Raw genomic sequence first — 55,537 nt, 5'->3', positions numbered from 1 at the left:
ACCGGCGCCGCCGAGGTCTTCGCCCTCATGTCCACCGACCCCGACGCCGCCGCCGTGGTCGAGGACGCGGTCGAGGCGCTCGCCGACGGGCTGGTCGGCATCGTGCACGCCGCCTGTCCCGAACTGGTCGTCCTCGGCGGCGGCCTCGCCGGAGCGGGCACGGCGCTGACCGCCCCACTGCACCGGGCGCTGACGGACCGGCTCCGCCTGGTCCCCGCACCGCGAGTGGTGCTCGGCGAGTTCGGCGCCCGCGCCGGGCTGGCGGGCGCCGCCCTCTTCGCCCGCCGAGGGGCACTGACATGACGCCGTACACCGAACTGATTCGCGGACGCATCGTCTCGGCGAGCGTCACGCTGAACGACGGCGTCGTCCTGGTCTCCGGAGACCGGATCGAGGCGGTCCGGTCGTTCAGGCAATGGCGCGCGACGCATCCCGATTTACCTGAGCCGCCATTTTCCGGCACCGTGCTGCCGGGGCTTGTGGACATTCACAATCACGGCGGATTCGGGTACCGGTTCGACACCGTGAACAGCACGTACGCGCGGATGGCGGCCGAATCGCACCATGCGCGCGGCTCGACCACGGTGGTGGCGAGCGTGGTCACCGGCCCCGGCGCGGAGATGGTGGCGCAGACCGCCACCCTGCGCGAACTCGCCGAGGAAGGCGTGCTCGGCGGAATCCATGTCGAGGGGCCTTTCCTCTCCGAGGCGCGATGCGGAGCACAGGATCCGCGTTTCCTGCGCGACCCCGATCTCGGGTTGACCGAGCAACTGCTGGCCGCCGGAGGCCCACACCTGCGGGCGATGACGCTCGCGCCGGAGCGCCCCGGCTACGCGGCCGTCGCGCAGCGGCTGACCGACAACGGGGTGGTGGTCGCGCTCGGCCACAGCGACACCGACTACCGGGCTTTTCGTAATGCCCTGCGCCCGCACGGATCGGGCAGCATCGTGACGCACCTGGCGAACGGCATGCCACCGCTGCATCACCGGCACCCGGGTCCGGTGGCGGCGGCTCTGGTGGCCGCGGCCGCCGGGGACGCGATCGTGGAGCTGATCGGCGACGGCGTGCACGTGGATCCGGGCTTCGCCGCGCTGGTGTTCGCGACCGCGCCGGGGCGGGTCGCGCTGGTCACCGACGCCATGCAGGCGGCCGGACTCGGCGACGGCGAGTACCAGCTCGGTCCGCAGCCGGTGACCGTGCGGCACGGGGTGGCGCGCATCGCCGACGGGTCGATCGCGGGCGGAGTCAGCACCCTGCTGGAGTGCCTCGCGCGCGCGGTGCGCGAATCCGGCGTCGGGCTGCGGGAGGCGGTGTGCGCGGCCACCTCGGTTCCGGCCGCCGCGCTCGGGCTCGCCGACGTCGGTGACCTGCGGCCCGGCCACTTCGCCGACATTCTGACAGCCAGTGACAATCTCCACTTGCGCAGGGTGCTCAGACGTGGACAGTGGTTGAGGTGATCCTCACCGTGACAATGAATCCCGCGTACGACATGACCTATCGCGTCGAACGCTTCGAACGCGGGCAGGCGCATCGGGTCCGGTCGGTGGAGCAGCGCATCGGCGGCAAGGGCATCAACGTGACCCGGGTGCTGAACCAGCTCGGCAGGTACGCCAGGGCTACCGGATTCTCCGACCACGCCTTCGCGGCCGCCGCCGAACTGGAGTTGCCGGTCGACTTCGTGCACGCGCTGCCCTGGGTGCGCCGCACCGTGGTGATCAGCGAATCCGACGACGGGACCGCCACCGCGCTGTGGGAGCCGGGCGCGCGGGTCTCCAATCCGCATGCCGCCGAGCAGTTGGCCGTCCGGGTGGCCGGCATGCTCCCCGATATCGCCGGGCTGGTCATCTCCGGGTCGCTGCCGGGCGGCATCGAACCCGCGCTGCCCGCCGAGATCGCGCGCAACGCCATCGCGGCCGATGTGCCCACCATCTGTGACGTCGACGGCGAGGCACTGCGCTTGGCCGCCCAGGTACCGGGCATCGTGCTCACGCCGAACGCGGCTGAGCTGCAACGCCTCACCGGCGCGGAACCCGCGTCCGCGGACGAGATCGTCACCGCCGTGCACCCGCTCATCGAGAACGGAGTCCGGGCCGTGATCGCCACGCGCGGGACGGAGGGAATCACCGCGGTGACCGCTGACGGCGCGTGGTCGGCGGCGTTGCCCGAACCGCTCGCCGGGAATCCCACCGGTGCGGGCGATGCGGCGGTGGCGGCGGTGATCGCCGCCCTGGCATCCGCATCGAGCACGGACTGGCCCGCGCTGCTCGCCGACGCGGTGGCGACCTCCGCGGCGGCCGTGGTGGTCCCGGTGGCCGGTGAGATCGACCGTTGTCTGCGGACCCGACTGGCCCCGACCGTTCAGGTCGAACAACTGGATCTACCCGAACCACAGAAAGCGCTCCCATGACCACCGCCGACCACACCGAGCCTCCAGCGGAGGCCGAAGGGCAGCGCGAACTATGCCACTGACCTCGATCCCGGATCTGATCTCCGCGGCCCGGCCGGGTGGGCTCGGCGCGTTCAATGTGATCACCCTCGAGCATGCCGAGGCGATCGCCGCAGCAGCGGAGTCGGCGAAAAGACCAGTGGTCTTGCAACTTTCGGAGAACACGGCGATCTATCACGGCGGCATCGCGCCCCTCGCACTCGCATGCCTGCGCATCGCCGCCGACAGCGACGCCGCCGTCGCGGTTCATCTCGACCATGCCACCAGCGCCGAATTGGTGCGCACCGCGGTCGATCTCGGTATCCACTCTGTCATGTACGACGGCTCGGCCCTCGACTACGCCGACAACCTCGCGACCACCGCCGAGGTCGCGGCCTGGTGCCATGAGCGCGGGGTGCACGTCGAAGCCGAACTCGGCGCGGTGGGCGGCAAGGACGGCGCGCACGCACCCGGGGTGCGCACCGATCCCGACGAAGCCGTCGAGTTCGTGAGCGCCACCGGTGTCGACGCACTGGCGGTGGCCGTCGGCTCTTCGCACGCCATGCACACCCGCACGGCGGCACTCGACAACGACCTGATCGCCCACCTGGCGGCGAAGGTTCCCGTCCCCTTGGTGCTGCACGGCTCCTCCGGCGTCCCGGATCGAGGTCTCCGCGACGCCGTGGACCACGGCATGACGAAGATCAACATCGCCACCCGCCTGAACATTCGGATGACAGCCGCCGTCCGCGCCTGCCTCGCATACGATTCCCACCTCTCCGACCCACGCAAGTACCTCACCCCCGCCCGCGCCGCCGTGCAGGCGGAAGTCGAGCACTTCCTCCGCCTCCTCGCCTGATCGCGCGTGCCGCTTCATCACCGGCCCACCGCGTGATCAGATGAGGGAATGATCATTCGACATGTGACGGTCGACTGTTCCGACCCCTTCGCCCTCGCGTCGTTCTGGAGCGCCGTCACCGGATGGCCGGTGGCGCAGGCCAATGGACCCGACGACGACTACGCCGTCGTGGAGGCACCGGAAGGAACCCCGGGCCTGCTGTTCATCCGAGTCCCCGAACCAAAGGCGGTGAAAAACCGAGTCCACCTCGACTGGATGCCCACCGAACGCACCCGCGACGAGGAAGTCGACCGCGTCCTCGCCCTCGGCGCAACCCTGCACGAAGACCACCGAACCCCCGATGGCCTCGGCTGGGTCACCCTCCGCGATCCCGAGAACAACGAATTCTGCATCGAACGCCCCCACCACTGATCCTCCACTAGTGGCGCATCACCGAGACGTCTACTCGGGTTTCGCCGCAGCCAGGTGCCCCTGGCGAAAGCGAACGGCCGGCGGCGCACGCGAGGGTGCGCGCCGCCGGCCGGTTCTCATGGTGGGCAGGGCAGTTGTCCACCGGCAGGGCTGTCGATGGATCGCTTCGCATCGACGGGGTCACTCTTCCCGGTGGAGCTGAGTTTTCGGTGTAGTGAAGCTGAGAGTCGGCTGGGAGAGGCGCGCTGTGGTGGGGCCGCTAGGTGATTTCCGCGGCGCGGATGGCCGTTGTGAATGCCGCCCACTGCGTCGGCGTGAACGCCAGCACGGGGGATGTCCCCGGTACTCCCGCGAACTTGCTGTCTCGAACCAGGATTCGGTCGCCGTCGAAGCAGACTTCGACGCAGGCAGTGCTGTCATTCGAGTGTGATGACTTGAACCATGCGACCGCACTTGCCATGCCGATCACGCTACAGCGCAGTCAGTCTGCGTTCTATCAACGCTGTCGACTCGTTTCGCGGGAGCGCGTGTTCGGCGAGAGTCGTACCGAACATGGTCTCGAGGTGGCGTACCGGTTCGCTCTCTTCGATCACGCCGAGATGAACCAGCGTCTCGGTCCACGCCACGTCGGGCAGGAGTGCACTCTCGAACCCGAGCAAATGGAACGACGCACCGGTGAGCAACACACCGCCTGGCGCGTCGAACGGTACGACCCGGATGTCAACCGTGTCGGCATGCGTCTCGGTAATCGACAGGAGGTGGCGGAGCTGCCCCTTCAGGACGGCCACACCGCCGGTGCGCTGAGTCAGCGCGGCCTCGTTGACGATCGCGGTCACCAGTAGCGGATCCGATTCGGCGAGCCGCTTCTGGCGCCTCATCCGGACCTCGACCCAGCGCTCCACTTCCACTTGCCGAATCCGCGCCCTGTCGTTGGCGATTACGGCCCGCGCGTAGTCCTCGGTCTGCAAGAGACCAGGGATCAAGATGCTCGTGTAGCTGCGGATGTCGTGCGCCCCGTGCTCCAACCCGTACAGGCGCAACACCTCGTCCGACAGCAACCCGGCGTACTCAGACCACCATCCTCGGCGCTTGGCGATATCGCGCAGCCGCAACATCTCCTCGCGCTCGTCCGGGTCGAATTCCAGCAGGCTCATCAGCTTTCGCAGTTTGTCCTCGGCCAGGACGCGTTCCTTCTCGACCTTCGACCAGTACGACAGGGTGAAGCCCAGTTCCTTGGCGATGAGGGACGCGGAGACGTCGAACTCGGTGCGGCGGCGCTTGATCCGGAGCATGAGCTCCCAGCGGGCGACCGTGGGCGAGAGTGGTGCCATCGTCCGATGAGTCCTTCCGGCTCCGGCTGTTCGTGCAGATGACCGTACCCGCATCCACAGCGCGCGAAGTTTGTCAAATGGACTGGTCAACTTGACCTATCAACGGACCGACTTCTAAGCTGCTTGTGTTGTGCATCACAGGCGGGGCTGTCATCGGAACCCGCCCTGCGGGGATGGAGGGGGTTCTGATGTCCGTGCACGTCGTCGACCGGATCTGGATCGTCAGTGACCGGACGCCGCATCAGGCGCGCCGGGTCAGCGACGACGCGTGGGTGGTGTCCTACCTGCGTGGCCGGATGGTGACCACGGAGCAGGCGACGGCGGCTATCCAAGCGGCGGAGATGGTTTCCTTGACGGAGGAGCTGACGTGCCGGTTCGGGCTCACGGCACTGGAGGCCGTCGGGCTCGTCGTCATCGAATCGCCATGGGACGGCGGGCCGCTGTCCCATCGCCACCGTCCGGGCGGGCGTCGTCGCCGCTGATATTCGCGTCTCGCGTAATGCCGGCGCGACCATTTCGACCGAGGGGGTTATCCGCAGTGGAACCACTGCCGACCAAAGAGCTCGTCCTTCATGCCTGCCGCAGCGCGCCGCACCGCGCCCACCCCATCCTGGAGTCCGCCCACCTACTCACGGGATTGCACAAGCGCCGCCTCGGCCGTGAACCGGGCGGTGCGAACGACATCGACCGGGATCGCGCCCGGCTCGTCCTCGCCGTCGATCGCTGGGTCGCCACCGAGGCGCCGCCGCCACACGGCGGTGCGCACATGCACACCGAGACCGTCGGCATGGTGGTCGATCGTCTCGCTCAGTTCTCCGCCTGCGCGTACGCGATCCTCGCCGGGGCGCCGGAATGGGCGGTGCACAATGCTTGGGAGCGCCTGGCCGAGCTGGCGCTCGGCTACGAGGATCTCGCCTATGAGGTCGCGGCGGGCGTGCGCCGCTTGCCCTACCTCAGCGGCCCGCGCGAGCAGCCGTGACTCATTCCCCGTCCGGGTGCGGCCAGGCATTGGCCTCCACACGGGCGCGCACCCGGGCCACGTCGGCTTCCGACGGCATCGCGTTGGTGATCTTGGTGATCATCACCTGGATATCGGTCTCATCGATGTCCGCCCCGCCCGCACCGGCCAGCTCGGCGGCGATCCGTGCGACCTCCTCGTCGGACAGGCGACGGCGCAGCAGCGCGAGCAGCGGGATGTAGTCGGATTCCGGCACGCCATCCGGGTATCCGACCCGCAGCCAGCCGATGATCGCGTTCAGGAAAGGTGGCATCGGCGGCGGCTCGGTCAGTCGGAATCAGCGGGTGGATCGGCCAGCGGCCAGCCGCCTGCCGCCAAGTGGGAGGCAACGCGGGCGACGTCGCCTTCGTCCGGCTGTTCCATGGCGATCCGGGCGATGGCCTGCTCGATCTCGACGCGGGTGATCCCGCTGTCCGGGTTCGAAGCCACCAACTCCTCGGCGATGACGACCACCTCGTAGTCGGTGAGGTGCCGGTGCAGCACGGCGAACAGCGCCACGTAATCCGATCGCGGAACGCCCTGCGGATACCCGGCACGGAGCCAGCCCACTACCTTGCCGAGCAGCTTCGGCCGGTTCGGTGCGGGTTTCACTGGTTCGGTCACGGTGCCACTCCTCACGCCTGGCCGAACAGATGGATGCCGAATCTGGCGGCGAGGAACGCCTTCGCCGTGTACAGGATTCCGCCCACGATCGCGACGACGACCACCGCGAAGCACGTCAGCGCTGCCGTGAGCGCGGGATAGTTGCGCCGCACGGTGCTGGTATCCGCGTCGGCCGTCTCCGACATCGACCAGAAGCGCACCCCGATCGCGAAGATCATCGGCAAGCCCGCTCCGAGCACCAGCCCGGCCGCGACGACTTTCCACAGCCCGCTCAGATTCGTGACGAGAGTGTGCACGCTGGTCCTCCTACACCTGGGCCGATCGGTTCGAGTCCGCCGACGTGGTCCGGTCGTCGCCGGCGGGTGCCGCCGGGTCGGTCCCGTCGCCCGGCCACTCGTTGACATTGCCGGTGTGCACCGGATTGCGCCGCGACCGCAGCCACATCAGCGTCGACAGCCCGATCAGCAGACCGAAGACCACGAGCACCCCGGCCAGCCCGCCGACGAAGTGGGCGATGGCCCAGCAGATCGCCCCGGCCACACCGGCCAGCGGCAGCGTGAGCAACCATGCGACCACCATCCGCCCCATCACGCTCCAGCGCACCTCGGCGCCCTTGCCGAGGCCGGTACCGAGGATGGAGCCGGTGGCGGTCTGCGTGGTGGACAGCGGCAGACCGAAATGGGCGGAAGTCAAGATGATCGCGGCCGACGCGGATTCCGCCGCGAGCCCCTGTGGCGAGTCGATCTCGACCAGGCCCTTGCCCAGTGTGCGGATGATCCGCCAGCCGCCGAGATAGGTGCCCGCCGCGATGGCCACGGCACAGGCGGCCATCACCCACAGCGGCAGCTCGGCGTCCTTGGTGAGTGTCCCGTGCGCGACGAGCGCGAGGAAGATCACGCCCATCGTCTTCTGGGCGTCGTTCGTGCCGTGCGCCAGCGAGACCAGCGAGGCCGAGCCGATCTGGCCCCACCGGAACCCCTCGGTGACCTTGTCCTCGTCGGCGCCGCGGGTGATCCGGTACACCAGCCACGTGCCGATTGCCGAGACCAGCGCGGCGACGATGGGCGCGAGCACGGCCGGAAGAACGATCTTGGTGAGCACGCCTTCGGAGCCGGACGCCCAGATCACGCCGCTCCACCCGAGCGCGGCCAGCGTCGACCCGATCAGGCCACCGAACAGCGCGTGCGACGAACTCGACGGCAGACCGAACAGCCAGGTGAGCAGGTTCCACAGGATTCCGCCGACCAGACCGGCGAACACGATGACGAGCAGATCGTGGCCGCTGACGGCGTCGAGCCGGACGATGCCTTTCGCCACGGTGGCGGCCACGGCGACCGACAGGAACGCGCCGACCAGGTTCAGCACCGCCGACAGCGCGACCGCCACGCGCGGCCGGAGGGCTCCGGTGGCGATCGAGGTCGCCATCGCGTTCGCCGTGTCGTGGAAGCCGTTCGTGAAATCGAATGCGAGTGCCGTGACGATGACGATCAGGAGAACCAGGAATTCGACGGTCACGCCTCCAGTGTGCTGCACCGCCGAACGTCATAGCCATGTGGTTACCGAAAGTCCTCCGGCCGCCATGGACTAGCCTGGTTCGTCCGGTATCAGCCGGATCGGGTGCAGTGCGGGATGGTCGCGCGCCCGGCGAACCGGTCATCGATCCACGAGTTCGCGCCGGGTATGCCGCTGAGGCCGACCAGGAAGTGTTCGCCGAGATAGACCTGGAAATCCACCGGCGTCCCCGCGCCGCACCAGTCCGTGTAGAGCTTCTCCGCACCGGCCAGCGGCACCCATGGGTCGTGCGTGGCGTGATAGAGGAACACCGGCACCGTCGGCGCGCTCGCTCCCAGCCGGTTGGCGGCCAATATCTCCTGGATCATCGGCAGCTCGGTGGGCGCGGCGGCGTGGGTGAGCGCCTGCACCGGGATCGGAGCGACGACCCCGGCGAATTCCTCCGCCGACATGCACACGTCCTTGCCGATCTGCGCCAGCCGCCAGCCGTTGTCGTTCATCAGGTCGAGCATCTCGGGATACTCCCGGGCCAGTCCGAGCGTCGCGGCCAGGAAGACCCCGGAAGCCAAGTTGCGGCCGTTCATGGTGGTCAGCAGCATGCCGAAGTCGGCGGGAACACCGCCGAACGCCGCACCCACCAGATTCAGCTCCGGCGCGTATTCGGGGGCCAGCTGCGCGGCCCACCCGCTCGCGATCGCCCCGCCGGAGTATCCGGTGACCACCGTCGGAGCGTCCGGACGCAGCCCGAGCTCCGGCGTTCCCACCACGGCCCGGATCGAGTCGAGCACCGCGTGCCCGGCCATCAGGCCCGCCCCGTATGCCTGTCGCGGGCCCTGGTGGTCCGGCACGAGCACCGCGTACCCCTTGGCCAGCGGGATCTGGGCGGCCCACAACTTGGCCGACAACACGGTCCTGAGTTCGTAGGACGGTGCGCACCGATGCCCGAGCGAGTCGATGGCGGCATTGAACGACAGCACCGGGCGCGGCCCCGGCCCGGGCCACGGTGTCCGCGGCACGAGCAACGTCGCGACCACCGGCACCGGACGCCCCTTGGAATCGGTGGACCGGATCAGCAGTTCGGTCGACTCCAGCGGGAACACGGTCAGGCCGGTGCCTCCCGGGCGGGACGCGAGAACCGTTCCCGGCGGCAGGCTCTCGAAGTCCGGCGGCGGCGTGTAGAACGGATCACCCAGCGGCGTGGGGAGGATCCCGGGATATTCGCGGGAAGGCGTGAGGAACTGCTCGATCGGATTCGCCTGCGCCTGCGGACCTACCGCACTCACCGCCAACGCGCCCAGCAGCGACATTACGAGCCGGACACACCGCCCGGACAGCACCATTCGCATCATCCCACCCGCCCGCCGATTCCTTGTCCGGAAGCACGAACCGGCCGGACCAGAGCATTGTGGCGGCCATCCGGAACCTTGCGCTGCCCATACTTACAGCGGCTCGACGCGCCTCGCGCGACCGACACGCTCCTGCTGGGGAGCGTGCGCGCTTCACATCACGGCAGCAGCGCGCGAACGGTGTCGATGGTGTCGGCTTCGGCGGGTTCTTTGTCGGGGCGATAGCGCACCACCCGAGCGAAACGCAACGCGACACCACCGGGATAGCGTGGGCTGACCTGCACGCCGTCCAGGGCTATTTCGACGATCAGTTTCGGCCACAGATACACGGTGTGCTGATCGCGGGAGCGTTCGTGCCGTGGGAATTCGGCGGTCTGCCATTGCAGCAGCGCGTCGGTGAGTCCTTTGAACGTCTTGCCCACCATGACCGGCTCGCCGGTGTCCGGGTCGAGAGCACCCAGATGCAGGTTCGACAGGTAGCCCGTGCGGCGGCCGTATCCCCATTCCGCGCCGAGCACGATCAGATCGAGGGTGTGCGTGGGCTTGATCTTCTGCCAGGCCCGGCCGCGCCTGCCCGCCGCGTACGGCGCGGTCAACGACTTGATCATGACGCCTTCGTGACCCGCTGCCAGCGCGCCGTCGAAGTATTCCGCGGCCGCCTCGGCATCCGGCCGCAGCAGCGCGGGAATGGTGTGCGCGCCGGCCACCTTCGTCAGCGCCGCGCGCCGCTCGGACAGCGGAGCGTCCAGCAGGTCCCGGCCGTCCAGGTGCAGGCAGTCGAAGAAATACGGATGCAGCAGCAGTTCCCTGGTAGTACTCACCTCGGCGAACCGGCTCATGGTCTCCTGGAACGGGCGCGGCCGCCCGGAGTCGGTGAGCGCCAGCGTCTCGCCGTCCAGCACGACGCTCGTGCAGTTCAGACCCCCCACCAGCTCGACGAGTTCCGGCACGCTCGCGGTGATCTCGCGCAGCGTCCTGGTGAACACCCGAATCCGGTCGCCGTCCCGATGCACCTGGATGCGGGCGCCGTCCAGCTTGTGCTCGAGGCTCACCTCGCCCTCGAACTCGATCAGCGCCTCGTCCAGCGTCGCACCGGGTGCGGCGAGCATGGGCTGGATCGGGCGGCCGACTTCGAGCCTGAACTCCGCGAGCGCGGCAGCGCCACCGGTCAGCGCCGCGACGGCGGTGACCGGCAACCGGCCCGACAGCATGTACGCCCGGCGCACCAGATCGGGCGGCACGCCGGCGGCGACGGCCACGGCTTCGGCGACCACGGCGGTGAGCGCGCCCTGGCGCAGCTCTCCGGTGAGCAGGCGTACCAGGAAGCCCTGCTCCTCCGCGGTGGCCGCGGACCACAGCGCCGCGAGCAGTTCCTTGCGCCGAGCCGCGGAACCGGCGCCGGAGGTGCCTGCCAGATCGCTCAGCGCGGCGTGCACCGCCGACACCGTCAGCGTCGCCACCGGGGCCGACGGGATGTCGAGGGTGGTGAGCGTGCGCCAACCCGTGCCGATCCGCCCCTGCGGTAGCTCGCCGGACGCCCAGGCGACCACCGGCGTCAGCTCCTCGGGAGCGGCCGCCGTCAGCAACCCTGCCAACGTGGCGATTTTCGTCTTGCGTGACCTGGTCGCGCGCACGGTCTCCGAGCCGAGGACGACATCCGAGAACAACACCCTGCCGACGGTAGCCGCCGGGTACGACACCGCGCTGGAACCTGCTGCTAATCAGAAATTGGCACGAATGCGAAAGCGTCCATAAGCTGGACGCATGGCCAAGACCTACGTCGGCGCTCGGCTGCGTCAGCTGCGGACCGAACGCGGGCTGAGCCAAGTCGCGCTGGCCCAGCAGCTGGAGATCTCGGCGAGTTATCTCAACCAGATCGAGCACGACGTGCGGCCGCTCACCGTCCCGGTGCTGCTGAAAATCAGCGACCTGTTCGGCGTCGACGCCACCTTCTTCTCCGCGCAGGACGACACCCGGCTCATCGCCGAACTCCAAGAGGTCGTGATGGACCAGGAGCTGGGCATCGAGGCCGACGCCCAGGAGATCGCCGACATGGTCTCGGCGCACCCGAGCATGGCCCGCGCGCTGGTCAACATGCACAACCGCTACCGCAACACCTCGGCCCAGCTGGCCGCGGCCACCGAGGACCGGTTCGCCGACAGCGCGGGCAGCGGGGCGATCAGCAAGCCGCACGAGGAAGTGCGCGACTACTTCTATCAGCGTCAGAACTACATTCACGAGCTCGATACGGCCGCCGAAGACCTCACCGCGCGCATCCGTTTCCACGGCGGCGACGTCAACAGCGAGATCGCCAGGATTCTGCGCGCGCACGACGTGCGGATCACCGAGCGCATCGACCTCGGCGAGGGTGTGCTGCACCGCTTCGACCCGCAGACCCGCAACCTGGAGATCGCACCGCATCTGTCCGGCGGGCAGCGCACCTTCAAGCTGGCCGCCGAACTGGCCTACTTCGAGTGCGGCGAGCTGCTGGAGAAGCTGGTCGAGGAGGGCAATTTCGCGTCCGAGGACGCCCGCAAGCTGGCCATGCTCGGGCTGGCCAACTACTTCGCCGCGGCGACGGTGCTGCCGTACACGCATTTCCACGAGGTCGCCGAGGACTTCCGTTACGACATCGAACGGCTGTCGGCGTTCTTCACCCAGAGTTACGAGACCATCTGTCACCGGCTCTCCACGCTGCAACGCCCGTCGCTGCGCGGCGTGCCGTTCTCGTTCGTGCGAGTGGACCGGGCGGGCAACATGTCCAAGCGCCAGTCGGCCACCGGATTCCACTTCTCCGCCAGCGGCGGAACATGCCCGCTGTGGAACGTCTACGAGACCTTCGCCTATCCCGGCAAGATCATGACGCAGATCGCGCAGATGCCCGACGGCCGCAAGTACCTGTGGGTGGCCCGGACGGTGGAACGCCGCGCCACCCGCTACGGCCAGCCGAGCAAGACCTTCGCCATCGGACTCGGCTGCGAACTGCGGCACGCGGCCCGCGTGATCTACGCCGACGGCATCGATCTCGACGAAGTGCAGCCGACGCCGATCGGTGCCGGATGCCGAGTCTGCGAACGCGCCAATTGCCCGCAACGCGCCTTCCCGCCGCTGGGCAAGGTGCTCGACATCAGCGAACACCGCAGCTCGGTGTCGCCGTACGTGCTGAAGTAGTCGTAGCCGATCGTCCTGGACGACGTCCGGCCGGTGTCGCAGCCCGACCGGCCGGACGTCGTGTCAGGCGGCCTGTGTCTTGCGCGCGATACGCAGACCGGCCACCGTCATGCCCAGCGCGGCCACGAGCAATCCCGCCAGAATCCAGGCCAGCGCCGCGAAACCGTGCGGTGCGGCGGACGCGGCGACCAGCGGGCCGATGGTCGCGCCCACGTAGAAGCTGAACATCGCGACCGACATGGCGGCGGCCCGTGATTCGCCGCCCAGCTCGCCCGCGCTCTGCAGCACGGCGGGAGCGATGATGCCGAGACCGCCGACCAGAACCGCGAGCAGGACGGCCAGCACGGCCGGATGGGTTCCCTCGAAGGTCGCCAGCACCATCGCCGTCGCGGCGATCAGTACGCCGAGCACGATCTGACCGTGCTTGGACAGCCGGGCCAGCGGCACCGCGAGCAGGGGAAGCGCGACCATCACCGGCAGCGCGCCCGCACGCAACGCGAGCAGTTCGCCCGAGCCCCGCACCACTCCGGTCAGTTCCAGGCCGGTGTACACCCCGACCATCACGGCCATGCTCATCGCGCCCGCGATCAGCATCGGCAGCAGCGCCCGGATGCGCAGCACCGCCGGAATGGCGGCGTAGCTGTACCGCAGCGGCAGCTCGCGGCCGATGGGAGCGTCGGCCAGCAGCACCGAACGCAGGACCAGCGCCAGTAAGGCGAAACCGACGGCGGATGCGAGGAAGACGGTGCGCCAGGGGAAGACGTCCACCATCGCCTGCGACACGATCTGCGCGATCACCGTGGCCGCGAGAAACGACGTGGCCACCGACATGGTGGCCACGGCACGGTGCGCTGGATCGATGCGGGTGGCCACATAGGCCATGATCGCGGGCGGAATCGAGCCGACCACCAGGCCCTGCACGACCCGCAGGCCGACGGCCAGCGGTGCATCGAACGCCAAACCGGTCAATAGGGTGACCACTGCGGCGACCAGCATTCCGGCCACGAGCACCCGGCGGTGTCCGTAGCGATCCGCCAACGGCCCGAACAATACGAAGCCCCCGGCGTACCCGAAGGCGAACGCGCTGATGATCCAGGTCATCACCGCGGAGCCGACGCCCCAGTCGGCCCGCATGGCGGCGAAAAGCGGGATGGGGACGTACATCTGGCCGGTGGCCAAGAGGGCGGCCAGAACGAAGAAGGGCAGGGTGCGCCCCGTGTGGGCCCGTGCGGACGTATCCCGGACGGGCGTCGCGACCGGAGCCGCGGACTGGAAGGTGGGCATTGCCATGGACTCGAAGGTAGGCGCGGCGGGATCCGTTGTCAACCAAATAGTTGGTTTAATGAACTGGTAAAGTGTTCGTCATGACGGCCACGATGAAACGCAGTGACGCGACCAGGCAGGCTCTGTTGCGCGCCGCCCGCGACGAATTCGCGCAGTACGGGCTGGCCGGGGCGCGAGTCGATCGGATCGCCGAGACGGCCGGCGTCAACAAGGAGCGCATCTACGGACTGTTCGGCAGCAAGGACAAGCTGTTCGACGTCATCCTGATCGAGACGCTGCGCGAGTTCATCGACGTGGTGAAGCCCCTGGCCGATACCGAACCCGGCGCGTACGTCGGCAAGCTGTTCGACTACCACCGCGACAATCCGCAGCTGTTGCGGCTGATGCTCTGGGAGGCGCTGCATCGCGGCGCCGACGCCCACGACATCGACGGCTGGCGCGCCCGGCACTACGTCCGCAAATCCGACCGCGCCCGAGAGCAGTTCGACATCGACGCCACGAACGCGGGGCGCCTGCTGCTGGCGCTGTGTGGCCTGGCCAACTGGTCGCTCGCCGTCCCGCAGACCACCAAGCTGCTGCTGGGTGAGGCCGGTGCGCAGGACAAGGACGCCACCCGCGCGTTCCTGATGGACTTCGCCAGGGCGGCGATGCGGCGCGACGCGGCCCCGGACGAGCGGGGAGCACGCCTGCCGGAGGTCGAACTGGTCAATGATTTGACCACCGGCGACGGACAGTCCGAGGTGGACCGCGCCGCACGCAGGCTGCGCGACGCCCAGGCCACCGCCGAGGCCGCCCGCGCGGACCTCGCCACCGCCCTGCGGGCGGCCCATGCCGCGGGCGCGAGCGCCAATAAGCTCGCCAAGCAGGTCTCCGGCACGCTGTCGCGGCCCGTCGTACTCAAACTGCTGTCCGATTCAGAGGGCTGACCGCTAGAACGCCGCCTCGTCCAGGTTCATGATGTCGTTGTCGAGTGACTCGATGATCTCGCGCACCGCGGTCAGGTTCGGCAGCGCGTTCTTGGCGAAGAAGCTCGCGACAGCGACCTTTCCGGCGTAGAAAGCGCGATCTTTCTCGGGCGCGCCGGCGGCGAGTGCCGCGGCCGCGATCTCCGCTTGCACCAGCAACCGCCAGCCGATGAGGAGGTCGCCGACTGCGAGCAGGAAGCGCACCGAGCCCGAGCCGACCTTGTACAGCTCGCTCGGCTCCTCCCGGGCGCCCATGAGGAAGCCGGTGAGGGCGGCCGCCATCGCCTGCACATCCGCCGCGGCGGTGCGCAGCAGTTCGCGTTCGGTCTCGAACCGCCCGGTCTTCGCGTCCAGGAACGCCGCGATTCGCGCGCTGACGTGGGCGAGCGCGACGCCGCGGTCGCGGGCGATCTTGCGGAAGAAGAAGTCCTGCGCCTGGATGGCGGTGGTGCCCTCGTAGAGCGAGTCGATCTTCGCGTCGCGGATGTACTGCTCGATCGGGTAGTCCTGGAGATAGCCGGAGCCGCCCAGGGTTTGCAGCGACTCGGTCAGGTACTGGTAGGCGCGCTCGGAGCCGACACCCTTGACGATCGGCAGCAGCAGATCGTCCACGCGGTGCGCCAGGTCGGGGTCCGCGCCCGAGACCAGTTGCGCCACGTCGTCGTTCTGGTGAGCGGCGGTGTACAGGTACACCGCGCGCAGCCCCTCCGCGTACGCCTTCTGCATGGCCAGCGACCGCCGCACGTCCGGGTGGCGGATGATGCTCACGCGCGGCGCGGCCTTGTCGGTCATCTGCGTCAGGTCGGCGCCCTGGACCCGCTCCTTGGCGAAGGCCAGCGCGTTGAGGTAACCGGTCGACAGGGTGCCCGACGATTTGACGCCGACCATCATGCGCGCGTTCTCGATGACCTGGAACATCTGGGCGATGCCGTTGTGCACCTCGCCGACCAGCCAGCCCTTGGCGGGGATGCCGTGGCCGCCGAAGGTCAGCTCGCAGGTGGGCGAGGATTTCAGGCCCATCTTGTGCTCCACCCCGGTGACGTACACACCGTTGCGCTCGCCGATTTCCAAGGTCTCGGGGTCGAAGAGGAACTTCGGCACATAGAACAGCGACAGGCCCTTCGTGCCCGGTCCGGCGCCCTCGGGGCGGGCCAGCACCAGGTGGAAGACGTTCTCGGCGGTGTCGCCGACCTCGGCGCCGGAGATGAAGCGCTTCACGCCCTCGATGTGCCAGGAGCCGTCCTCCTGACGGATCGCCTTGGCGCGGCCGGCCCCGACGTCGGACCCGGCATCGGGTTCGGTGAGCACCATGGTGCCCTGCCAGCCCTTCTCGAAGCCGAGTGTGGCCCAGTGCCGCTGCTGCTCGGTGCCGACGTTGTAGAGCACCGACGCCATGACCGGGCCCATGTTGAAGAACGACGCCGACGGATTGGCGCAGGTGATCATCTCGGCGACCGCCCACACCAGCACCGCGGGCGCGGGCGTGCCGCCCATGCCCTCCGGCATGCCGAGCCTGCTCCAGTCCGCGTCGCGCACGGCGGTGACGGTCCTACGTAGCGGCTCCGGAACAGCGATCGAGAAGGTGGCCGGATCGTAGACGACCGGATCACGATCGGCCGCCGCGAAGGAGTCCGCCACCGGTCCCTCGGCCAGTCGCCGGACCTCGGACAGGATCTCCCGGACGGTGCCGGAGTCCAGATCGCCGTAGGCGCCCGTATCCAGGAGCTTGTCCAGCTCGAGCACCTCGAACAGGTTGAACTCGATATCCCTCAGATTCGCCTTGTAGTGGCCCACCGGGTCCTCCTCGACTCGAGTCCGCGGGCCGCCGCGGATTGGGACGGTTCAGGCGTCGTACGAATCGAAGCGTGCCGCATCGCGGCGACGCTACGCAACCGTAGCCACCTCCGCCCCGGCCAGCGGGTTTGCCGGAACCTCACAGCGGGGCACCGAACATTGACCGGGAATGTTCACCTCCGCGAAACAGACGAAACGGACTTGTCATCGAGAGATATTCCGGCGCAACAACTTCTGTCTACCGTTCGCATCACGGATACAGCCGTTGTATACAGCCCCGTCTACAGCCGTGAGCGGGGCGAAGACGGGTGTGTTCGATGCGGCGCCCTGCCGACGCCGCCGCAACACCTGATGAGGAGAGGGTTCGCCCCATGCCAGATTCCCGTGCCATCCATCGCTCCGGGCGTGTGGCGAGAGTGATGGCGGTGCCCACCGCGGTCGCGCTCGCTGCCCTGTTGCTGACCGCCTGCGGCGCCAAGGACGACGCCTCCACCACCGGCTCCGGCGCCGCGTCCTGCGTCGACACGTCGAAGGACACGATCAAGATCGGTTCGCTGCACTCCCTGTCCGGCACGATGGCCATTTCCGAGGTCACGGTCGCCAATTCGACCAAGCTGGCCGTCGACCAGATCAACGCCGCGGGCGGCGTGCTCGGCAAGAAGATCGACCTGGTGCTCGAGGACGGCGCCTCGGACCCGAAGACCTTTGCGGAGAAGGCGGAGAAGCTGATCAGTTCCGACTGTGTCGCCGCCGTGTTCGGCGGCTGGACCTCGTCGAGCCGAAAGGCGATGAAGCCGAAGTTCGAGAGCCTGAACTCGCTGCTCTACTACCCGGTGCAGTACGAGGGCCTCGAGGACAGCAAGAACATCTTCTACACCGGCGCGACCACCAACCAGCAGATCATCCCGGCGCTGGACTACCTGAAGCAGAAGGGCATCACCTCCCTCTACCTGGTCGGGAGCGACTATGTCTTCCCGCAGACCGCCAATCGCGAGATCAAGGCGTACGCCGCGGCCAACGGCATCGAGATCAAGGGCGAGGATTACACCCCGCTCGGCTCCACCGACTTCTCCACCATCGTGAACAAGGTCCGCAGCGCCAAGGCGGGGGCGGTGTTCAACACCCTCAACGGGGACTCCAACGTCGCGTTCTTCCGCGAGTACAGCAACGCGGGCCTGAAGGCCGCGGAGATGCCGGTGGTCTCGGTGTCGATCGCCGAGGAGGAGGTCGCGGGCATCGGCGCGCAGCACATCGCCGGGCAGCTGACCGCGTGGAACTACTACCAGACCGTCGACAGCCCGGTGAACCGGAAGTTCGTCGCCGACTACAAGGCCGCCTTCGGCGCCGACAAGCCGACCTCGGACCCGATGGAAGCCGCCTACGCGTCGGTCTACCTGTGGAAGAACACCGTCGAGAAGGCCAAGTCGTTCAAGGTGGAGGACATCCAGGCCGCCGCCGACGGCGTCAGCTTCGACGCCCCTGAGGGACTGGTCACCATCGACGGTTCCAACCACCACATCACCAAGACCGCCCGCATCGGCGAGATCCGCCCCGACGGACTCATCTACACCGTGTGGGATTCCGGCAAGGCCGTGACACCGGACCCCTACCTGAAGTCCTACGACTGGGCCGAGGGCCTGAAGTAGTCCGCCGCTGTCCGCGGCCCAGCTACCGGTGCCCGCCCAGCGACACAGTCGCGACGGCGATCACGCGGAGCGCGCAATGAGGGGGGCCGCGGACAGCAACGGACCACCACAGGCAGGCCGACATCCGGTCAGCATCGACCTCCGGTCCGCATGTCGAACACCCAACGCGCCCAGCGCACCTCACCCCCCGGTTTCGAGCGAAGCGAGACCGAGCATCCGCCGTTCGCGGCCCGGCTCGCGTCCGAGTGGCCGCCGCGTAGGCGACGAAGGAGCACGCGGAGGCGCGGCAATCAGATACAGGAGCTCCCATGGAAGTCGTGATCGGACAGCTGTTCACCGGGCTGAGTCTGGGATCGATTCTCTTGCTCGCCGCGCTCGGTCTCTCGCTGACCTTCGGTCAGATGGGCGTGATCAACATGGCGCACGGCGAGTTCATCATGGCCGGTTGTTACACGACCTACGTCGTGCAGAAGGTCGTCTCGTCGGCGGGCGTCTCGCTCGTCGTCTCCCTGCTGGTCGGTTTTCTCGTCGGCGGTCTGCTGGGCGCCGCGCTGGAGATGGGCTTGATCCGGTGGATGTACGACCGGCCGCTGGACACCCTGCTGGTCACCTTCGGTGTCGGGCTGGTGCTGCAACAGCTGGCCCGTGACATCTTCGGCGCGCCGGCCAAGAACGTCATCGCGCCGGAGTGGCTCAGCGGCGGCGTCACGATCCTGGGCGCGGTGGTGCCCAAGACGCGCATCTTCATCCTCGTCCTGGCGGTCGTCGCGGTGACCGCGCTGGCCGCGGTGCTCAAGGCGACGCCGTTGGGCCGCCGCATCCGCGCGGTGGTGCAGAACCGCGGCTTGGCCGAGACATCGGGCGTGTCCAGCCGTTTCACCGATATCAGCACCTTCTTCATCGGTTCGGGACTGGCGGGCGTGGCCGGTGTCGCGCTGACGCTGATCGGCTCCACCAGCCCGACCATCGGCCAGAGCTACCTGATCGACGCGTTCCTCGTGGTGGTCATCGGCGGGCTCGGCCAGATCAAGGGCACGGTGATCGCGGCGTTCGCGCTCGGCCTGCTCAATTCCTACATCGAGTACTCGACCACCGCGTCCATCGCGAAGGTCATCGTCTTCGTCGTCATCGTGATCGTCCTGCAGGTCCGCCCGCAGGGCCTGTTCACCGTCCGGACAAGGAGCCTGGCATGACCTCGCTCGTACAACGGTGGCGCGCGCACTCCTCGCTCAGCGCGCCGACCGGATTCGCCGTCGCCGCCATCCTGTTGTTCGCGGTCGCGCCCGCCGTGCTCAGCGATTTCCGGCTCAACCTGCTGGCGAAGTTCCTGTGCTTCGCGATCGTCGCGGTCGGCATCGGCTTGGCTTGGGGGCGAGGCGGAATGCTCACCCTGGGTCAGGGCGTGTTCTTCGGTATCGGCGCCTACATCATGGCCATGCATCTGCAGATGGCCGACGCCGCCCGGCTCGGCAACGACGTGCCGGAATTCATGGAGATCGCGGGCATTCGCGAGTTGCCGTCGTTCTGGAAGCCTTTCGCGTCGGCTCCGGTGGCGCTGCTCGGCATCCTGGTGCTGCCCGCGCTGATCGCCGCGGCCTTGGGATACGGCGTGTTCAAGCGCCGCGTGAAGGGCGCGTACTTCGCCATCCTCAGTCAGGCGCTGGCCGCCGCGCTGGCCATCCTGCTGACCGGCCAGCAAGCCATCGGCGGGTTCACCGGCCTGTCGGATTTCCGCGCGTTCTTCGGGTTCAAGCTGTCGGACCCGGTCAACCGGCAGATGCTGTTCTTCATCGCCGCCGGCACGCTGCTGGTGGTGGTGGCGCTGGTGCGGCAGCTGATGCACAGCCGGTACGGCGAGCTGCTCGTGGCGGTGCGCGACCAGGAGGAGCGCGTGCGTTTCCTGGGGTACGACCCGGCGAACGTGAAGATCGTCGCCTACGTGGTCGCCGCCTTCTTCGCGGGCATCGCCGGTGCGTTGTTCACCCCGATCGTCGGCATCATCTCCCCCGCCGACATCGGTGTCGTTCCCTCGATCGCCTTCCTCATCGGCGTGGCGATCGGCGGCCGGACCACCCTGCTCGGTCCGGTGCTCGGCGCGATCGGCGTGGCGTGGGCGCAGACGGCGCTGTCCGAGGAGTTCCCGTCGGGGTGGACGTATCTGCAAGGCGTGCTGTTCATCGTGGTGGTCGGGTTCGTCCCGGCCGGGCTCGCCGGACTGTGGCCCCTGGTGAAGGGCGTTCTGGACAACCGATTCCGGCGTCCCGCTCCGGCTCCGGCCGTGGTGGCCGCGGCGGCGCAGGCACCTGTGACGGAGAAGGTGGAATCGCGATGACCGAGACCGCGCACGAACCGAAGCTCGGCGGCAACGCCGGGATGTCCAGTGAGTACCTCGAGATCCGTGGCCTTTCGGTGAGTTTCGACGGATTCAAAGCCGTCACCGACGTCGATCTGACGGTGTTGCAGGGCGATCTGCGCTTCTTGATCGGTCCCAACGGCGCGGGCAAGACGACGCTCATCGACGCGATCACCGGGCTGGTCCCGGCGACCGGGTCGGCGCAGAAGACCGGTGTGGAACTGCTCGGCAAGAAGGTGCACCAGATCGCCCGGCTCGGAGTCGGACGCACGTTCCAGACCGCGAGCGTGTTCGAACAGCTCAGCGTGCTCCAGAACCTCGACATCGCGGCGGGCGCGGGACGTTCGGCGCTCACCATGCTGCGCCGCCGCAAATCGGTGCTGCCCGCCATCGAGGAGGCTTTGGAGACCACGGGTCTGGCCGACCTTCGCGACAAGCCCGCCGGGGTGCTCGCGCACGGACAGAAACAGTGGCTCGAGATCGGCATGCTCCTGGTGCAGAACGCCTCGGTGCTGCTGCTGGACGAGCCGGTGGCCGGGATGAGCGCCGAGGAGCGGGAGGAGACCGGCAACCTGTTGCGCCGCATCGGCGGCGACCGGGTCGTCGTGGTGGTCGAGCACGACATGGATTTCATGCGCGCCTTCGCCAGCTCGGTCACCGTCCTCGCCGGCGGCACAGTGCTCAGCGAAGGGACCGTCGAACAGGTCCAGGCGGATCCGAAGGTCCAAGAGGTCTATCTCGGCACCGCCGCGGCGGTCGGGACCGAACTGGAGGACGCGTCGACCGCACCTGCCCCGCAGTTACCCCAGGAAGGCGACAGCGATGCTTGAACTCACCGATATCCACTCCGGTTACGGCCGCACCGAGGTGATCCACGGCGTCTCGGTGACCGTGCCGGACGACAGCGTGGTCGCCATCATGGGGCACAACGGCGCCGGGAAGACCACGCTGCTGCGCACCGCCGTCGGCTTGATCGGCGCGAAGTCGGGCCGCATCGAGTTCGATGGGGAAACGATCACCAAGCTCGCGCCGTCGCGGCGAGTGCGCCGCGGGATCGCGTACGTGCCGCAGGGACAGCAGAGTTTCCCCCAACTGACCACCGCCGAGAATTTGCAGGTGGTCGCGGACGGCCGTAAACGCGGCAAGGCGCTGATCGATGAAGCGCTCGAGCTGTTCCCCGCGCTGCGCGAGTTGCTCACCCGCAAAGCGGGCCTGCTGTCCGGCGGCCAGCGTCAGCAACTCGCCATCGCGCGGGCGCTGATCACCGAGCCGAAACTGCTCATCCTCGATGAGCCGACCGAAGGGATCCAGCCGTCGGTGGTCGCCGAGATCGAGCGCACCATCATCGATCTCACCCGGCGCGGCGGGCTGAGCGTGCTGCTGGTCGAACAGCACATCGGCTTCGCGTTGCAGGCGGCGCAGCGCTACTACGTGCTGCAATCCGGCCGGGTGACCTCCACGGGCGCGGGTGGCGCGGGCGCCGAGAGCGCGGTCCGCTCGGCGATGGCGATCTGAGCACCGCCGTGACGCGCGACAGGGGGCGGATTCCCTTGCGTGAGCAGGTGTACGACTCGTTGCGCCACGACCTGGCCACCGGAGCCATCGTGCCGACCGAACGGCTCGGCGAAGAACGTCTCGCCGAAACTTACGGGGTCTCACGCACCCCGGTGCGCGAGGCGCTGGCCCGATTGCAGGCGGACGGCCTGGTGGAGCGGCTCGCCGACGGCTTGTACCCGTACCGTCCCCGACTGGACGAACTCGATCACCTCTACGAGTTACGGCTCGTGCTGGAGGCCAGGGGCATGCAACGAGTGGGGCCGTCCGGCGAGGCTCCCGTGCACGATCTGGAACTCGTGCGCGCGGAACTCGACGTCTGGCGCGCGCTCCTCGACGACCCACCCGAACCCGGCCCGGCGCTGGTGGCAGCCGACGAACGGTTCCACACCACCCTGCTCGCGGCCGCGGGCAACGCCGCTCTCGCCGACGCCCTCACCGCCGTGCACGTCCGTGTGCGCCCGGTGCGCACACTGGACATGCCGACCCCGGAACGAATCGCCACGATGACCGCCGAGCACATCGCGGTGGCCGAACATCTGGTCTCCGGTGCGGTGGACGCGGCGGCGGCCACGCTCACCGCCCACATCGACACCTCGCGAACGCACGTGCTGGCCCGCGCGCAGCACGCGCTGCGCCTGACCAAACTCGGCCGCGCCGTGCGCGATTGACGTGTCAGCAGCTCTGTTGGAAGGGGAAGCACTCGGTGGGCCGGTACGCGGGCGGCGACGGGGTGGGAGTCGTCGTATCGGTCGCCGGGAGCGGCTGCGCCGAGTCGTGGGCCAAGGCGGTGGCGATCACCCCGAGCACGAACAGGACTCCGACCACCGCGATCACGACGACCGACCAACCGGCGTAGGCCTGTCCCTTCGTCGCGACGCCCGGCGTCGGCTGCACGCGCGGCTTGGGTGAGCGGGCGATGGTCGTGACCGGCTCCGGCGCCTGGTCTTCGAAGCCCGCCTCGAGCAGTTCCGCGCGGGACGGCGCGATCTCCGCCAGACCGAGCGCGCCGCACGCGCCGATGACCCGGTCCACGGTCCAGTTCCGCGGTCCCGCGGAGAATCCCTCCAGGTAGATACGCAGCTCGGTCGCGTCGGTGACGTTTCCGACGACGACGTCCAAACCCGGCCGCAGGCTGGTGCGCGCCGGTCGCACCACGGCGCCCCGGAACGGGACGAGCACCACGGCGCCGCTGATGTGGCCGGGGTCCTGTAACGCCCGCTGGAGCATGTGCTTGACCGCGTAGATGCCGTGTTCCACGCGCTCGGCGGGGCTCCCGGATTCCGGGTCGTCCAATTCCACCGGTGCGTCGCTGATCTTCCACGGTTCTTCGGCCGGTGTGCTCAGAATGCCGCTCTGCCTGCGCCGGAACCCGTGTACCTCCAGCACGGTCAGCCCACGCGGGGTCCACACCACGGCGTCGACGCGCCGGTTGTCCGCTTCCAGATCGATCACGGCGAGGCCGGTCGTCGGATACGACCGCAGGCACGCGACGAATTCCCGCTCGGCACCGGAAAGCTCCGCTCCGGGCCTGATCCTCACCAGCATCTGTTCCCCTGCCGACCTGTTGTCCACACCTGACGCCGCGAAACCCACTGCGGCCGCGGTGACCCGCACCGGTACTGATGATGACGGGGTACCCGGCCGAAAACCACTCCGAAAGCAAAAGAATGCTGACCTCCGCACGGGATACTGCCAAGTAGGCTCGAATCTCGGTCGGCACCGACGCCGGCCGAACAGACCACGCGGAGGTGGCAACCAGCATGGTTTCAGCGCTGCAACCACGCATCTCACCCGGACGGTTCCGAGAACTCGGCCCGCTCAACTGGGTTGTCTGGCAGGTGCTTTCCCGCGCCGCAGGCACCGGTGACGCCCACTTGTTCAGCACGCTCGGCCGCACCCGCGGTCTGTTCCGGGGCTGGCTGCACTACTCGGGCAAACTCATGCCGGGCGGACGCCTGCCCCGTCACGAGTCCGAGCTGGTCATCATCCGGGTCGCGCACCTGCGCGGCTGCGACTACGAGATGGACCATCACATCCGGCTCGGCAGGCGCGCCGGGGTGACGGGCGAAATCCTCGAGCGGCTGCGCGAAGGCCCCGCGGCAGCGGGCTGGTCGGACAAGCACCGGGCGCTGCTGGCCGCCGTGGACCAACTCGTGCGGACGCGCGACCTCGACGACGACACCTGGGCGGAACTGGCGAAGCACTACGACGAGCGCAGTCTGATCGAAATCGTCCTGCTGATCAACCAATACGACGGGCTGGCCTCCACCATCACCGCGCTGCGCATCCAGCGCGACGGCGTCTAGGAGCCGACGGGCGGCCCCTCGATCCGGCGCGCCAGACCGTCCAGCACCAGCGCCAAACCGAATTCCCAGGCGTGATCGGCGCTGTAGGCGGCGTCGTGCGCTCGGCCCGCGGACGCGCCGATACGTGCGGCCAGCGGGTAGCGCTGGGCATCGAAAACCTGCGCCAGGATCGGTGCGGCCCGTTCCCACCACTGCCCGTCGGACATGGCGCTGTCGGCCGCGGCCCGCGCACTGTCGATGGCGATGCGGGCGACGGAGGTGACCCAGCCGAGCACGAACGTCAGTGCGGCGTCCATGGCGACGTCGTCGAGCCCGAGGCCCGCGAAGGCCTCCAGCTCGTGGTCGTATTTGGCGGCGAGGCCGGGGCCGAGCGGTGGCCGGGTGGTGGGCAGATACGCCACCCAGGGATGGCGGGCCAGCATGACGCGGTTCTCGGCCGCGATCCGGGCGACCCGCTCGCGCCAGGACAGGCCGGTGAGGTCGGCGCGCTCCATCCGCGCGTAGACCGTGTCCAGCATCAGGTCGAGCAGTTCGGCCTTTCCCGGCACGTAGGTGTAGGTGGCCATCGGGGTCAGGCCGAGCCTGGTGGCGACGGCGCGCATCGTCAGCGCGCCGAGCCCGTCGGTGTCGGCGATCTCGATCGCCGCGGCGACGACCGCCTCGATGCTGCTGCGCTGCTTCGGCCCCCGGCCCGTGCCGGAAGCGGGCGGAATCCGCCACAGCAACTCCAGCGTGCGCACCGGGTCGCCCGCACCGCTGCGTTCCTTCGGCTGTTCCACCGCCGCCTCCTCAACCCACTCGGATCACCGATCGTATCGATGTGACCCAGCTCATAGTGCACCACTCCAAGAGAATCTATACAAAGTATAGAGTACTTAGTACAGAGTTGATTGCTGTCGCCGAGGAGGACTCATGAACATCACCGCTTCCGCCATCTCGCTCAACGTCCCCGACCCGGCCGCCTCGGCGAAGTTCCTCATCGACCACCTCGGTTTCGAGGAGAAGATGTCGGCCGACGGGTTCGTCTCCCTGGACCGCGCCGACGCCGGATCGAACGTCATCTACTTGCGCACCGGGCTGGCGAGCTTCAAGCCGAAGAGCGCCGCGGGCAGCGCGGGCGAGGGCCTGCTCGTCGTCTTCGTCGTCGACGACATCGACGCCGAGTACGCCCGGCTGCAAGGCGAGGGAGTGCCGATCGTGACACCCATCGAGACCGAAGAGTGGGGCGAGCGGTACTTCCAGATGAGTGATCCGAACGGAATCATCATCCAATTGGTGCAGTGGGTATGAGCGAACGGCGCGGATCTCGCGAGGATCCGCGCCGTTCGGCTTCGGCGGCACTCAGCCGAGCGCGGCCCGGAAGACTTCGACGGCCGCGGTAGCCGGTCGGCCGAGCAGTTTCTCCAGGTCTCCTGAGCGCACGTCGAGAATGCCCTCGGCGATGCCCGCGTCGGCGTCGGCGAGTGCCTTCGCGTAGACCTCCGGCAATCCGGCCTGGATCAACGCGGCGGCGTAGTCCGCCTCCGGCAGGTTCTCGTAGCGCACCGGCTTGCCCGCCGCCTCCGAAATCGTTTGGGCCAATTCGGCATAGGTGAGGCTGTCCCCGCCGCCGAGTTCGTACACCCGGCCCGCGTGACCCTCGGTGGTGAGCACCCGTGCGGCAGCTTCGGCATAGTCGGCGCGCGCCGCACCGGCCACCCGCCCGTCGCCCGCGGCTCCGTGCAGCACGCCCGACTCCACCGCGCCCGCGAGGCCGCCCAGGTAGTTCTCCCAGTACCAGCCATTGCGCAGAAGGACATGCGGCACGGCGGATTCGGCGAGCACCGCTTCGGTGGCCTTGTGCTCCTGCGCGAGAATCAACGGGTTGTCGATCGCGTTCGGAATGCTGGTGTAGGCGAGTAGTTCCACGCCCGCGCGTTCCGCCGCGCGGATGACGTTGGTGTGCTGAGCTACTCGTGCGCCGAACTCGTTGCCCGAGACCAGCAGCACCCGGTCGATGCCCTCGAGAGCGCGTTCGAAGGCCGCCGGGTCGCCATAGCCGGCCTGCCGGACATCCACTCCACGTTCGGACAGGTCGGCCACCTTCCGTGGATCACGCACGATCGCGACGACGGGCGTCGCCCCCGCGCGCAACAACTCCTCCACCACCAGTCGGCCCAACTGTCCACTGGCTCCGGTCACGGCGACGGTCATGAATACCTCCCAGGCATACGAATTTTATAGTGCTAACTATTCGTAAGTACTATGCATTCCGTGGCCGCTGTGGTCAAGTTCGCTACCATTACGGTCATGACCACCCAGCGAACCGTCTCGGCCGAGGCCGACGACCCCACGCTGGAAGCCGACGTCTTCGCCCGGAACTGCACGTCACGACCGGTCTTGCAGAACGTCGCCAGTCGCTGGGGCACCTTGGCGCTGGTCGCGCTGCGCGAAGGCGCCTTCCGGTTCAGCGCCCTGCGCCGACGCGTGGACGGCGTGAGCGAGCGCATGCTGTCGCAGACCCTCCAGGCACTCGAACGCGACGGCATGGTGCATCGGGAGGTCCTGGAGACCATTCCGCCGCGGGTGGAATACACCCTCACCGAACTCGGCGCCGAGGTCGCCGCGCACTTGGAGGCGCTCATCCAGGTGCTGGAGACCAACATGCCGCGGGTGCGCGAGGCCCAAGCGGCCTATCACCGCGACTGAACCGCGACGGCGGGAAGAGACCGGCGTCACCGCGGGTTACACGGGCATGGAACTCGCCGCCGCAGTCGCTTTCGCGCGCGACCACCGCAGGTCCGTGCTCACCACGATCCGCCGCAACGGACGGCCGCAACTGTCCAACGTGCTGCACGTCGTCGGCGATGACGGCCGCATCCGCATCTCCATCACCGCCGACCGTGCGAAGTATCACAACCTCGTTCGCGACCCGTGGGCGGCGCTGCACGTGACCCGCGACGACTTCTTCGCCTACACCGTGCTCGAGGGCACGGCCGAGCTGACCCCCGTCGCCGCCGCGCCCGGCGACCCCACCGTCGACGCGCTCGTCGACTACTACCGCACCGCCACCGGAGAACACCCCGACTGGGACGAGTACCGCAACGCGATGGTCACCGATCGCCGCGCCTTGGTCCTGTTCACACCGACCCACGCCTACGGCATGCTCTGATACAGGGTCGTCGAAGCACCGTTCGCCGGTCCACGATCACGCGGGCTGGTCTTTGTCCGAGGCCAGCCAGACTTGCAGGTTCTCCGGGTTGATCGGAATCGAGACATGCTCGTGCCCGATCAGCCATGTGCCGTTCGACTGTCGAAGGCACACGGTCTCTCGCACCCATATCGCGCTCTGAAACCCTCCCTTGCGCGTTCCCGAGTCCGGCCGCATCTGCCTCGACCTGCTCGGCTCGGCGCGCGCCAGACGGGAACGCTATGTGGGCGAGTGGATTCCCGCACCCCTGCCCGACCACGGAGAGTGGACCGGCAACCGGTCCGGCGGCTCCGCCGACCCCGCCGACCGGATCACCCTCGACGAGTCGGTCGACATGGCGTTCCTCGTCGTGCTCGAATCCATGACCCCGGCCGAGCGCGTGGCCTTCATCCTGCACGACATCTTCCGCTTCCCCTTCGGACATCAACGCCCTCATCGGCCTGCTCGACCCCGATGCCATCGGAATCGCCGACGGCGGCCCAGGCCAACGCCCTCCCGCACCCGATCGAAGGCGGCGAGCGGATTGCTCGCTACATCATCGGTCTCACCGCCAGGACATCCGGCCAAACGATGCTGGAACGCACGGTCAACGGCCGTCCCGGTCTGGTACTCCAGCTGGGCGAGACCACAGCGACGGTGGTGGCGTTCGAGATCGCGGGCGACCGGATCAAACGCCTCTGGGCCGTCCGCAATCCCGACAAGCTCCGCCAGTGGACAACCGGAGGCAACGACTGAGCGAAGGGCCGCGGGGTGGCCGACCACGGCCGCATCGGCGGTGGGCCGACGAGAGACTCAGCGGGACATCAAGTCCGATACGGTGACGAACTGGTAGCCCGCCGCACGCAACTCGGTCACGATGCGCGGGATGGCGTCCAAAGCGGCGGTCGTGCCGAACATGACGTGCAGCAGGATGATCGAGCCGGGACGGACCTCGGCGAGGGTCTCGGCGACGATGTCGTCCGCGGTGGCGCTCTTCCCGGAATCGGGTTCGACGTCCCACATCACGGTGGTCCGGTCGTGCTCGGCCAGGTAACGCGGCAGCGTGAACAGCTTCTTGCCGTAGGGCGGGCGGAAGGTGATCGGACCGACGTAACCGGTCTTCATGATCTCGGCGTCGGTGCTCTCGACCTCCTCGCGGACCGTGCCGGGGGTGACGAAGACCATCCGCCGATGCGAATAGGTGTGGTTGCCGATCTCGTGGCCCGCCGCGGCGATCGCCCTGCCGTGCTCCGGGCGCGCCACAAGATCGCGGCCGTTCAGATAGAACGTGGCCGGAACCTGAGCGGCGGCGAGCACTTTCAGCACTTCGGGCGCGCGATCTGACGGCCCGTCGTCCAAGGTCAGTGCGACCACCCGCGCGTCGGTGTCCACCCGGCTGACCACGTGACCGGCCAATTGGAAGGTGCGCGCTTTCGTCAGATAGTAGGTGCCCGTCACCAGCAGCACCACCACGACGAGCACCGGCACACTTCCGATCAGCCACCTGCGAAACATGCACGCTGTATAACAGAATTCGCGTATCGGCGCCGTGTCCCGCCGTCGCTACCGACGCGGAAACCATTGCCCGGGAGACGAAAAGGGCGTGCGATCGATGACCGCACGCCCTCGTCGGGGACAGCTCAGAAGTTGATCATGTGGCCTGCCAAGCCGTGGAAGGCTTCCTGCAGGGCCTCGCTGAGCGTCGGGTGGGTGTGCACGTTCCTGGCCAGCTCGTTGACGGTCAGATCCCACTTCTGCGCCAGCGTGAGCTCGGGCAGCAGTTCGGAGACGTCCGGGCCGATGAGGTGCCCGCCGATCAGCTCGCCGTACTCGGCGTCGGCGATGAGCTTCACGAAACCGGTCGGGTCGCCGAGGCCGTGCGCCTTGCCGTTGGCGGTGAACGGGAAGGTCGCGACCTTCACGTCGTAGCCCTCGTCGCGGGCCTGCTGCTCGGTCAGGCCGAAGCTGGCGACCTGCGGCTGGCAGAAGGTGGCCCGCGGCATCATCCGGTAGTCGCCGAGGGTGACGGTCTCCGCACCCGCGATGGTCTCGGCCGCGACCACGCCCTGCGCCTCCGCGACGTGCGCGAGCTGGAGCTTGCCGGTGACGTCGCCGATCGCGTAGATGTGCGGCACGTTGGTGCGCATGTAGTCGTCGATCCCGATCGCGCCGCGGTCGGTGACCTGCACGCCGGTGGTCTCCAAGCCGTAGCCGTCGACGCGCGGGGCGAAGCCGACGGCCTGCAGCACCTTGTCGACGGTGACGGTCTCGACCGAGCCGGTCTTGTTGTCCTTGATCGCGACGGTGACCTTGGCGCCGTCGTCCTCGATGGACTGCACGGCCGCACCGGTGGTGATGGTGATGCCGAGCTTCTTGTACTGCTTGGTGATCTCCTTGGAGACGTCCGCGTCCTCGTTCGGCAGCGCGCGGTCGAGGAACTCGACGATGCGCACGTCGACGCCGTAGTTCTTCAGAACGTAGCCGAACTCCATGCCGATCGCGCCCGCGCCCACGATGAGGATCGAACCGGGCAGGTCCCGGGTGAGGATCTGTTCCTCGTAGGTGACCACATTGGCGCTGAGCTGGGTGCCCGGCAGCAGTTTGGTGACGGTGCCCGCCGCGATGATCGCGTTGTCGAAGGTGATGTTCTCGGTGCCGCCCTTACCGAGTTCGACCGAGAGCGAGTTCGGGCCGGTGAAGGTGCCCTTGCCGTCGAACTCGTCGATCTTGTTCTTCTTCATCAGGAAGTGGACGCCCTTGACCCGGCCGTCGGCGACCTTGCGGCTGCGGTCGAAGGCGACCCCGAAGTCGAAGTTCACCTCGCCGGAGATGCCGAAGGTCTTCGCCTCCTTGGTGAAGATGTGGGCGAGCTCCGCGTTGCGCAGGAGCGCCTTGGACGGGATGCAGCCGACGTTCAGGCACACACCGCCCCAGTATTTCTGCTCGACGATCGCTGTTCGCAGGCCGAGTTGAGCGGCGCGGATCGCGGCGACGTATCCGCCGGGACCAGCACCGAGAACGACGACATCGTAGTGGGAAGTCACGACCCGAGCCTAACTCCGCGGCGGGAAGTTCACCCACCCGTCCCCCACTACTGTGAGGCGTGGACCACACCGGCGGGCGAACTTCCCCTGATCGGGAAGAACGCGGTGGCTGTGCGGGGTTAGCATGCCGCGTGAGCAGCCGTGTCGACCCGATCGCGGCACCCGTTCGCGGCGCGGCCGAGACCCCCTCCGACCCGCTCGACGGGACCGCTTCCACCCATCTGACCCGGCTGGTGCGCGACACCGCCGCGGCCGCGGGAGTCGGGCCCGACCTGCTGGCCGCCATTCCCGGCACCGATGACGCGACGCTGACCGGCGAGTTGAACCGGATTCCGCTGAGCTCGGTGATCCGGCTGTGGGACCTGCTCGCCCGCACCGCACCCGAACCGAGCGCCGGGCTCGCCGTGGCCGCCGCCGCACCGCTCGGCACCCTCACCACCTGGGACTACCTGGTCACCAACGGGCCGACGCTGGCGGATTCGCTGCGCACCGCCCAGCCGTACCACCGCCTGGTCACCGCGGCCCCCGAACGCTTCGATCTCGGCGAGGACGGCGCGCTGACCGTCGCCTTCCACACCACCGCCCCGGACCCCGCGACGGTCTCCGTGGTCACCGAATACGTGCTCGCCTACTACCTGCGCCGCGCCCGCGAAGCCACCGGCCGTCTCGTGGTCCCCGAACGGGTCGTCCTCAGTCGCTCCGCGCCGCCCGGCCACCGGATCCTCACCGAGGCGTTCGGCACCGCACGTATCGACTTCGACGCTCCCTTCGACGCGATCACCTTCGCCGAAGCCGATGCCCGAGCGCCGCTGGTACGCGCCGATCCCCGACTGGCGGAACTGCTGCGCAGCCACGCCGACCTGGTGCTGGCCGCCGCCCGGCCGATCCCAGGACCACTGGAGTCCTTGCGGCTGGCGATCGCGGCGGCGATCGATGACGGCGATGCCTCACTCGGCGCCCTTGCCCGCAGACTGACGGTGAGCACCCGCACTCTGCAACGCCAACTGGCCGAGCAGGGCACCACGTGGAGCAAGGAATACGACCGCGTCCGCTACGAGCGGGCGCGCACCCTGCTGACGGAGGGACGGCTGACCACGGCCGCGATCGCGGGGCGGCTCGGGTTCGCCGACGACCGCGCGCTGCGCAAGGCCTATCAGCGGTGGAGCGGCTCACCGCCGTCGCGGGCCAGAGGGCGGTAGCGCTTCCTGCCAGGTCTCTGATCGCCCGGCGCGTCCGGACCGGTTGATGGCGGCGGAGGACCTGGGCGCGGGACCTCGGCGCTCATAGCGTCGTCGGTGCCGGATCGCATCCGGCGAATCCTGAACAACCGGCCGCCCCGCGGCCGTACGAAAGGCACCGCCATGACCCTCCCGCTCACCGCGCGTGAGTTCCACCTCGCCGCACGCCCGACCGGCGCGCCGACGGCGGCGAACTTCGCTCTGGTCGAACGCCCGATCCCCGAACTCGCCGAAGGACAGATCCTGGTGCGCAACACCTGGATGTCGGTCGACCCGTACCTGCGCGGCCGGATGGACGACCGTCCGTCCTACATCCCGCCGTTCCAGGTGGGCGCGGCGCTGGAAGGCTCGGCGGTGGGCGAAGTGATCGCCTCGGCATCCGGCATCCCGGTCGGCGCGACCGTCACCCATTTCGCGGGCTGGCGCGACTACTCGGTGGTCGACGCCGCCACCGCCACGCCGGTCGACACTTCGCTCGCCGCACCGCAGCACTATCTCGGCGCACTCGGCACCACCGGCTTGACCGCCTATGCGGCGCTGACCGATGTCGCCCGGGTCGATTCCGGCGACACCGTGTTCATCTCCGCGGCGGCAGGCGCGGTCGGCAGCGTCGCGGGGCAGATCGCCAAGAAGCTCGGCGCGGCGCGGGTCATCGGGTCAGCGGGCGGCGCGGCCAAGACCACCCTGCTGCTCGACGAGTTCGGTTTCGACGCCGCCATCGACTACCGAAAAGGTGACCTCGCCGGACAGTTGACGTCGGCTGCCCCCGAAGGCATAAACGTGTATCTCGACAGCGTCGGGGGGGAACACCTGCGCGTCGCGGTAGAGGCCATGCGGCCCACCGGCCGCATCGCGCTGGTCGGCGCGGTCAGCGGGTACAACGGCCCCACCGCCGAAGCGGGCCCCGACCTGTATCTCGCCGCGACCAGGGAGCTCTCGCTACGCGGCATGCTGGTCAGCAGCTATTTCCCGATCTTCGGCGAGTACATCACCAAGGCCGCCGGCTGGCTGACGGACGGCACCCTACACACCAGGCACACCGTGTACAACGGCCTGGAACAGGCCCCCGCCGCATTCCTCGGCGTCCTCTCCGGCGCCAACACCGGCAAAATGCTGGTCCGGCTGGCGTAATCCCCCGACTTGTCTCGCGAGCGGCACAGGGCGGCTGCGGCAAGCTGGGTCGAGGACTATTGCGAGGGCGACTATAGGCCAGTCAACGACTCCCACAGCAGTATTCCCGCCGATTACTGGTGGCATTCGGTCGTCACCGACCTTCGACTCGACACCACGTATCGTCTTCACGCGCGCTGCGCGTTTACCGCGACCAATGGACACACCACCGCGCCAGGCAACGTGCAATACACTGCCGAATTCACGTTGCATTCGACATGAATTCGCGCCGGTGTCCTGCCACGCGCGGGTAGAGATCATGCGCGCCCAGTTATAGCTCACGGACATCGAGGAGAGTGCTGTACTCCCTGCGACCGCGCTGGCGGTCGGGCAGACGTTCGACGTGGCGGATCGGCTGGAACTCGTCGTCGACGACGGATGGATCGTGCGTGTGACACCCCGGGCCGATACCCATGGCGAGCTTCTTTGTGAGCCAACAGACTCGACGGGCGAGGACTGCCTGTTCCCGCCCCGCTTCGCGGCCGATGAATACCGCACGGTCGACCGGACCTGTGTCTGGGCTGCCTCGGCGCGGGGTGTCCGGCCGCTAGTTGTGGCCAGACGTACGCACTACAGGTGCGTCACACGCTGGGGACGCTACCCCAGCAGGTCGGTCGTGAGCCGGTCAGGGCGCAGAGGGCGTTGAGGGCCGCTTCCAGCAGATAGCCCGAGCCGGATGAGGATCCGGAATCGACCGGCGACGCTACCGAACCAGCGGTAGCGGGTTGGCCGGGGAAGGCCGACGCGGCAGGGGCTCCGGCCACGGCCAGCGTCAACCCGATGATGACAGTTGTCACAGCCCTGTGGAGACGGGTGCGGGTGGTTTCGGTTCGCATGGTGTTCGACCATGCGCGGCCGAATCGAGAATCACAAGCCCCTATTAGATACGGCTGGCTTCGCGTCGGTCGACGGACTAATAGTTCCGGTAAGACCGGCACGGGCACGACACAATCCCCGACATGTCTCGCGAGTGCTACATGGCTGTGGCAAAACACGAGTAGGTCCTACGGCGATGTGCCTCCATGGCAGGGTTCGGTGGGACCACCTGGCTGGGTGGGGCGAGGCGTCGGCGCGGCCGACCGGTGTCGATGCGAGATTCGGCCCCACCCGCAGGTGATCGGGCTCAGTTCAGCAAGCGGTCACAGACACTCGCGTCCGCCCCACGACCGTAGGCCCGTTCGATATCGGAGTAATCCGGATCGACTTTGTCCAGATAGTATGGAATCAAGGCCGCCTCGACGGTGCCGCATACCCACTTTTCACCGGTCGCACTGTTTTCCATTTGGAAAGTGATCATGTGCCAACCGCCCAGTGGGGCACCCCCCGAGGAAGTGCATTCGCGGCCTTTCACGGATCCGAAATGCGGTTCGTCGAGCGTGTATTTGCAGGTGTAGGTCGGCAGGGCTTGCGCGGCAGCGGTGGCGTCGGTCATCAGACAGGCGGTGGCGGCCAGCACGAGTGCGGGCAGCCCGAGGCGGAACAGGGGAGTCGTGATCATCGTGTTTCTCGTTCCGAATAGAAATCGGCAATTATCAGAAGAGGCGGCTCGCATGCTGCATCGTTTGCGTCGCGCGGTCAGATCGGGCGGCAGTTGCTCGCGTCGACCCCGGCGTTGAGCACCTGCTCCGCGTCGTACTGAGACATTCCCGGGTGGATCGGATTGTCGAGGTACACGAATGCGGCGCCGCAGTCCCATTTCTCACTGGTGAGGCCGTTTTCCATCCTGACGGGGTGGAAATAAATATCGTCCAGCGGGGCGCCCGGTGACGCCGTGCATTTGCGCCCCCTCATGGAGTTCAATACTACGAAGTAGTGCTCGATGGGCGTGTATCGGCACGTGTAAGTCGGCAGCGGGTTTTGCGCCGCGGCGACGGGAGTCGTCGCCGGACCGGCAACAGCGGCCAGCACGAGCGCGGGAAGCCCCAGGAGGGCGAGGCGGGTGGTGATCATCAAGGCTCCGTTCGACATCGAAATCACTGCCGCAATGGAAATCCGGCCGCACAGTCCGAGTCTTGTCAAGTTCTCGTACCGACCGGCGGATTCGCGATCACACTCGCCGATCAGACTTGCGAAATCCTTAACGACAGGTAAAGAGGCCGACCGGTATCGCTGTCGTACAGACAATTTCCTACCGCAGCGCATTCGACATCCTCCCGATACGGTTGCGCCGCTCAGAGCAACGGGTCCAGCCTTGCTGAAATCGCCTCGACTACATCGCCGTCGGTACCCGGATCCGCCCATGCGGTTCCGCATCACCTGTGGCCTTCAATTCCTCCACACCAGCGCGGCGGCGCGCCGGAAGTTCTCACCGAATACCGCCGCCAGATCCGCAGCGGTGAACCCGCGCCGGGCCAGCGCCTCGGCGAGGCCGGGCACGTCGGCGGCGCCGAGCAGATCTTCCGGCGGAACCCACTGCAACGGACCCCATTTCGTGTATGCCTCGGAGAAGGCGTGCGGATTCTGCCGCATTTCGGCGTTGAAGTCCTCGGCGTCGAAGGAGTAGTCCGAACCGATCCCGATGTGCTCGATTCCGACGAGTTCGGCGCCGTACTCGATGTGCCGCGCCATCGCCTCGATCCGTTCGGCACGCTCGCCAGGAGCGTTGCGGCCGAGGAAGATTCCCACGCCGTTGATCCCGATCACGCCGCCGGTCGCCGCGCAGGCTCGCGCCTGCTCGTCGGTGATATTGCGCGGATGCTCCCACAGCGCGGCGAAGTTCGAGTGGCTGTAGATCATCGGGACGACACTCAGCTCGGCGATCTCCAGCCCGGTGCGCCGGGAACAGTGCGACCCGTCCGCGAACATCCCGGCTTCGTTGAGCGTGTGTACGAGGTCGCGCCCGTACCCGGTGAGTCCGGTGTCCTCGGTGTCCAGACACCCACAGCCCGCGGCGTTGGCGTGGTTGTAGGTGGGCAGCAGCGAGCGCACGCCGAACTCGTAGAACCGCGCGACGTTGTCCAGGTCGCCGCCGAGCGGCCCGGCGTCCTCCAGATCGAACGCCAGCCCGATGGTGCCAGGATCGCCGATGTCGTCCACGGTGCGGACCAGGCGGAACCGGTCGTCCGCCTGCGCCTCCCGGCGGAAACGGCGCAGCAGGGCCAGGGAGTCGTCGGTCGACTGCCGGGAGTACCCGACGTTCACCGACAGGTAGGACCCGGCCGGGTAGCGCGCGAGGTCGCCGATGCGCGCGGCGGGCGACAGCGGTAGACAGCAGTGCTGCTCCCATAGCAGTGGTGGCAACCTCAGCAGTGGTGGCAACCTCGAACCTCCTGGTCGGATCGGCCTCGGAGCAGCGATCCTACTGTCCGGTCGCAGCGGGCGTCCGCAGACAGCAAACGATGAGCCTCGATGCGCCACACAGTGGCCGAGTTGCCGCGTTCGACAACGCTTTTGGGTCGCTGCAGCTGTAACAGGGCGCCCGCGATGACCGATGCATATTACGCATCAATACTCCTGTGCCCCGAAGGCGGTGCGGCCATGCGTCGCTTGCTTCTCCTGTTCTTCTCCTTCGTGACATTCGCCGGTCTCTGGATCGCGCCCGTCCCCGCCTCCGCCGCCCCGGAGTGCGCCTCCGGCTGGGGCTCGATCCCCAAGGTGAGCCAGGCACGAACGCCCGCGCCGCTGACCGGCGTGCGCGCCGGGCGGCACGACTGCTTCGACCGCTTGGTCTTCGACATCGCCGGGCCCGCGACGGGCTACCACGTCGGCTACGTCGAGCGGGTGGTCATGGACGGCTCCGGCGCACCTGTCCCGTTGCGCGGCGCGGCGTTCCTGAGCATCACCGTCAACGCCCCCGCCCACGACGACGCGTTCACCCCCACCTACAACCCCGCGAACCGGGCCGAACTCGCCGACGTGCGGGACTACCGGACCTTCCGCCAGGTGTCGTGGGCCGGTTCCTTCGAAGGCCAGACCACGGTCGGTCTGGGTACGCGCGCCCGGTTGCCGGTCAAGGTGCACACCCTCGGCGGGCCGGGCAACGGATCGCGCGTCGTGGTGGACGTAGCGCACTCCTGGTGACCCCGCCGCGGCAGGGCTCGGCAACAATGTGGGGATGAGCGGCGTTGAGCAGAACGTGACCGACCCCTACCTCTGGCTCGAAGAAGTGACCGACGAGCGTGCCCTGGACTGGGCCCGCGCGCACAATGCCGTCGTACATGCCCGGTTCGCCGAATCCGATCGCTTCCGCGAACTGGAGCGCCGCATCCTCGCCATGCTCGACACGGACGCCAAGATCGCCTACCCCGGCCGCCGCGGCCGCTGGCTCTACAACTTCTGGCGGGACGCCGAGCACCCGCGCGGCCTCTGGCGGCGCACCACGTTCGCCGAGTACGCCAAGGACGCGCCGGACTGGGAGGTGCTGATCGACGTGGACGCGTTGGCCGCCGCCGAGGACGAGAACTGGGTGTGGGGCGGGGCCGGGGTGCTGCGGCCCGAACAGTCCCGCGCGCTGATCAGCCTGTCGCGCGGCGGCGCGGACGCCAAGGTGGTGCGCGAGTTCGACATCGAGCGCAAGGTATTCATCGACCCGGCCGACGGCGGCTATTTCCTGCCCGAGGCCAAGTCGGAGATCCGCTGGATCGATATCGATTCGGTGTACGTGGGCACCGACTTCGGCCCGGGCTCGCTGACCGATTCGGGGTATCCGCGGATCGCGAAGCTGTGGCGCCGCGGCACCGCTCTGGCGGAGGCGAAGACCGTCTTCGAGGGCGAGCCCGGTGACGTCGCGGTCTCGGCGGGTTACGACCGCACTCCGGGTTACGAACGGCACTACGTCGGCCGCGCCACCGACTTCTTCAACGAAGAGGTCTACCTGCTCGAGGAAGACGGCACGCTGCGGCATCTCGACATCCCGAGCGACGCCAGCGAATCCTGGTACAAGGATTGGCTGCTGGTGCGGCTGAAGTCGCCCTGGGAGGTCGGCGGCGCGAGCTATCCCGCGGGTGCGCTGCTGGCCACCGACTTCGAGAAGTTCCTGGCCGGCGCACGGGAATTCGAGGTTCTCTTCACCCCCGACGCGCACACCGCGCTGCACGGCTACGGCTGGACCGAGAATCACCTGTTGCTGGTCACGCTCGAGGACGTGCAGACCGAGCTCTACGTGCTGACCCCCGGTACGGAGGGCTGGCGCCGCGAACCGCTGGCCGACACCCCGTCGATGGCGACCACCAGCGTGCTGAACCTCGACCCGCTGGAGGGCGGCGACGAGTTCATGTTGAGCACCAGTGGATTCACCACTCCGGCGACGCTGCTGACGAGTTCGGTCGGCGGGCGTACCGAGCGGCTCAAGCAGGAGCCCGGGTTCTTCGACGCCGACGGAGTCGAGACCGAGCAGTTCTTCGCCCGCTCCGACGACGGCACCATGGTGCCGTACTTCGTGATCCGGCGCGGTGACCGCAAAGACGTTCCGGGACCGACGGTGATGTCCGGCTACGGCGGCTTCGAAGTGTCGCGCACCCCCGCCTACAGCGGCGCGTCGGGCATGGGCTGGCTGGAGCGCGGCGGAACGTGGGTGATGACGAATATCCGCGGCGGCGGCGAGTACGGGCCGCAGTGGCACACCTCGGTGCAGAAAGCCAACCGGCACAAGGTCTACGAGGACTTCTCCTCGATCGCCAAGGATCTCGTCACGCGCGGGGTCACCACCGCCGATCAGCTCGGCGCGGTGGGGGGCAGCAACGGCGGACTGCTCATGGGCGTGATGCTGACCCGCTACCCGGAATTGTTCGGCGCGATCGTCTGCCAGGTGCCGTTGCTGGACATGAAGCGCTACCACCTGCTGCTCGCGGGAGCCTCGTGGATGGCCGAGTACGGCGACCCCGACAAGCCGGAGGAATGGGAGTACATCAGCAAGTACTCGCCCTACCAGAACGCTCGCGCCGACCGCGCCTACCCGCCGATCCTGCTCACCACCTCCACCAGGGACGACCGGGTGCACCCCGGCCACGCCCGGAAAATGGCCGCGCTGCTGGAGGAGCAGGGCCACGAGTTCTGGTACCACGAGAACATCGAGGGCGGTCACGGCGGCGCCGCCGACAACAAGCAGTCGGCTTTCCAGGCGGCGCTGATCTACGAGTTCTTCACGCAGATGTTGATCGAACGCCGCGCCTGATCAATCGACGCGCCTGATCAATCGACGCAGCCGTGCGCAGTCCGTTCCGTTCCCGCGCACGGCGCGGCGGCCTGCGCACGGTCCAGCGAAGGCGCAGGTTCGGCTATCGATCGCGCAGCCACTTCTCGATCTGGTCGACGGTGCTGGTGTACTGGCGGATCCAGCCGTTGTGGCCCAGCGGTTCCGGCTGACGCCAGCGCGTCACCTCGGCGTTGGGCAGCTTCTCCAGCAGGTGCTCGGCGGAGCTGGGCGGGGTGAGGTCGTCGCCGGTCATCGTGATCGACAGCACCGGCAGTTTCAGCCTGGCGATGCGTTCCTCGTAATCGATGTCCGCGCCGACGGGTACGAACCGGCCGGTGCGCGCCAGCCGGGCCCAGTCCGAGATCAGGACCTTGGACTGGCGGCCGAAACCCATCGACACGCGGTCGCCGGGCCAGAAGCCCGCCAGGTTCGCCGTCAGCGACATCGCCGCGGTGCCGACCAGCATGCCCGGACCCGAAAGTCCCCGGTAGCCACGGTAATACGGGGTGCCCGACGCCACCAGGATCAGCCCGCCCAGCCTGCCCCGGATGCGCGCGGCGTACATGACGCCGAGCTGGCCGCCCATGCTGTGACCGAGCAGGTAGGGCGTGCTGTCCGGGAACTGCTCGCGGACCACCTCGAAGATCGCGGGGAAGTCCACCGAGACCAGTTCGTGGTAGCCGAAGGTGCTGGCGGAACTCGGCCTCGGCCTGCTGTCGCCGTTGCCGCGCATCTCGCCGATCGCCACGTCGAATCCACGCGCCGCCAGACCCGAGGCGAACAGTTCGTAGTACCCCCCCGGAACGCCGAGCCCCGGCACGATCACCAGGACCGGGCGCGGTGCGTCGGGGGTGACCGGGTGCCGGTGCGCGCCCTCGGCGGGTATCAACCGCACCGGAACCGTGGTGCCGTCCGGCATCTGGATCGGAACTGTCTGCATGTTCGCACGCTACCGCGCCCGTCGCCCCTGGTCGCGCAGGCCGGGACGCTAGGCGCGGACCGCGCCGATGATCACTCTGCTCAGCACCCGGATGACGTCGTCGAGCGGCGGGCGCGGCTCCGCGCCGCTCCACGAGTCGACCACGTAGTTGACGGCGCCGATGGTGGCGAGCATGCGCATCTCGTAGTCGCCGGTGGGTATCTCACCGTGCAGCGCGGCGTCTTCGGCGGCGCCCGCCAGCAACGAACCCCACTCCCGGCGCACCGCGAGGCGGAACTTCTCCACCTTCGGGCCCGCCCCGACCACTTCGACCAGGGCGACGCGCGCCTTACGCGGATCGGATCCGAGGGATTCGACGTAGGCGCGCACGGCGGCGTCGATGACGTCCAGCGCCTTGGCGCCGGACTTCGCGTCCAGCGCCTTCTTCACGGCGTCCCGCGACTCCCGGTCGATCTGCTCGTAGAGTTCTAGGAGTAGCGACTCGCGACCGGTGAACTCCTCGTAGAACTGTCGCGAGGAGAGTCCGGCGTCCTTGCAGATGGCGCCGACCGAACTGTTGGCGTAGCCGTCTCGTGCGAAGACCGTCAGGCCTGACTCCAGAAAACGCGCACGCCGCTGACGCTGCCGGTCCTCGACGGGTTGCCCGGCATACATTCGACCTGTATTCGCATCCTGTGACATTGGGGCAGACAATACAGAAGGGCCCGAACTCATCGTCATCGATCGGGCCCTTCGTTACAACCCCCGGCGGAACAACAATTAGCCGAAAGTTGGCTGAGCAGTTGCTACCTCATTGATCGGTCGCCGAGCCTGAGCCCGGCGACCATAGTAGCCTGCGCACTAGCACGCTCATCAGCGGATCGAACATCCGGCAACTCCGATCTGACCGTTGAACTTTCCTTGTCACTGGCTATTTGCCGAAACAGACCATACCGAGACACCTTGTGATTGCGGGCAATTTTAGAGGGAAACTGTAGAATTTTTTGTTCCATTCCGATTCGTCGGTTACGGCCGGTTCGCCCACTTTGTCGGAACACCCAATAATTCCGGCAGCGCGGCCACGGAATCGAGAACGTGATCGGGCGCGCGGTCGGCCGAAGCGAGCACACCGGACCGGAACTTTCCGGTGCGTACCAGGACGCCGGTCAAACCCGCGTCTTGCGCCGCAAGCACATCCGAGTGCAGGTCGTCACCGATCATCAGGACTTGCGCCGGGTCCAGGCGCATCAGCGCCGCGGCGGTCCGGAATCCTGTCGCGGCCGGCTTGCCGACCACCTCGATACGGGCGTTGCCCGCCGCTTCCAAGCCGGGTAGGTAGGCGCCCGCGTCGATGCGCAGACCCTCCGCCGTCGCCCAGGTCAGCCCGCTGTGCATGGCGACGACGGGCACGCCGTCCAGCATCAGTTCCGCCACCCGGCTCAGCGCCGCATGGGTGAATTCCGGTCCGGCTCCGCCGATCACGACGACGTCGGGATGATCGTCGTCGAGCGGCAGACCGGTGAGGTCCGCCGCGATGTCGCCGTGATTGAGCACCCAGACGGTGGCGTCAGGGTAGCGGCCGCGCACGAACTCGGCGGTCAGGCGTGCGGCGGTGACGATTTCGGCGCCGTCGACCTCGATACCGGTGTCGCACAGTCGTTCCGCGATCTCGGCGCAGGTGCGCGAGGTGGTGTTCGTCAGGAAGGCGCGGCGCAGCCCGCTGTCCCGGATCCGGCGCACCGCGGCGGCGGCGCCCTCGATCTCCTGCCAGGAGGTCACCAGGACGCCGTCGATGTCGTAGAGCACGCCCTGAATCCGATCGCGGTCCGGCATGGCTTCAGCGTACGACCGCCACCCCCGCCAGACGCCGGGAGCCGCGGCTACGAGGCCGGGTCGGGACGGATCGAGTCCAGTCGGTCGGCGCATCGAGTGAGCAGGTCTTGCAACGTCGCTCGTTCGGCGGCGGTGAATTCCTCGGCCAAGGCGCGTTCGACGCGGATCGCGCGGGCGTCCGCCTCGCGCATGAGCGCCGTGCCTTGCTCGGTCAACGTGGTCTCCAGGACGTTCTTGTGCCACGGGTGCGGTGTGCGCTCGATTAGGCCACGGTCTTGCAGATTGCTCAACACGGTGTTCATCGACGGTGGGGTGACGCCGCACAGCCGCGCCAGGGCGGCGGCCGAGATGCCGGGATTCTCGGCGAGGTACAGCAGCGCGGCGTACTGGGGGACGGTGACGCCCGCCGGCTTCAACGCGGCGTTCTTGGCCGCGTTGAGGGATTGCTCGGCACGTTTGAGATACGAGCCGATCCGTTCGGCGGCGGGCATGGACGTCATGAACGCATGCTATCCGCCTGATCTATTATTCAACCCTTGACTGATATTAGAGTTCTAACTTATGTTCTATGACATAGAACGATGTAAGTCGATTCGATCGCCCTGACTCGAAGAGGTAGACCGATGTCCCACGCCCTGTCCCGCCGCCTGCTGTCGAGCCTGGCGTCCGCGAGCGCCTGCGTCACGCTTGTGGCCTGCGGCGCGAGCGACGCGCCCGCCACCGCCGTCCACACCGCCTACGCACTGCCGGGCGAGCATGTCTACCCGGAGGGCATCGCGGTGGACGAGCGCACCGGCGACAGCTACGTCGGCTCCTACACCACCGGGGCGGTCTACCGCGCGACTCCGAACACCCGTCGAGCCGAGGTCTTCCTGCCCGAAGGCGCCAACGATCACAAAACCGCCAACGGCTTGGAAGTCGACGCGGCGGGCCGGCTCTGGGTCACCGACTCGACCACGGGAGTCGCGGTCTACGACCTCGCGACTCGCGCGCTGCTGGCCGACTTCACCGTGCCCGGCCCCGACCCGCGCTTCGTGAACGATCTCGCCATCGCCCCGGACGGCACCGCGTATCTGACCGACAGCATCCGAGCGGTCGTCTACAGCGTCACCCCCGACCAACTCGCCGCTGCCAGAGCACAGGGCGGGCGCGGCGAACTGACCCCGCGGTTCGACCTGCGCTCCGCTCTGCCGCCGATCGAACCGGGCGCCTTCAGCCTGAACGGCATCGTCGTCGATCCGGCGGGCCGCTATCTGCTCACGGTCGACATGCCGCGCGGCGACCTCTACCGCATCGCGTTGACTCCGCAAGCGAGCGCGATCAGCGAAGTCACCCTTCGGGGCGGTGATCTCCGGCAGGGCGACGGCCTCGAACTGCGCGACGGCACGCTGTGGGCAGCGCACAACACGACCAACACCATCAGCCGCTGGAGCGTCTCCGACGACGGCGCCACCGCGGCGCTGGCGCAGCAGCGCACCGACGAAGCGCTTTCCATCCCTACGACTCTGGCCCGCGCCGGTGACCGCACCCTGATCGTCTCCTCCCAATTCGACAAGGGCGGTCCGATGGGGCCAGGCAGCCCGCAGACGCCGTTCGCCGTCGTCACCCTCGACGGGATCTGAGCGGAAACGCCGGAAGCCGGCCCACCTCGCGGTGGGCCGGCTTCCGGTTCGAAATGTGCTGCCGGGTGGCCGGACTCAGAAGTCCATGCCGCCCATGCCACCGGTCGGGTCGCCGGCGGGAGCGGCGGCCTTCTCCGGCTTGTCGGCGACGACGGCCTCCGTGGTCAGGAACAGGGCCGCGATCGAGGCCGCGTTCTGCAGCGCCGAGCGGGTGACCTTGACCGGGTCGGCGACGCCGGCGGCCAGCAGGTCCTCGTACTCGCCCGAGTCGGCGTTCAGGCCGTGACCCGCGGGCAGGTTGGAGACCTTCTCGGCGACGACGCCGGGCTCGAGGCCCGCGTTGAACGCGATCTGCTTCAGCGGAGCCGACAGCGCGACCCGGACGATGTTCGCGCCGGTGGCCTCGTCACCGGTGAGCTTCAGCTCGTCCAGCGCCGGAGCCGACTGCAGCAGGGCGACGCCACCACCGGCGACGATGCCCTCCTCGACGGCGGCCTTCGCGTTGCGGACGGCGTCCTCGATGCGGTGCTTGCGCTCCTTGAGCTCCACCTCGGTGGCCGCGCCCGCCTTGATCACCGCGACACCGCCGGCCAGCTTGGCCAAGCGCTCCTGCAGCTTCTCGCGGTCGTAGTCCGAGTCGGAGTTCTCGATCTCGGTGCGGATCTGCGCGACCCGGCCCTTGATGGCCTCCGGGTCACCCGCGCCCTCGACGATGGTGGTCTCGTCCTTGGTGACGACGACCTTGCGCGCCTGACCGAGCAGCTCGAGACCGGCGTTCTCCAGCGAGAGACCGACCTCTTCGGTGATGACCTCGCCACCGGTCAGGATGCCGATGTCGGCCAGCTGCGCCTTACGGCGGTCGCCGAAGCCGGGCGCCTTGACGGCGACGGACTTGAAGGTGCCGCGGATCTTGTTCACGACCAGGGTCGACAGGGCCTCGCCCTCGACGTCCTCGGCGATGATCAGCAGCGGCTTGCCCGCCTGGATGACCTTCTCCAGCAGCGGCAGCAGGTCCTTGACGGTGGAGACCTTGGAGCCGACCAGCAGGATGTACGGGTCCTCGAGGACCGCTTCCTGACGCTCCGGGTCGGTGACGAAGTAACCGGAGATGTAGCCCTTGTCGAAGCGCATACCCTCGGTCAGCTCCAGCTGGAGGCCGAAGGTGTTGCTCTCCTCGACGGTGATGACGCCTTCCTTGCCGACCTTGTCCATGGCCTCGGCGATCAGCTCACCGATGGACGAGTCGCCCGCCGAGATGCCCGCGGTAGCAGCGATCTGCTCCTTGGTGTCGATCTCCTTGGCGGTGTCGAGCAGCTTGGCGGTGACGGCCTCGACGGCCTTCTCGATGCCCCGCTTCAGGCCCAGCGGGTTCGCGCCGGCCGCGACGTTGCGCAGACCCTCGCGCACCAGCGCCTGGGCGAGCACGGTGGCGGTGGTGGTGCCGTCGCCCGCGACGTCGTCGGTCTTCTTGGCGACTTCCTTGACCAGCTCGGCGCCGATCTTCTCGTACGGGTCCTCCAGCTCGATCTCCTTGGCGATGGACACACCATCGTTGGTGATCGTGGGAGCGCCCCACTTCTTCTCCAGGACAACGTTGCGACCCTTGGGGCCCAGCGTCACCTTGACCGCGTCGGCGAGGCTGTTGAGACCCCGCTCGAGGCCGCGGCGGGCCTCTTCGTCATACGCAATTGTCTTGGCCATGGCGTTGTTGAGATCCTCCATGTGTATGGCTGACACACAGGACGACCGCTGGTTGGGTCGCCCCAGTTACGCTGGCCAGGTTCGGTGCCCGCGACGGACGACCGAGGGTGTCGATGGAACCCGGTCTCACCGTCCCGACCTGGCACTCACAGGTCGAGAGTGCCAAAAGCATTTTTAGCACTCGAGGGTGGCGAGTGCAAGGTCCCCGGCGCCGCCGCGCCGGTCAATACCGGTCGTCGACGCGCAGGACCAGCGCGACGAAGGCGTCGGTGCGGCGTTCCTCGGGCGTGCGGGGCTCCCCGCCCTCGACGGTGACGAGCTCGGCGTCGTGCAGCAGCAACTCCGCCTCCACGCGCATGATGGCGCGGATGAAGGGCGGCGCGACGTCGGGCGGCAGGTCGCCGTTCACCACGTAGCTGCCGTCCGGTTGGGACTCGGTGGACACATACGAAAGCGCGCGCAGCAGATCTGCGCGCCGTTCCCCCGCTATTAGGTCGGAATCCGTTTCATCCGCCATTGCTATAGCTTAGCCGCCAGCGGTTCGCCTCTGCCCGACCTACGATTCGCCCGTTCCGGCGCCGACGGCGAAAGCGCAGTTCAGAACGCCGCCCCGGTGACCTTCGGCATTCGGACGCCGCGCCCGCACGGCCGTGGCGGCGTAGATTCCGGGTGCGACCATGATCAACCCGATCCCGAGAGGGGAGCCGGTGACCGCCCTGCCGTTCGATTCGCTGTACCGCCACGGATTCGCGCGGGTGGCGGTCGCGGTACCCCGGGTACGGGTGGCCGACCCCGCCTACAACGTGGAGCAGACCGTGGAACTGGCCGCCCAGGCCGCGTCCGCGGGCGCCGTGCTGACGGTGTTCCCCGAGCTGGGCTTGTCCTCCTACACCGCCGACGACCTGTTCCACCAGGACGCGCTGGACGCGGCGGTCGAAGCGGCGCTCGCCAGGCTCGTCGCGGCCAGCACGGACCTCGACACGGTTCTCGTGGTGGGCGCCCCGGTACGGGCCCAAGGCAGGTTGTTCAACTGCGCGATCGCGATCTGCCGGGGCCTCGTGCTCGGCGTCGCGCCGAAGAGCTACCTGCCGAACTATCGCGAGTTCTACGAGAAGCGCCAGTTCGCTGCGGCGCGGGAAGCGCTGGAGGATCACATCACCGTCGCCGGGCATCGAGCGCCGTTCGGCTCCGATCTGCTGTTCCGCGCGACCAACCTGGAGGACTTCGTCTTCCATCTGGAGATCTGCGAGGACGGGTGGGTTCCGTTGCCGCCGAGCGGCTTCGCCGCGCTGGCCGGTGCGACCGTGCTGGTCAACCTGTCCGCGAGCAATATCGTGATCGGGAAGGCGGACTACCGCCGGTCGCTGTGCACCTCCCATTCGGCGCGCTACCTCGCCGCGTATCTGTATTCCGCCGCCGGGACCGGCGAGTCCACCACCGACCTCGCCTGGGACGGGCAGGCGGTGATCTGCGAGAACGGCGATCTGCTCGCGGAGGGCGAGCGGTTCGCCGATCATCCCCAGCTGGTCACCGCCGACCTGGACTTGCGCCGCCTCGCCGCGGATCGCCTGCGCACCACAGCCTTCGCCGACAACGTGCACGACCACCGCGACCGGCTGGTCACGATGCGACGCATCGACGTGCGGCTGCCGGTCCCCGAGGAGCCGGTCACACTGCGCCGCGAGATCGAGCGCTTCCCCTACGTCCCCGCCGACCCGGCCGTACGCAACGAGCGCTGCGCCGAGGTGCACCACATTCAGGTCGAGGGCCTGAGCACGCGGTTGCGCTCCACCGGCCTCGAGCGCGTGGTAATCGGAGTATCCGGCGGATTGGACTCCACCCAGGCGCTGATCGTGGCGGCCAAGACGATGGACCGGCTCGGCCTGCCGCGGGCGAACGTCTTGGCCTACACCATGCCCGGATTCGCGACCAGCACCAGGACCAGGACCGACGCGCACCGCCTGATGGCCGCCCTCGGCGTCACGGCACGCGAGATCGACATCCGGCCCTCGGCCACGCAGATGCTGCGCGACCTCGGCCACCCCGCGGCCGACGGGACGCCGCAGTACGACATCACCTACGAGAACGTGCAGGCGGGCGAGCGGACCTCGCATCTGTTCCGGCTGGCCAACATGCACGGCGCGCTCGTCGTCGGCACCGGGGACCTGAGCGAACTCGCGCTCGGCTGGTGCACCTTCGGCGTCGGGGACCACATGGCGCACTACAGCGTGAACGCCTCGGTACCCAAGACCCTGATCAAGTACCTGATCGCCTGGGCGGTGGACACCGATCAGCTCGGGCCCGAAGCGGGTGCCGTGCTGTCGTCGATCCTGCGCACCGAGATCTCCCCCGAGCTGATCCCGCATGCCGACTCCTCCGCGCCGGCCCAGAGTTCCGAGGCTACGGTCGGCCCGTACGAGTTGCAGGACTTCCACCTCTACTACGTGCTGCGCTTCGGCTACCGGCCCAGTCGCGTCGCCTACCTGGCCAGGCACGCCTGGTCCGATCCCGCGACCGGCCGCTGGCCCGATCTCGTCCCCGCCGACCAGCGCAACGCCTACGACCTCGCCACGATCAAGCAGTGGCTGGGCGAGTTCTTGCTGCGCTTCGTGCAGACCAGCCAGTTCAAGCGCTCGACGCTGCCGAACGCGCCCAAGGTCGGCTCCGGCGGTTCGCTCTCGCCGCGCGGCGATTGGCGAGCGCCGAGCGACGCCTCGGCGGCGGCCTGGCTGGAGGAGCTCGCCCGCAACGTGCCGGACGCCTGACCCGGCGAAGCGTTCGACGCCCCGGCGTCGGCCGGATGCGCCCTGCCTATGGTGGCTGGGTGAGTGAAAAACCCGGCTGGGATGCCATCGATGAGGCGTTGCGGCCGCTGTACGGCGATATCGAGCCCTTCCACTGGGCGTCCGACCAACCGTGGTCTCTCGGCGGGTCCGACCCGCTCGACGGGATCAGCGCCTACGCCCGCACCGAACCGGTGCCGCACTGGCACTACATCAGCTACGGCATGACCGAGCTGTACGAGAAGGAATGGGACAACCCGGCGGAGTCGGGGTGGGGCTTTGAGTTCACCTTCCGCTTGGCACGCAGGCCCGACGAGACCGAACCGCCGGTGTGGCCGACGAACTTCGTGCAGAACCTCGCCCGCTACGTCTTCCAGTCGGGCAAGTGGTTCGAGCCCGGACACACCATCAAAGCGAACGGGCCGATCGCGGCGGGACGTGCCGACTGCACCAATCACGCCGTCTGCTTCGCGGTCGACCCGGAACTGGGCAGCATCCACACCCCGCACGGCCGCGTCCTGTTCTTGCAGATCGTCGGGCTGACCATGCGGGAATACCGAGCCGCGCAAGGTGGGCGCGCCCTTTCCCTGCTCGCCGAACTCCAACCGCGGCTTCCCCTGTACGTCACCGATATCCACCGCGAGCCTTTGATCACCGAGCCGAAGCCGCAAGCTCGATGGCCGCGCTGGGGAGGCGGCCTGGCGGGGCGAGGGTGATCAAGCCGCGTGCATCATCCGTCGTTCGACCGGAGCGCGCCGGGGCGGCCCGGCGCTCCACGCTCCTCGGGTGCGCAGCGCCCGGCGACGGCGCACCCGTGCGCTGTGCGCGCCACGCATCCCGTTGACGGCGTTGCGTATTCGGTGACCGGAATCCGCTCGCGAAGACTCGGTGATCACCAGTAGGGCCACCGTGACAGCGAGTACGATCCCCGCGCGGAGCTTCCCGCCGCTCATCGGGGATCAGGATTGCCCGGAGGTGAACGTCGCGAGCAGCTCGCCCAAATGCGTCTCGGCCCTGGCCTTGTCGACGCCGAGATCGCTGAGCAGACCGGCGCCGTTCTCCTGTTCCAGCAGCGCGAGCAGGACGTGCTCGGTGCCGATGTAGTTGTGCCCGAGGCGAAGCGCCTCGCGGAAGGTGAGCTCGAGTACTTTCTTGGCGTCCGGGCCGAACGGGATGAGCGTGGGGACCTCCCCCTCGCTCGGCGGCAGGGACGCCGACGCCGCGGCGGACAGCACATCGAGGGAGACGCCCTGGTGGACGAGCTCGTGCACCGCGAGTCCCTCCGGTTCCGTGAGCAGTCCCAGCACCACGTGCCCGAGCGCGATCTCCTTGTTGCCCGCGGTGCGCGCGGCCTCCTGCGCCGCCATCACGACCGCGCGCGCCCGCGGGGTGAACCGCGCGAAGCCCGCGTTCGGGTCCATGGCCGAGGCGGCGGCCGGATCGGGCGCTTTGGGCACGAACCGCTTCTGCGCGGCCTGTTTGCTGACGCCCATGCTCGCGCCGATGTCGGTCCACGAGGCGCCGGAGCGACGGGCTTGGTCCACGAAGTGGCCGATCAAGTGGTCGGCCACCTCGTCGAGGTGATTGGCCACGACGACGGCGTCGGACAGCTGCTCGAGCACGTTGTCGGGGCGGGCTTTCTTGATGCCTTCGATCAAATCGTCGAGGCGGAATTGTGAGGTCATGCGTCAACCATAGGTTGACGACAGCGCGTCGTCAACCAGTAGTTGACGATTGCCGCCTCAGGGTCTGGCAGCCCAGACCGCGCTGCGCACGATCCGCTCCTTCACCCATGCGCCCGTCCGTCCGGTCAGCACGATCCGGGCAGGAGTGTCGTCGGCGTGCACGGCCTGGACTACCGCGTCGCGCCGCCCGAGGCTGATGCACTGCAGCACATAGCGGAACCGCAGCGGCGCAGGCTCGCGGCCGCGCATCCGGGCGACGGCGGCGTCGGCCGCGTGCTTGCCGGTGGGCAGGGCCGTAGCACAGGCCATGCGCAGGTCACGCCCGCCCGGTCCCGCGATGACGGCCGCGTCCCCCGCCGCGTAGATGTCCGGGTGCGACACCGGACGCAGGGTGACGTCGGTCAGCACCCGGCCGTCGGAATCCACCGCCAAGCCGGCGCGCGCGGCGAGGGCGGGCACGCGAAAACCGGTGGTCCACACAGTGGTAGCGGCCTCGACCAGCGAACCGTCCGCCAAGCGCGGCCCCTCGGGCGAAACCTCGATCACCTTGGCGCCGGACCGGATCTCGACCCCCAGACGTTCCAAGGTCCGCCTGATGTGCGCCTGCGCCCGCGCCGAGAGCCAGGCGCCCGGTTCCTCCGAGCCGAGCAACAGCACCTTGGTCCCCGGGTGCGACTCGGCCAGTTCCGCCGCCAGTTCGATCCCCGTCGCCCCGGCCCCGACGATCGCCACGGGTCCGCGGACAGCCGACAGCGCGTGCACGTCTTCTTGCGTCGCGACCGAATACGCGTGCTCCGCCACGCCGGGGACGCTCTCGGCATCGGCGACGCTGCCGAGAGCGTAGATTAGGATGTCGTAGTCGAGGGCGGGTGCCACGTCGAGCACCACGCGCTTCGCAGCCGTGTCGATGTCCGTCGCCATGGCGCGCACGAAACCGATCTTCTTGCTTTCCAGCGCTTCCCGCAGATCCCACGAGGAAATCCGTTGCCCTGCCGCCTGCTGGTGCAGTCGTACTCGCTCGACGAACGACTCGTGAGCGTCCACCACGGTGATCCGCGCGCCCCGCGCCGTGCGAGCGAGCCTGCGTGCCGCCGCCAACCCCGCGTACCCCGCGCCGAGAACAACGATCCGATGCTGTCCGGTCATGATGTGGCTCCTTTCGATCGGCCATCACCCTTCAGACCGGACAGGCCCCCCGATCCTGACAACCCCGGCGGTGAAGCGCGTCACAGCCGGTGGTGGCGCCGGTCGGGCAGCGCGCCGACGCCGCCATCCGGCCCGCTCGACTCGGCGAAGTAGGACAATTTGTCCGGATTGACGATCAACCGCAGCGCGGTGACCACGCCGTCGGCCACATCGATGCCCATCACGAGCAGTGGCGCGCCGTCCACGCGCGCGACCACGGCGGGCGCGCCGTTGACCTCTTCCACCAGCAGCCGCATTCCCGGCACCTCCCAGCGCAACAGGCCCGCCAGGTAGCGCGCCACATTGTTCGCGCCGTGCACCGGGCGCCGTGCCGCGTTGATCTTGCCGCCGCCGTCGGCCGTCGCGCTCACGTGGGCGGCGAGCAACCGCTCCAGCGACTCGACATCACCTTCGCGTGCCGCCTTCGTGAACCGTTCGACCAGTTCGCGGGCATGCTCGGCCGAAATATCGAAGCGCGCCTTGCCTTCTCGCACGCGCAGGCCCGCCCGGCGGAAGATCTGCTGGGAGTTGGTCTCGGTCACGTCGAGCATGTCGGCGATCTCGCGGTGCGCGTACCCGAATGCCTCGCGCAGCACGAAGACGGCGCGCTCGATCGGGGTCAGCCGCTCCAGCGCGGTCAGCAGCGCGAGGGAGACCAGTTCGCGCTCTTCGACGGTCTCCAGCGGACCGAGTTCACCGCGCGCGGTCGGCACCGGCTCCGGCAGCCATGGGCCGACGTAGCTCTCCCGCCTGGCCCGCGCCGAAACCAGCCAGGTACGACAGATATTCACCAGCACGGTGGTCAACCACGCCTCGGCGGAGCGGATATTGCCGCGGTCGGCGCCGTCCCAGCGCAGATAGGTCTCCTGCACCGCGTCCTCGGCCTCACCCGCCGCGCCGAGCATTCGATAGGCGAGCGCGAACAGCCGCGGCCGATGCTCTTCGAATTCCCGCAGCCCGTCCGGCTCCATCGCTGTCCCGCCTCCCCGAGTATTCAGGCCGTGCCGGTCACTGCCGCGAGATTCGCGTGCAGCTCCCGCGTTCGGTGCCGCTCAGCTCTGGGCGTACCCGATGAGTCACCCATGTGCTCACGAATTCAATTGTTACCCGCTAGATGCCGGTTCCCGGCGGTGGGTGGCCGTTCTGGCGTTGCTTCGCACCAGGTCGGCGCAGGCGCAGACGAGCCGAGGAGCCACGAATGGCCGGACGCCGGATCGCGGGCAGCCGCCGGTTCGCCCGTCGTTGCGCACGCCGCTCGGCGGGCTTGTGGGTCCAGGTCTCCGGGCGCGCGGCCACCCAGCGCTGGGAATGCCAGGCGAAGGGGATGTGCCCCAGATACAGCGCGACCAGCACCAGCAGCAGCACGATCGGATAGGTGACCAGCGCCGCCGCGGCGAGCGCGACCAGCACCAGCAGCCCGGCCGCGGCCTGCGGGGCCACCGAGACCGACTTCATGGCCAGCGTCGGGATGGTGCTGACGCACAGCGCGGCCGCGAACACCGTCCACGCCGCGACCTCGTAGAAGCCGACCCACCAGCCGTCACCGAACTGCACGAGCAGCGCGACCGGCACCATCGCGATGAGCGCGCCCGCCGGAGCGGGCACGCCGACGAAGTACTCCCGCGCCCAGTCCGGCCGGGTGTCGTCGTCCATCAAAGTGTTGAACCGGGCCAGGCGCAGCACGATGCTGACCGCGAACAGCAGTGCGACGATCCATCCCACGCTGTTGCTGCTGAGCAGGGTCACATACAGCACAAGCGCGGGCGCGACGCCGAAGGAGATGGCGTCCGACAGCGAATCCAGCTCGGCGCCCATCTTCGTGGTGGCGTCGAGCATCCTGGCCAGTCTGCCGTCGAGGGTGTCCAGCACCGCTGCCGCGCCGATCATGGCCAGCGCGATACCGAGCTTGCCGTCGAGGCCGAACTTCACCGCCGACAGCCCGGAACACAGCGCCAGGATGGTGACGATGCTGGGCAGCAGCCGGATGCTTCGCCGCCTGCGCCGCTGGGTGGGTACCGCCGCCTCCATCACGCGTCAGCGGGTGAGCCGAGCACGGCGAGCACGGTCTCGCCGCCGATGGTGCGCTGGCCGGGCTGTACGAGCAGTTCGGTGCCGGGCGGGAAGTACGTGTCGACCCGCGAGCCGAAGCGGATCAGTCCATAGGTGTCGGCGATGGTGAGCACGTCACCGACCTGGGCGTCGCAGACGATGCGGCGCGCGAGCAGCCCGGCGATCTGCACCACGACGATCCGTTCGCCCTCCGGGGTCTCCAGGACCATGCTGTTGCGCTCGTTCACCGAGCTCGCCTCGGGCAGGTCCGCGGAACGGAACTGACCGGGCTGGTGCAGCACGGTTCGCACTGTGCCGGAAACCGGCGTCCGCTGCACGTGGACGTCGAGCACGGACAAGAAGATGCTGACCCGGGGCAGCGGTTGATCGCCGAGACCCAGCTCGGCGGGGGGAGCGGCGGTGTCGACCAAGGCGATCTCGCCGTCGGCGGGGGCCACCACGACGCCAGGCCGGTTCGGCGGCACGCGATGCGGGTGGCGGAAGAACGTCGCGCAGGCAGCCGCGGCGAACAAGCCCGTACGCCGCACCCACTTGCGCTTGCCGCCGACCACGGCGACCGCGATGGGTGCGGCGACGAACGGAAGCCCGGCGGGATGCAACGGAGGGATCGCATTGCGGACCAGATCGACGACGTGGCCGACTCCGGTTCGTTCAGGCGTGCCGGGCGGGGTGGGACGGCGGGCCACAGGCTCCTCTTTCGTGCTCGATGCAGACGGATTGCGCCCCTCAACGATAGGACCGGCGCAAGCGTTCACACCTTACGGGAAGGGAGCCTGTGGCACGCGAGGTCAGGACCTGACGCGAGAGCCCATGACCAGCCGAACCAGGAACAGCAAGATGATCGCGCCACCCAGGCAGGTGAAGAAGCTGAACCAGAGTCCGGCGCCCTCGACATCGACTCCGAACAGCCTCAGCAGGAACCCACCGAGCAGGCCACCGATCACCCCGACGACGATATTCAGCAGAATGCCCTGCTGCGCGTCCGTCTTCATGATCTTGCTGGCGATCCATCCGGCGAGACCGCCGATGATGATCCATCCGATAATCCCGAGACCGAGCATGGTGTCCTCGCATCCTAGTTGGGCCACGCCTCGTGCAGCGGTGGCGTGCGTCGGGGGAGATACCCACCGATTGTCGAAATACGCGCGGCAAATGAGCGACTTTCGGGCTAATATGAGGAGGCCTCATGTCTATCCACCGATGGACAGTGGCTGATGAGGGACCGATTTCGATGCTTCGGGGAACACCCGGCGGCGCCGCCGCAGGTACATAGGAGACGCAGATGGCTGCTCGAATCGCCCAGACCACCGGGGCAGAGCACACGGCGATCCTCGGGCTCGGCGTTTACCGCCCTGCTCGAGTGGTCACCAACGACGAGGTGGCGGGTCCGATCAACTCGAGCGACGAGTGGATCAGGACCAGATCGGGCATCAAGACCCGGCGGTTCGCCGACGAATCGGAGACGATTCAGAGTATGAGCGTCGCGGCTTCGCGCGGCGCGCTGGAATCTTCGGGCATCGCGGTCGACCAAGTCGATTGCGTGATCGTTGCTACCTCCACCCATCTGTTGCTGACCCCGGCCGCTGCCCCGCGCATCGCCACCGAGCTCGGCATGAACGGCGCCGCCGCCTTCGACGTCTCGGCCGGTTGCGCGGGTTTCTGTCACTCGATCGCGCTGGCGTCGGATCTGGTCCGGGCCGGTACCGCCGCGCACGTGCTCGTGATCGGTGTGGAGAAACTGACGAACACGGTCAACCCCACCGACCGCTCCACCGCCTTCCTCTTCGCCGACGGCGCGGGCGCGGTGATCGTCGGCCCCTCCGACGAGCCGGGCATCGGCCCCACCGTATGGGGCTCGGACGGCACCCAGCATCACGCCATCCGGCAGGACAAGGACTGGATGGAGTACTTCCACGAGATCGACGAGAAGGGCTTGGACGCAGTGCGGCCCTATCTGGCCATGGAGGGCACCGCGGTGTTCCGGTGGGCCGCGCACTCGTTGGAGAAGGTGTGCCGCGACGCCATCGACCGCGCCGGTCTGTCCCCAGAGGACCTGGACGCGATGATCCCGCACCAGGCCAACGGCCGGATCATCGAGATCATGGCCCGGGTGCTGAAGCTGCCGGAGCACTGCGCGCTCGCCAACGACATCGAGGAGGCGGGCAACACCTCCGCCGCCTCGATCCCGCTGGCCATGGAAGGGCTCCTGCGCAAGGGCGAGTCGAAGCCGGGTGACACGGCGCTGCTCATCGCGTTCGGTGCGGGTCTGTCCTACGCGGCCCAGGTCGTCAACCTGCCCAACTGGAAGTAGCTCACGCGAACAGCTCCGCCCTCCCGGTCGCGGGGCGGGGGGGCGGGCACCGCCTGGGGGGGGGCTGGCGCGGGCGCGGGGCCGGCCGCGGGC

61 protein-coding genes (1 of these 61 cut by a window edge) are annotated in these 55,537 nt (G+C 68.3%); 28 read left to right on the top strand and 33 right to left on the bottom strand.

The window, feature by feature from the left end; translation table 11 throughout:
* The 5 genes from GVY39_RS07000 to GVY39_RS06980 form a co-directional block, all read left to right on the top strand.
* Positions 1–303: the final stretch of an ROK family protein gene (locus GVY39_RS07000; protein WP_159921616.1), read on the top strand. Its footprint begins 771 nt before the window's first position; 303 of the gene's 1,074 nt are visible here — the last part of the coding sequence; the start codon falls outside the window, past its left edge; the stop codon is at positions 301–303.
* Complete coding sequence (locus GVY39_RS06995) at positions 300–1,457, top strand: N-acetylglucosamine-6-phosphate deacetylase (RefSeq protein ID WP_159921618.1); 1,158 nt, start codon at positions 300–302, stop codon at positions 1,455–1,457. The genes GVY39_RS07000 and GVY39_RS06995 overlap by 4 nt, the downstream gene beginning before the upstream one ends.
* 8 nt (positions 1,458–1,465) lie before the next feature.
* Positions 1,466–2,407: a hexose kinase gene (locus GVY39_RS06990; RefSeq protein WP_255466133.1), complete on the top strand. Its 942-nt coding sequence runs from the start codon at positions 1,466–1,468 to the stop codon at positions 2,405–2,407.
* Between the two features lie 52 nt (positions 2,408–2,459).
* On the top strand, positions 2,460–3,284 hold the full coding sequence (locus GVY39_RS06985; protein WP_159921622.1) for a class II fructose-bisphosphate aldolase: 825 nt from the start codon (positions 2,460–2,462) through the stop codon (positions 3,282–3,284).
* Positions 3,285–3,347: 63 nt separating this feature from the next.
* Entirely contained in the window at positions 3,348–3,695 is a 348-nt protein-coding gene (locus GVY39_RS06980; protein WP_236565320.1) for a VOC family protein, read from the top strand.
* A gap of 259 nt (positions 3,696–3,954) precedes the next feature.
* Here GVY39_RS06980 and GVY39_RS06975 read toward each other — a convergent pair whose 3' ends face one another.
* Both GVY39_RS06975 and GVY39_RS06970 read right to left on the bottom strand, forming a co-directional pair.
* Positions 3,955–4,155 carry a DUF397 domain-containing protein gene (locus GVY39_RS06975; RefSeq protein WP_159921626.1) on the bottom strand — a complete coding sequence of 67 codons (201 nt, stop codon included), beginning with the start codon at positions 4,153–4,155 and terminating at the stop codon, positions 3,955–3,957.
* Positions 4,156–4,165: 10 nt separating this feature from the next.
* Complete coding sequence (locus tag GVY39_RS06970) at positions 4,166–5,026, bottom strand: helix-turn-helix transcriptional regulator (RefSeq protein ID WP_159921628.1); 861 nt, start codon at positions 5,024–5,026, stop codon at positions 4,166–4,168.
* 188 nt (positions 5,027–5,214) lie between these two features.
* On the opposite strand from GVY39_RS06970, the gene GVY39_RS06965 reads away from it, so the two are divergent.
* Together GVY39_RS06965 and GVY39_RS06960 are read left to right on the top strand one after the other, a co-directional pair.
* On the top strand, positions 5,215–5,508 hold the full coding sequence (locus GVY39_RS06965; protein ID WP_159921630.1) for a hypothetical protein: 294 nt from the start codon (positions 5,215–5,217) through the stop codon (positions 5,506–5,508).
* A 56-nt stretch (positions 5,509–5,564) separates the two neighbouring features.
* Positions 5,565–6,005, top strand: a complete 441-nt coding sequence (locus tag GVY39_RS06960) for a DUF4254 domain-containing protein (protein ID WP_159921632.1) — start codon at positions 5,565–5,567, stop codon at positions 6,003–6,005.
* 1 nt (position 6,006) lies between these two features.
* Here the strand turns inward: GVY39_RS06960 and GVY39_RS06955 are convergent, their stop codons facing one another.
* The 6 genes from GVY39_RS06955 to GVY39_RS06930 form a co-directional block, all read right to left on the bottom strand.
* Positions 6,007–6,297 carry a DUF3349 domain-containing protein gene (locus tag GVY39_RS06955; RefSeq protein ID WP_159921634.1) on the bottom strand — a complete coding sequence of 97 codons (291 nt, stop codon included), beginning with the start codon at positions 6,295–6,297 and terminating at the stop codon, positions 6,007–6,009.
* A gap of 14 nt (positions 6,298–6,311) precedes the next feature.
* Positions 6,312–6,647 (bottom strand): DUF3349 domain-containing protein, encoded by a 336-nt coding sequence (locus GVY39_RS06950; protein WP_159921636.1) that lies wholly within the window; start codon positions 6,645–6,647, stop codon positions 6,312–6,314.
* An 11-nt stretch (positions 6,648–6,658) separates the two neighbouring features.
* Positions 6,659–6,943 (bottom strand): hypothetical protein, encoded by a 285-nt coding sequence (locus tag GVY39_RS06945; RefSeq protein ID WP_159921638.1) that lies wholly within the window; start codon positions 6,941–6,943, stop codon positions 6,659–6,661.
* Positions 6,944–6,953: 10 nt separating this feature from the next.
* Entirely contained in the window at positions 6,954–8,162 is a 1,209-nt protein-coding gene (locus GVY39_RS06940) for an inorganic phosphate transporter (protein WP_159921640.1), read from the bottom strand.
* Positions 8,163–8,251: 89 nt separating this feature from the next.
* Entirely contained in the window at positions 8,252–9,466 is a 1,215-nt protein-coding gene (locus GVY39_RS06935; RefSeq protein ID WP_236565321.1) for a lipase family protein, read from the bottom strand.
* 197 nt (positions 9,467–9,663) lie between these two features.
* Positions 9,664–11,175, bottom strand: a complete 1,512-nt coding sequence (locus tag GVY39_RS06930) for an ATP-dependent DNA ligase (protein WP_159921644.1) — start codon at positions 11,173–11,175, stop codon at positions 9,664–9,666.
* Positions 11,176–11,269: 94 nt separating this feature from the next.
* On the opposite strand from GVY39_RS06930, the gene ramB reads away from it, so the two are divergent.
* Positions 11,270–12,676: an acetate metabolism transcriptional regulator RamB gene (ramB, locus tag GVY39_RS06925; protein WP_159921646.1), complete on the top strand. Its 1,407-nt coding sequence runs from the start codon at positions 11,270–11,272 to the stop codon at positions 12,674–12,676.
* A 63-nt stretch (positions 12,677–12,739) separates the two neighbouring features.
* Here the strand turns inward: ramB and GVY39_RS06920 are convergent, their stop codons facing one another.
* Positions 12,740–13,966: an MFS transporter gene (locus tag GVY39_RS06920; protein WP_159921648.1), complete on the bottom strand. Its 1,227-nt coding sequence runs from the start codon at positions 13,964–13,966 to the stop codon at positions 12,740–12,742.
* A gap of 74 nt (positions 13,967–14,040) precedes the next feature.
* Between GVY39_RS06920 and GVY39_RS06915 the strand changes: the two genes are divergently transcribed.
* Positions 14,041–14,886 carry a TetR/AcrR family transcriptional regulator gene (locus GVY39_RS06915; protein ID WP_236565322.1) on the top strand — a complete coding sequence of 282 codons (846 nt, stop codon included), beginning with the start codon at positions 14,041–14,043 and terminating at the stop codon, positions 14,884–14,886.
* 3 nt (positions 14,887–14,889) lie between these two features.
* Here the strand turns inward: GVY39_RS06915 and GVY39_RS06910 are convergent, their stop codons facing one another.
* The gene (locus tag GVY39_RS06910) at positions 14,890–16,719 is read right to left on the bottom strand and encodes an acyl-CoA dehydrogenase (protein ID WP_159921650.1); all 1,830 of its coding nucleotides are present in this window, start codon (positions 16,717–16,719) and stop codon (positions 14,890–14,892) included.
* 419 nt (positions 16,720–17,138) lie between these two features.
* On the opposite strand from GVY39_RS06910, the gene urtA reads away from it, so the two are divergent.
* From urtA to GVY39_RS06880, 6 genes are all read left to right on the top strand, one after another.
* Positions 17,139–18,365, top strand: a complete 1,227-nt coding sequence (urtA, locus tag GVY39_RS06905; protein WP_223521637.1) for an urea ABC transporter substrate-binding protein — start codon at positions 17,139–17,141, stop codon at positions 18,363–18,365.
* A 308-nt stretch (positions 18,366–18,673) separates the two neighbouring features.
* Positions 18,674–19,558 (top strand): urea ABC transporter permease subunit UrtB, encoded by an 885-nt coding sequence (gene urtB, locus GVY39_RS06900; protein ID WP_159921654.1) that lies wholly within the window; start codon positions 18,674–18,676, stop codon positions 19,556–19,558.
* Positions 19,555–20,697, top strand: coding sequence for an urea ABC transporter permease subunit UrtC (urtC, locus tag GVY39_RS06895; protein WP_159921656.1), 1,143 nt, complete (start codon positions 19,555–19,557; stop codon positions 20,695–20,697). The genes urtB and urtC overlap by 4 nt, the downstream gene beginning before the upstream one ends.
* Positions 20,694–21,548 carry an urea ABC transporter ATP-binding protein UrtD gene (urtD, locus tag GVY39_RS06890; protein ID WP_159921658.1) on the top strand — a complete coding sequence of 285 codons (855 nt, stop codon included), beginning with the start codon at positions 20,694–20,696 and terminating at the stop codon, positions 21,546–21,548. Before urtC ends, urtD begins: the two co-directional genes overlap by 4 nt.
* Positions 21,541–22,233 (top strand): urea ABC transporter ATP-binding subunit UrtE, encoded by a 693-nt coding sequence (gene urtE / locus GVY39_RS06885; protein ID WP_159921660.1) that lies wholly within the window; start codon positions 21,541–21,543, stop codon positions 22,231–22,233. The genes urtD and urtE overlap by 8 nt, the downstream gene beginning before the upstream one ends.
* 8 nt (positions 22,234–22,241) lie before the next feature.
* Positions 22,242–22,943 carry a GntR family transcriptional regulator gene (locus GVY39_RS06880; protein WP_159921662.1) on the top strand — a complete coding sequence of 234 codons (702 nt, stop codon included), beginning with the start codon at positions 22,242–22,244 and terminating at the stop codon, positions 22,941–22,943.
* Between the two features lie 4 nt (positions 22,944–22,947).
* Here GVY39_RS06880 and GVY39_RS06875 read toward each other — a convergent pair whose 3' ends face one another.
* Entirely contained in the window at positions 22,948–23,820 is an 873-nt protein-coding gene (locus tag GVY39_RS06875) for an NERD domain-containing protein (RefSeq protein WP_159921664.1), read from the bottom strand.
* 227 nt (positions 23,821–24,047) lie between these two features.
* Here GVY39_RS06875 and GVY39_RS06870 point away from each other — a divergent pair, with 227 nt between their 5' ends.
* Positions 24,048–24,581: a carboxymuconolactone decarboxylase family protein gene (locus GVY39_RS06870; protein WP_159921792.1), complete on the top strand. Its 534-nt coding sequence runs from the start codon at positions 24,048–24,050 to the stop codon at positions 24,579–24,581.
* Here the strand turns inward: GVY39_RS06870 and GVY39_RS06865 are convergent.
* Positions 24,578–25,360 (bottom strand): TetR/AcrR family transcriptional regulator C-terminal domain-containing protein, encoded by a 783-nt coding sequence (locus GVY39_RS06865; RefSeq protein ID WP_223519163.1) that lies wholly within the window; start codon positions 25,358–25,360, stop codon positions 24,578–24,580. The genes GVY39_RS06870 and GVY39_RS06865 overlap by 4 nt on opposite strands.
* A gap of 133 nt (positions 25,361–25,493) precedes the next feature.
* On the opposite strand from GVY39_RS06865, the gene GVY39_RS06860 reads away from it, so the two are divergent.
* Positions 25,494–25,871, top strand: coding sequence for a VOC family protein (locus tag GVY39_RS06860; RefSeq protein ID WP_159921666.1), 378 nt, complete (start codon positions 25,494–25,496; stop codon positions 25,869–25,871).
* 51 nt (positions 25,872–25,922) lie between these two features.
* Here the strand turns inward: GVY39_RS06860 and GVY39_RS06855 are convergent, their stop codons facing one another.
* Positions 25,923–26,774: an SDR family oxidoreductase gene (locus tag GVY39_RS06855; RefSeq protein WP_159921668.1), complete on the bottom strand. Its 852-nt coding sequence runs from the start codon at positions 26,772–26,774 to the stop codon at positions 25,923–25,925.
* 96 nt (positions 26,775–26,870) lie between these two features.
* On the opposite strand from GVY39_RS06855, the gene GVY39_RS06850 reads away from it, so the two are divergent.
* Together GVY39_RS06850 and GVY39_RS06845 are read left to right on the top strand one after the other, a co-directional pair.
* Positions 26,871–27,269, top strand: coding sequence for a helix-turn-helix domain-containing protein (locus GVY39_RS06850; RefSeq protein WP_159921670.1), 399 nt, complete (start codon positions 26,871–26,873; stop codon positions 27,267–27,269).
* A 46-nt stretch (positions 27,270–27,315) separates the two neighbouring features.
* Positions 27,316–27,732, top strand: coding sequence for a PPOX class F420-dependent oxidoreductase (locus tag GVY39_RS06845; RefSeq protein ID WP_159921672.1), 417 nt, complete (start codon positions 27,316–27,318; stop codon positions 27,730–27,732).
* 36 nt (positions 27,733–27,768) lie between these two features.
* Here the strand turns inward: GVY39_RS06845 and GVY39_RS34950 are convergent, their stop codons facing one another.
* Complete coding sequence (locus GVY39_RS34950; protein ID WP_255466132.1) at positions 27,769–27,897, bottom strand: hypothetical protein; 129 nt, start codon at positions 27,895–27,897, stop codon at positions 27,769–27,771.
* A 327-nt stretch (positions 27,898–28,224) separates the two neighbouring features.
* Between GVY39_RS34950 and GVY39_RS33835 the strand changes: the two genes are divergently transcribed.
* Positions 28,225–28,506, top strand: a complete 282-nt coding sequence (locus GVY39_RS33835; RefSeq protein ID WP_201295172.1) for a hypothetical protein — start codon at positions 28,225–28,227, stop codon at positions 28,504–28,506.
* Positions 28,507–28,563: 57 nt separating this feature from the next.
* Here GVY39_RS33835 and GVY39_RS06835 read toward each other — a convergent pair whose 3' ends face one another.
* Both GVY39_RS06835 and lpdA read right to left on the bottom strand, forming a co-directional pair.
* Positions 28,564–29,265: a polysaccharide deacetylase family protein gene (locus tag GVY39_RS06835; RefSeq protein ID WP_159921674.1), complete on the bottom strand. Its 702-nt coding sequence runs from the start codon at positions 29,263–29,265 to the stop codon at positions 28,564–28,566.
* A 125-nt stretch (positions 29,266–29,390) separates the two neighbouring features.
* Positions 29,391–30,794 carry a dihydrolipoyl dehydrogenase gene (gene lpdA, locus GVY39_RS06830; protein ID WP_159921676.1) on the bottom strand — a complete coding sequence of 468 codons (1,404 nt, stop codon included), beginning with the start codon at positions 30,792–30,794 and terminating at the stop codon, positions 29,391–29,393.
* A gap of 131 nt (positions 30,795–30,925) precedes the next feature.
* Here lpdA and GVY39_RS06825 point away from each other — a divergent pair, with 131 nt between their 5' ends.
* Positions 30,926–31,993, top strand: a complete 1,068-nt coding sequence (locus GVY39_RS06825; RefSeq protein ID WP_236565323.1) for an AraC family transcriptional regulator — start codon at positions 30,926–30,928, stop codon at positions 31,991–31,993.
* Between the two features lie 162 nt (positions 31,994–32,155).
* Entirely contained in the window at positions 32,156–33,163 is a 1,008-nt protein-coding gene (locus GVY39_RS06820) for an NADP-dependent oxidoreductase (protein ID WP_159921678.1), read from the top strand.
* 620 nt (positions 33,164–33,783) lie between these two features.
* Here the strand turns inward: GVY39_RS06820 and GVY39_RS06815 are convergent.
* The 4 genes from GVY39_RS06815 to GVY39_RS06800 form a co-directional block, all read right to left on the bottom strand.
* A complete protein-coding gene (locus tag GVY39_RS06815) occupies positions 33,784–33,999 on the bottom strand; it encodes a hypothetical protein (RefSeq protein WP_159921680.1) in 216 nt (71 codons plus the stop codon).
* Between the two features lie 326 nt (positions 34,000–34,325).
* Positions 34,326–34,700: a hypothetical protein gene (locus tag GVY39_RS06810; RefSeq protein ID WP_159921682.1), complete on the bottom strand. Its 375-nt coding sequence runs from the start codon at positions 34,698–34,700 to the stop codon at positions 34,326–34,328.
* A gap of 77 nt (positions 34,701–34,777) precedes the next feature.
* Positions 34,778–35,152 (bottom strand): hypothetical protein, encoded by a 375-nt coding sequence (locus GVY39_RS06805; protein WP_159921684.1) that lies wholly within the window; start codon positions 35,150–35,152, stop codon positions 34,778–34,780.
* Positions 35,153–35,467: 315 nt separating this feature from the next.
* On the bottom strand, positions 35,468–36,442 hold the full coding sequence (locus GVY39_RS06800) for a dipeptidase (RefSeq protein ID WP_159921798.1): 975 nt from the start codon (positions 36,440–36,442) through the stop codon (positions 35,468–35,470).
* Between the two features lie 183 nt (positions 36,443–36,625).
* Between GVY39_RS06800 and GVY39_RS06795 the strand changes: the two genes are divergently transcribed.
* Together GVY39_RS06795 and GVY39_RS06790 are read left to right on the top strand one after the other, a co-directional pair.
* Positions 36,626–37,222, top strand: coding sequence for a hypothetical protein (locus GVY39_RS06795; protein ID WP_223519177.1), 597 nt, complete (start codon positions 36,626–36,628; stop codon positions 37,220–37,222).
* A 34-nt stretch (positions 37,223–37,256) separates the two neighbouring features.
* Entirely contained in the window at positions 37,257–39,314 is a 2,058-nt protein-coding gene (locus tag GVY39_RS06790; protein WP_159921686.1) for a prolyl oligopeptidase family protein, read from the top strand.
* A gap of 103 nt (positions 39,315–39,417) precedes the next feature.
* Here GVY39_RS06790 and GVY39_RS06785 read toward each other — a convergent pair whose 3' ends face one another.
* The 4 genes from GVY39_RS06785 to GVY39_RS06770 form a co-directional block, all read right to left on the bottom strand.
* Positions 39,418–40,275 carry an alpha/beta fold hydrolase gene (locus GVY39_RS06785; protein WP_159921688.1) on the bottom strand — a complete coding sequence of 286 codons (858 nt, stop codon included), beginning with the start codon at positions 40,273–40,275 and terminating at the stop codon, positions 39,418–39,420.
* Positions 40,276–40,323: 48 nt separating this feature from the next.
* The gene (locus GVY39_RS06780; RefSeq protein ID WP_236565324.1) at positions 40,324–40,956 is read right to left on the bottom strand and encodes a TetR/AcrR family transcriptional regulator; all 633 of its coding nucleotides are present in this window, start codon (positions 40,954–40,956) and stop codon (positions 40,324–40,326) included.
* 324 nt (positions 40,957–41,280) lie between these two features.
* Positions 41,281–42,087, bottom strand: a complete 807-nt coding sequence (locus GVY39_RS06775; protein WP_159921692.1) for an HAD-IIA family hydrolase — start codon at positions 42,085–42,087, stop codon at positions 41,281–41,283.
* Between the two features lie 47 nt (positions 42,088–42,134).
* Complete coding sequence (locus tag GVY39_RS06770; RefSeq protein WP_223519183.1) at positions 42,135–42,587, bottom strand: MarR family winged helix-turn-helix transcriptional regulator; 453 nt, start codon at positions 42,585–42,587, stop codon at positions 42,135–42,137.
* Between the two features lie 123 nt (positions 42,588–42,710).
* On the opposite strand from GVY39_RS06770, the gene GVY39_RS06765 reads away from it, so the two are divergent.
* Positions 42,711–43,709: an SMP-30/gluconolactonase/LRE family protein gene (locus GVY39_RS06765; protein WP_159989284.1), complete on the top strand. Its 999-nt coding sequence runs from the start codon at positions 42,711–42,713 to the stop codon at positions 43,707–43,709.
* Between the two features lie 75 nt (positions 43,710–43,784).
* On the opposite strand, the gene groL is transcribed toward GVY39_RS06765, so the two are convergent.
* Together groL and GVY39_RS06755 are read right to left on the bottom strand one after the other, a co-directional pair.
* Positions 43,785–45,410: a chaperonin GroEL gene (groL, locus tag GVY39_RS06760; protein ID WP_159921696.1), complete on the bottom strand. Its 1,626-nt coding sequence runs from the start codon at positions 45,408–45,410 to the stop codon at positions 43,785–43,787.
* A gap of 223 nt (positions 45,411–45,633) precedes the next feature.
* Complete coding sequence (locus tag GVY39_RS06755; protein WP_159921698.1) at positions 45,634–45,927, bottom strand: hypothetical protein; 294 nt, start codon at positions 45,925–45,927, stop codon at positions 45,634–45,636.
* 160 nt (positions 45,928–46,087) lie between these two features.
* On the opposite strand from GVY39_RS06755, the gene GVY39_RS06750 reads away from it, so the two are divergent.
* Both GVY39_RS06750 and GVY39_RS06745 read left to right on the top strand, forming a co-directional pair.
* Complete coding sequence (locus GVY39_RS06750; protein ID WP_159921700.1) at positions 46,088–48,175, top strand: NAD(+) synthase; 2,088 nt, start codon at positions 46,088–46,090, stop codon at positions 48,173–48,175.
* A gap of 59 nt (positions 48,176–48,234) precedes the next feature.
* Positions 48,235–48,909, top strand: coding sequence for a suppressor of fused domain protein (locus tag GVY39_RS06745; protein WP_159921702.1), 675 nt, complete (start codon positions 48,235–48,237; stop codon positions 48,907–48,909).
* On the opposite strand, the gene GVY39_RS06740 is transcribed toward GVY39_RS06745, so the two are convergent.
* The 7 genes from GVY39_RS06740 to GVY39_RS06710 all read right to left on the bottom strand — a co-directional run bounded on the left by GVY39_RS06740 (position 48,910) and on the right by GVY39_RS06710 (position 54,194).
* Positions 48,910–49,146, bottom strand: a complete 237-nt coding sequence (locus GVY39_RS06740; RefSeq protein WP_159921704.1) for a hypothetical protein — start codon at positions 49,144–49,146, stop codon at positions 48,910–48,912.
* A gap of 6 nt (positions 49,147–49,152) precedes the next feature.
* Positions 49,153–49,878: a Clp protease N-terminal domain-containing protein gene (locus tag GVY39_RS06735; protein ID WP_159921706.1), complete on the bottom strand. Its 726-nt coding sequence runs from the start codon at positions 49,876–49,878 to the stop codon at positions 49,153–49,155.
* Between the two features lie 57 nt (positions 49,879–49,935).
* Positions 49,936–51,024 carry an NAD(P)/FAD-dependent oxidoreductase gene (locus tag GVY39_RS06730; RefSeq protein WP_159921708.1) on the bottom strand — a complete coding sequence of 363 codons (1,089 nt, stop codon included), beginning with the start codon at positions 51,022–51,024 and terminating at the stop codon, positions 49,936–49,938.
* 80 nt (positions 51,025–51,104) lie between these two features.
* Complete coding sequence (locus GVY39_RS06725; protein ID WP_159921718.1) at positions 51,105–52,034, bottom strand: RNA polymerase sigma-70 factor; 930 nt, start codon at positions 52,032–52,034, stop codon at positions 51,105–51,107.
* Between the two features lie 139 nt (positions 52,035–52,173).
* Positions 52,174–53,091: a phosphatidylcholine/phosphatidylserine synthase gene (locus GVY39_RS06720; protein WP_159921804.1), complete on the bottom strand. Its 918-nt coding sequence runs from the start codon at positions 53,089–53,091 to the stop codon at positions 52,174–52,176.
* Positions 53,091–53,819 carry a phosphatidylserine decarboxylase gene (locus GVY39_RS06715; protein ID WP_159921720.1) on the bottom strand — a complete coding sequence of 243 codons (729 nt, stop codon included), beginning with the start codon at positions 53,817–53,819 and terminating at the stop codon, positions 53,091–53,093. Before GVY39_RS06715 ends, GVY39_RS06720 begins: the two co-directional genes overlap by 1 nt.
* A 102-nt stretch (positions 53,820–53,921) precedes the next feature.
* Positions 53,922–54,194 (bottom strand): GlsB/YeaQ/YmgE family stress response membrane protein, encoded by a 273-nt coding sequence (locus GVY39_RS06710; protein WP_159921722.1) that lies wholly within the window; start codon positions 54,192–54,194, stop codon positions 53,922–53,924.
* A 221-nt stretch (positions 54,195–54,415) separates the two neighbouring features.
* Between GVY39_RS06710 and GVY39_RS06705 the strand changes: the two genes are divergently transcribed.
* Positions 54,416–55,444 (top strand): beta-ketoacyl-ACP synthase III, encoded by a 1,029-nt coding sequence (locus GVY39_RS06705; protein ID WP_159921724.1) that lies wholly within the window; start codon positions 54,416–54,418, stop codon positions 55,442–55,444.
* Positions 55,445–55,537 lie beyond the last annotated feature (93 nt).

Origin of the sequence: Nocardia sp. CY15, assembly GCF_009829295.1 — a bacterium.
Classification (GTDB): Bacteria; Actinomycetota; Actinomycetes; order Mycobacteriales; family Mycobacteriaceae; genus Nocardia; species Nocardia sputi.
Note: the sequence above shows the minus strand (reverse complement) of the source record. Positions and strands in the feature narration are given on the sequence as shown.

Coding starts and splice junctions, on each gene's coding strand:
- urtB (WP_159921654.1), top strand. CDS start 18,674: ATGGAAGTCGTGATCGGACAGCTGTTCACCGGGCTGAGTCTGGGATCG.
- GVY39_RS06735 (WP_159921706.1), bottom strand. CDS start 49,878: ATGACCTCACAATTCCGCCTCGACGATTTGATCGAAGGCATCAAGAAA.
- GVY39_RS06795 (WP_223519177.1), top strand. CDS start 36,626: ATGACCGATGCATATTACGCATCAATACTCCTGTGCCCCGAAGGCGGT.
- GVY39_RS06755 (WP_159921698.1), bottom strand. CDS start 45,927: ATGGCGGATGAAACGGATTCCGACCTAATAGCGGGGGAACGGCGCGCA.
- GVY39_RS06955 (WP_159921634.1), bottom strand. CDS start 6,297: ATGCCACCTTTCCTGAACGCGATCATCGGCTGGCTGCGGGTCGGATAC.
- GVY39_RS06740 (WP_159921704.1), bottom strand. CDS start 49,146: ATGAGCGGCGGGAAGCTCCGCGCGGGGATCGTACTCGCTGTCACGGTG.
- GVY39_RS06975 (WP_159921626.1), bottom strand. CDS start 4,155: ATGGCAAGTGCGGTCGCATGGTTCAAGTCATCACACTCGAATGACAGC.
- GVY39_RS33835 (WP_201295172.1), top strand. CDS start 28,225: ATGCCATCGGAATCGCCGACGGCGGCCCAGGCCAACGCCCTCCCGCAC.
- GVY39_RS06765 (WP_159989284.1), top strand. CDS start 42,711: ATGTCCCACGCCCTGTCCCGCCGCCTGCTGTCGAGCCTGGCGTCCGCG.
- groL (WP_159921696.1), bottom strand. CDS start 45,410: ATGGCCAAGACAATTGCGTATGACGAAGAGGCCCGCCGCGGCCTCGAG.
- GVY39_RS06835 (WP_159921674.1), bottom strand. CDS start 29,265: ATGTTTCGCAGGTGGCTGATCGGAAGTGTGCCGGTGCTCGTCGTGGTG.
- GVY39_RS06770 (WP_223519183.1), bottom strand. CDS start 42,587: ATGACGTCCATGCCCGCCGCCGAACGGATCGGCTCGTATCTCAAACGT.
- GVY39_RS06915 (WP_236565322.1), top strand. CDS start 14,041: ATGACGGCCACGATGAAACGCAGTGACGCGACCAGGCAGGCTCTGTTG.
- GVY39_RS06785 (WP_159921688.1), bottom strand. CDS start 40,275: ATGCAGACAGTTCCGATCCAGATGCCGGACGGCACCACGGTTCCGGTG.
- urtD (WP_159921658.1), top strand. CDS start 20,694: ATGACCGAGACCGCGCACGAACCGAAGCTCGGCGGCAACGCCGGGATG.
- urtA (WP_223521637.1), top strand. CDS start 17,139: ATGGCGGTGCCCACCGCGGTCGCGCTCGCTGCCCTGTTGCTGACCGCC.
- GVY39_RS06855 (WP_159921668.1), bottom strand. CDS start 26,774: ATGACCGTCGCCGTGACCGGAGCCAGTGGACAGTTGGGCCGACTGGTG.
- GVY39_RS06850 (WP_159921670.1), top strand. CDS start 26,871: ATGACCACCCAGCGAACCGTCTCGGCCGAGGCCGACGACCCCACGCTG.
- GVY39_RS06995 (WP_159921618.1), top strand. CDS start 300: ATGACGCCGTACACCGAACTGATTCGCGGACGCATCGTCTCGGCGAGC.
- GVY39_RS06725 (WP_159921718.1), bottom strand. CDS start 52,034: ATGGAGCCGGACGGGCTGCGGGAATTCGAAGAGCATCGGCCGCGGCTG.
- GVY39_RS06985 (WP_159921622.1), top strand. CDS start 2,460: ATGCCACTGACCTCGATCCCGGATCTGATCTCCGCGGCCCGGCCGGGT.
- GVY39_RS06730 (WP_159921708.1), bottom strand. CDS start 51,024: ATGACCGGACAGCATCGGATCGTTGTTCTCGGCGCGGGGTACGCGGGG.
- GVY39_RS06750 (WP_159921700.1), top strand. CDS start 46,088: ATGATCAACCCGATCCCGAGAGGGGAGCCGGTGACCGCCCTGCCGTTC.
- GVY39_RS06920 (WP_159921648.1), bottom strand. CDS start 13,966: ATGGCAATGCCCACCTTCCAGTCCGCGGCTCCGGTCGCGACGCCCGTC.
- GVY39_RS06710 (WP_159921722.1), bottom strand. CDS start 54,194: ATGCTCGGTCTCGGGATTATCGGATGGATCATCATCGGCGGTCTCGCC.
- GVY39_RS06805 (WP_159921684.1), bottom strand. CDS start 35,152: ATGATCACCACCCGCCTCGCCCTCCTGGGGCTTCCCGCGCTCGTGCTG.
- GVY39_RS06970 (WP_159921628.1), bottom strand. CDS start 5,026: ATGGCACCACTCTCGCCCACGGTCGCCCGCTGGGAGCTCATGCTCCGG.
- GVY39_RS06935 (WP_236565321.1), bottom strand. CDS start 9,466: ATGTCGCTGCTGGGCGCGTTGGCGGTGAGTGCGGTAGGTCCGCAGGCG.
- GVY39_RS06845 (WP_159921672.1), top strand. CDS start 27,316: ATGGAACTCGCCGCCGCAGTCGCTTTCGCGCGCGACCACCGCAGGTCC.
- GVY39_RS06860 (WP_159921666.1), top strand. CDS start 25,494: ATGAACATCACCGCTTCCGCCATCTCGCTCAACGTCCCCGACCCGGCC.
- GVY39_RS06875 (WP_159921664.1), bottom strand. CDS start 23,820: ATGCTGGTGAGGATCAGGCCCGGAGCGGAGCTTTCCGGTGCCGAGCGG.
- GVY39_RS06705 (WP_159921724.1), top strand. CDS start 54,416: ATGGCTGCTCGAATCGCCCAGACCACCGGGGCAGAGCACACGGCGATC.
- GVY39_RS06720 (WP_159921804.1), bottom strand. CDS start 53,091: ATGGAGGCGGCGGTACCCACCCAGCGGCGCAGGCGGCGAAGCATCCGG.
- urtE (WP_159921660.1), top strand. CDS start 21,541: ATGCTTGAACTCACCGATATCCACTCCGGTTACGGCCGCACCGAGGTG.
- urtC (WP_159921656.1), top strand. CDS start 19,555: ATGACCTCGCTCGTACAACGGTGGCGCGCGCACTCCTCGCTCAGCGCG.
- GVY39_RS06810 (WP_159921682.1), bottom strand. CDS start 34,700: ATGATCACGACTCCCCTGTTCCGCCTCGGGCTGCCCGCACTCGTGCTG.
- GVY39_RS06780 (WP_236565324.1), bottom strand. CDS start 40,956: ATGTCACAGGATGCGAATACAGGTCGAATGTATGCCGGGCAACCCGTC.
- GVY39_RS06775 (WP_159921692.1), bottom strand. CDS start 42,087: ATGCCGGACCGCGATCGGATTCAGGGCGTGCTCTACGACATCGACGGC.
- GVY39_RS06790 (WP_159921686.1), top strand. CDS start 37,257: ATGAGCGGCGTTGAGCAGAACGTGACCGACCCCTACCTCTGGCTCGAA.
- GVY39_RS06820 (WP_159921678.1), top strand. CDS start 32,156: ATGACCCTCCCGCTCACCGCGCGTGAGTTCCACCTCGCCGCACGCCCG.
- ramB (WP_159921646.1), top strand. CDS start 11,270: ATGGCCAAGACCTACGTCGGCGCTCGGCTGCGTCAGCTGCGGACCGAA.
- GVY39_RS06965 (WP_159921630.1), top strand. CDS start 5,215: ATGTCCGTGCACGTCGTCGACCGGATCTGGATCGTCAGTGACCGGACG.